The following is a 57,671-nucleotide window of genomic DNA, read 5'->3' as shown; positions in this document are numbered from 1 at the left end:
GAAGAAGCAGGCGTCCGGGTGAAGAATATAAGATATTACAAGTCTCAGCCATGGGGCTCTGCAAATGATATCCTCCTTGGATTTTACTGTGATGTTGACGGAGATGACAGGATTTACATGGATTCCGAAGAGCTTAAATATGCGGAATGGGTGCACAGAAAGGACATTGTCCTTCAACCGGGAGAGTTCAGCCTGACAAATGAGATGATGAAGCGTTTCAAAGAGGGAAAAGAAATTTGATTTGGCAGGAGAAAATGCCTGCTCCGACGGGTATATCTCTTGCTATGACCTAAAAGTTAAAATTCGAGGAAAGAGTCAAGGAAAAACGCAAGAGGAAATGACCTGAAAGTTAAAATCCTTAAAATAGGTCATAAATAATAGTGGGAAATAATGACTTGAATTTAGAATACTGGAAAATGGGTCAAGAAAAAAAGCGAAAAGAAATGACCTGAAAGTTAAAATCCTTAAAATAGGTCATAAATAATAGTGGGAAATAATGACTTGAATTTAGAATACTGGAAAATGGGTCAAGAAAAAAAGCGAAAAGAAATGACCTGAAAGTTAAAATCCTTAAAATAGGTCATAAATAATAGTGGGAAATAATGACTTGAATTTAGAATACTGGAAAATGGGTCAAGAAAAAAAGCGAAAAGAAATGACCTGAAAGTTAAAATCCTTAAAATAGGTCATAAATAATAGTGGAAAATAATGACTTGAATTTAGAATACTGGAAAATGAGTCAAGAAAGGTAAAGAAATTCCGTGACCTGAATTTCAATATTTTGAGAACAAGTCAATAACGTTCATAAGGCAAAGGAATTTTTTACGTCAGGTAATGCACAAATACAAATGCACAAATACAAATATAAACATAATAGAAATTCATGTGTCCGGAAAATATAACAAAGAGAATCACATATAGCAGGAAATGGTAAATAAAGGAAATGGTAATTAAAAGAGATTTTATACTGGCGGCGACGATGCTTGTTATAGGAATAATTGCATATCTGTGTATGAAGTTTCTGCCTGAAAACGGTAGTGAGGTTAAGGTGTATGTGGACGGAAAGGAAACTGCCACATATAGTCTTAAGGATGACGGAATTTATTCCATCAATGGTAAGAATGGAAATAATACTCTTGTGATCAAAGGTGGAGAAGCCATGATGAAGGACGCGGATTGCCCTGATCGTTTATGTGTGAAACAGGGAAGTATAAGCAAGAACGGCGAGTCTATTGTATGCCTGCCACACAAGGTCATCGTGACAGTGACCGGAGGAGATGGGGCTGACTATGATATCAGGTAAGCCGATTAGAAGCTGACTATGCTATTGAGTAAAAACGTCTTAAACAGGATAGTATAAATTAAACAAGAATTATTAGAATTGGAAAAACAAATAAGATAAACAAGAATTATCAGAATTGGAAAAACAAATAAGATAAACAAGAATTATCAGAATTGGAAGAACAAATAAGATAAACAAGAATTATCAGAATGGAAAAAACAAATAAGATAAAAAAGAAATAAGACGAAGAAGAAAATTGACAGGACAATAAAAACATACTATGAGCAAATCCAATAAATCAACAAAAAGGCAAGTGAAAAAACAAGCAAAAAAAGAGCCATCAAAAAACAATATCAAAAATAGGAAAAATATCAAAAACAGCAAAGACTCAAAGACTTCAGCTACATCCCATTCATCAGCTAAAAACGTAGCTGTAACAGGAGTGTTTATTGCCCTTGCTATGGTATTTTCATATATTGAGACCTTTATACCGATAAACGTAGGTGTGCCTGGAGTGAAGCTGGGACTGGCAAACATAGTTACCATAGTGGTACTTCACAAGCTTGGTGTGGGAAGAGCAGTGCTGGTATCCCTTATAAGGATAGTGCTGTCAGCCATGTTGTTCGGGAATATAACAGTAATGCTGTACAGTCTTGCGGGTGCTATGGTAAGTCTGTTGGTTATGACATTGTTATGTAAACTAAAATTCTTCTCTATTGCAGGCGTAAGTATAGCAGGAGGTGTGGCTCACAATATGGGACAGCTGGTTCTTGCAATGATTATGCTGGCTGATCAGCATGTGCTTTATTATGCCCCGGTCCTTATCATATCAGGAACCATAGCTGGTATCGTTACAGGTATCCTGGCAGTTGCCATTACCTACAGAGTAAATATTGACAAATAAAATTTCTCTCACAGACCAGATTCTGACAGACATATACCAATTAATCAACATATAGCATTTGATCAACACTTCTATCAAAATTTTCCACTATATTTTGGTTGTTTTTAAGCCCCTAAAGTATTATTATAAAGGGTGTGTTTGTGATTATTTTTATCAATATTTTTGCGGATATCTTTACGGATATTTTTACGGATATTTTTACCGCTGTTTCATGTTGGTAGAAGGGGTAGTCACAGACATACAAATAACCAGGAAAGAGGTAGATCAATGGGCAAATTAACATTCCCAGGTGGTATCCATCCCAATGAAGGAAAAAAGTTGACCATGGACAAGCCCGTAGTGGAATATCTCCCAAAGGGAGATTGCGTATATCCATTAAGTCAGCATATAGGTGCTCCTGCTGTGCCAATCGTAAAAAAAGGTGACAGAGTACTGGCAGGACAGAAGATAGCAGAAGCCGCAGGCTTCGTTTCAGCCAATATCCATGCGTCAATTTCAGGAACCGTTAAGGTGATTGAGCCACGTATGACATCAAGTGGCAGTAAGGTTAATTCCATAGTTATTGAAAATGATGGCCTGTTCGAGTCTGTAGATTATTCACAGAACAAGATGGAGCTTGAAACATTGTACAGGGATGATGTGAGAAATATCATCAAGGAGGCAGGTATTGTCGGTATGGGTGGTGCTGGCTTCCCTGCAAATGTCAAGCTTACTCCTAAGAACGAGGACGAGATTGATTACATAATCGTCAACGGAGCTGAGTGTGAGCCGTATCTTACTTCCGATTACAGAAGAATGATTGAGGAGCCGGAGAAGCTGATCCATGGACTTGAAATCTGTATAAATCTCTTTGATAATGCCAAGGGTATCATAGCCATAGAGGATAACAAGCATGAGGCTATCAAGCTTTTAAGAGAGCTTACCAAGGACAACGATAAGATAACAATCAATGAATTAAAGACAAAGTATCCTCAGGGAGCTGAGCGACAGCTCATATATGCAAATACCGGAAGGTATGTCAATTCAAAAATGCTTCCTGCCGATGCCGGCTGTATAGTACATAATGTAGATACAGTAGTGGCAATATATGAGGCAGTTGTTGAAGGCAAGCCTCTTATATCAAGGATAGTTACAGTTACCGGTGATGCCATAAAGGAGCCTTGCAACCTACTTGTAAGAACAGGAACCAACTGTCAGGAGCTTATAGAGGCAGCAGGCGGTTTCAAGGATGATAAGATGCCGGAGAAAATCATAGCCGGCGGCCCTATGATGGGTAAGGCATTGTACACATTGGATATCCCATCAGTCAAGGGACTTTCAGCTTTGTTATGCATGACCCATGATGAAGTTACAAAGTACGAGCCGTCCAACTGTATCAGATGCGGACGCTGCGTATCCGTATGTCCGGGACGAGTGGTTCCATCACTTCTGGCAAAGTACGCAGAGCATGGAAATATAGATGCATTCCTTGCAAATCACGGCATGGAATGTTGCGAATGTGGATGCTGTTCTTATATCTGTCCGGCGAAGAGACATCTGACCCAGACCATAGCAGGTACAAGAAAACAGATCCTGGCGTCAAAGAAAAAGTAGGAGGTGAAGACAGTGGAACAGACATTTAAGATATCATCATCTCCTCACGTAAGAGATGACGGAACGACTACAGGTCTGATGGCAGATGTTATCATCGCATTAATGCCTGCAACCATATTTGGAATATACAATTTTGGATATCATGCACTGTTTTTGGTGCTCACCTGTATAGTTTCCTGCGTTTTATTTGAGTGGGGCTGTCAGGTTTTATTTAAGAGAAAGGTGACAGTCAAGGACTGCAGTGCCATTGTAACAGGACTTCTTCTTGCCCTTAACCTTTCACCGGATGTGCCTGTATGGATGGCAATCCTTGGAAGTGCATTTGCAATAGTAATAGTAAAGCAGTTGTTCGGCGGCCTTGGACAGAACTTCATGAACCCTGCCCTGGGTGCCAGATGTTTCCTGCTTATTTCATTTGCAGGACAGATGACAAGCTTCACATACGATGGTGTGACAACAGCAACACCACTTGCAGAGCTTAAGGCAAATGGCGTAAGTGCCATAAATCTTCTTGATATGTTCAAGGGCACAATACCGGGAACCATCGGTGAGACCTCGGTTATATGTATCCTTGTGGGCGGTATCTACCTTATCGTCAAGAGAGTTATCAGCCCTATCATACCGCTTATGTACATAGGAACATTTGCAGTGCTCATATCAGTATACAGTGCGGCAAATGGCGGCTTCGACCCAACATATCTTGCAGCTCACCTGTGTGGCGGCGGACTTATGTTAGGTGCATTCTTCATGGCAACAGACTATGTTACATCCCCTATAACAAAGGGGGGCAAATATATATTCGGTGCACTCCTTGGACTTCTGACCTTCCTTTTCAGAATATTCGGAGGTTCAGCAGAGGGAGTATCATATTCAATTATATTTGCAAATCTTCTTGTGCCTCTTATTGAGAAGGTTACAATGCCTAAGTCCTTCGGACAGGGAGCAGAGCTTCTCAAGGCAGAGGGCTCACAGGCGGGCAGCAGCAAGCGTGTTGATAAGAAGTCTATTGCCATTGCAGTTGCTGCGATACTTATAATCACCTGTGTGGCAGGATTTGCCCTTGGATATGTATATGACATTACAAAGGAGCCTATAGCACAGGCAGAGCAGAATGCCAAGGAAGAGGCATACAAGGCAGTATTTAACGGTGCCGATTCATTTGAAGAGTATGACTGCTCCGATGCGGCAGATGTGTTAAAAGCAGCAGGCTTTGACAGTGATGTAATAGATGAGGCGGTAGCAGCTAAGGATTCATCCGGTGAGACAGTGGGTTATGTATTCCTTGTAACATCAAATGAAGCTTACGGCGGAAGCCTCCAGCTTGCCATGGGTATCACAACGGACGGAACCGTAAACGGTATCTCGTTCCTTTCACTTTCCGAGACAGCAGGTCTTGGTATGGAGGCTGACAAGGATACATTTAAGGAGCAGTTCGCAGGCAAGAAGGTGGACGAGTTCAAGTATACCAAGTCAGGTGCCGCAGCAGACAATGAGATAGACGCCTTGAGTGGTGCCACTATAACTACCAATGCCGTAACCAATGCCGTTAATTCCGGTATAAGTTACTTTAAGAGCATAGAAGGAGGTAACAACTAATGGGTAAATGTACGGAACGCTTATACAATGGTATTGTTAAAGAAAACCCTACATTTGTACAGATGCTTGGTATGTGTCCTACACTTGCGGTTACTTCTTCAGCAATAAACGGTGCAGGAATGGGTCTTACAACGACCTGTATCCTGGTGCTTTCAAATGTGGCGATATCATTACTCAGAAAGGTTATCCCGGACAAGGTCAGGATACCTGCCTATATCGTAATAATCGCATCATTCGTTACAGTTATACAGTTTCTTCTTCAGGCATTCATACCATCACTGAACGACAGTCTTGGTATCTACATTCCGCTTATAGTTGTAAACTGTATTATTCTCGGACGTGCAGAGAGCTATGCGTCAAAGAATAAGGTTATGCCATCACTCTTTGATGGTCTTGGAATGGGACTTGGATTTACAATAGGCCTTACTGTTATAGGTGCTTTCAGAGAACTTATCGGTAAGGGCTGTGTATTTAACTATCAGATACTTGGTGACGGAAATCTTCTATCATCAAACAGCAACGGTGCATTAAAATCCATCGGTGATGTACTTGCATATTACAAGCCGATAACAATATTTGTCCTGGCACCGGGGGCATTCTTTGTACTTGCATTTCTTATAGCATTCTTAAATAAGAGAAATGCAAAAAAGGCAGCAAAGGCAGCAGCGGAGGGCAAGGATACATCAGAGTTCTGCAGACCTGAGGGTTGTGCAGGCTGTGCAAATGTATTGTGTGCCGGCAAGAAGGCAGCAGAGGCTCAGGCAGAGACAAAGCCTGTTGAACAGAAAACAGTGGCAAAACCTGTTGAGAAAAAGCCTGAGATTAATACAGAAGTAAAACCTGAGGTTAAGCCGGCCGAGAATAAGCCGGAAGCCAGGGAAACAGGAAAGGACGGTGAGGCATAATGGAGCTTTTACTTTTTGCTATTGGGGCAGCCCTTGTAAATAACGTAATACTCAGCCAGTTCCTGGGCTTATGTCCGTTCCTTGGAGTATCCAAGTCAGTTAAGACAGCCACAGGTATGGGTGGAGCGGTAATCTTTGTAATGACCATTGCCTCCTGTGTGACAAGCGGTATATATTACGGAATACTTGTGAAGCTTCATCTTGAATATCTCAATACCATAGTGTTCATTCTTGTTATTGCAGCACTTGTACAGTTGGTTGAGATGTTCCTTAAGAAGAAGGTTAAGCCTCTCTATGAGGCACTTGGTGTGTATCTTCCGCTGATCACAACAAACTGTGCAGTGCTTGGTATCGCACTTAACAATGTTCAGGCAGAATACAGTATCTTAAAGAGTACTATCAACGGATTTGGTTCTGCACTGGGATTCGCGATAGCAATCACAATACTTGCGGGAATAAGAGAGAAGATAGAGTACAGCGATATACCTGAGGCATTTAAGGGAACACCTATCGTGCTTCTTACATCAGGACTTATGGCTATCGCATTCTTCGGCTTCGCAGGAATGATGTAGGAGGTGTGGCTATGAATATTGAAGCAGTACTTATTGCAGTAGCGGTAGTTGGTGGTATAGGTATTCTCGTGGGCATACTCCTTGGTGTTGCCGGAGAGAAATTAAAGGTTGAGGTTGATCCTAAGGAGGTCGCCATAAGAGAGGCACTTCCGGGAAATAACTGCGGTGGATGTGGATATCCCGGCTGTGATGGTCTGGCAGCAGCTATTGCCAAGGGCGAAATGCCACCTTCAGCATGTCCTGTAGGCGGAGCGGCAGTGGCGGAAAAGATCAGTGCAGTGCTTGGGGTTGAGAACGTGGAGAATACCAGATATGTGGCATTTGTCAAGTGCGCAGGAGACTGTGAGAAGGCAAAGGATGTGTATGAGTATGTAGGACCTAAGGACTGCAGGCTGGCACAGAACAATCCTAACAACGGACCTAAGGGATGTACTTATGGATGTACAGGATTTGGTTCATGTAAAGCAGTGTGTGAATTTGATGCCATAGATATAGTGGACGGAATTGCAGTGATAAACAAGGACAAGTGTAAGGCATGTGGCAAATGTGTATCTGTCTGCCCTAGAAAGCTCATTGAGCTGGTTCCTTATGATGCCCCTTATCTTGTAAGATGTAATTCAAAGGAAAAGGGCAAGGAGGTTAAGGCGGTGTGCCAGACAGGCTGTATCGGTTGTACCCTGTGTGTGAGAAACTGTGAGATGAAGGCCATATCCTTTGACCAGAATCTTGCACATATTAATCCTGAGCTGTGTAACCATTGTGGTACATGTGCCTCAAAGTGTCCGGTTAAGATCATTACGAAGGATCACTAAAGGTCAGTATAAAAAGATCGGTATGAAAGATCATTATAAGAACTATGAATATCATTTGTGTCACCGTAATACAGTTGACGGTGGCATAAATGATAATATTATATGAGTAATTCATCAATTTCATGTGGAAGCATAGAATATATTATAATATAATTCATCTGGTGTCCTATGAGATTTTGTGAATTGAGAGAGAAGGAAGTTATTAACTGCAAGGATTGCAGGCGACTGGGTTATGTAACAGATATAGAATTTGATCCGTGTTCAGGTAAGATACTGGCTATCATTGTCCCAAATCAGAGCAAGAGCTTCTGGTGCTTTGGAGTGGCAGAGGAATATTACATAGATTTCTGTAATGTAGTCAGGATTGGACCGGACATAGTTCTGGTAGATGTGTGCCCCGAAATAGGAAGAGCAGAGGTATAAGGAGAAAAGAACATATGAAATGTCCATTTTGCAGCGTAGATAATACAAGAGTAATTGATTCAAGACCGGCAGATGACGGCGATTCTATCAGAAGAAGAAGACAGTGCGATGCTTGTGGAAGAAGATTTACAACCTATGAGAAGGTTGAGACGATTCCTCTTATTGTTATCAAGAAAGATAAGAACAGAGAAACCTACGACAGAAGAAAGATAGAGGCAGGGGTTATCAAATCCTGTCATAAGAGACCTGTTTCGGCAGAAGCGGTTACAAAGTGCATTGATGATATTGAAAATGAAATCTTCAACCTTGAAGTTAAGGAGGTTGACAGCACACAGATCGGTGAGATTGTTATGGATAAGATAAAGGATCTTGATCAGGTGGCATATGTAAGATTTGCTTCGGTGTACAGAGAGTTCAAGGACGTTAATACATTTATGGATGAGCTTACAAAATTGCTCAGCCAGTAAGACCGGTAAAAACAGCCATGATGTTTTGGGCACACTCAAGGCATTGTGGCTTTTAATTTTTAAAATATTGTAGATCAAATTTGCTTTGAAAGGAGGAATTATGGCAGACACTTTTTTTACCATAACTAATTCGGGGACAGATGAGATAGTAGAGAAAAAATCCAGATTTATCGGCTATGCGGAGCCTGTTGCTTCCGAGGAGGAAGCTCTTGCCTTTATTGAGAAGATAAGAAAGAAGCGTTATGACGCAAGGCATAACTGTTATGCATTTGCCATTGGAAATGAAAATACACTGCTCAGGTTTTCTGATGATGGGGAACCTTCGGGAACTGCGGGAAAGCCTATACTTGAAGTGATAACAGGCAATCAAGTGGTTGATATATGCATAGTTGTCACAAGGTATTTCGGTGGAACACTTCTGGGAACAGGTGGTCTCGTGAGAGCATATACGGAAGCCGCCAAGGTGGCGTTAAATGCTGCCGGTATCAAGAAGAAGTACAAAATAAAAGAAGTTGACATAACTACAAATTACAACGATTCAGGAAAGATATCATACCTGCTTAATAATGAGGATGTGATAATAGCCGGAACGGAGTACACTGAAAATGTGAGATTTACAGCGCTGATCCCTGTGGAAGCGGTGGACATGCTCACAAAAAAAATAACTGAAACCACTGCCGCAAGAGCAGAGATCTCAGTTAAGGATGAACGCTTTATAGTATAAGTATCATAACCTACATATAAGTTGGTGGGAACAGGTATGACAGAAGCCTGAACATTACATTCTTATCAGTCAGATCTATAAATATAGGTGAAAGCACCAGGGTACATGCCAGAATGATAGGAAGTACGGCGGTGAATACCCTGTAGCTTTTCACGAAAATCTCAAGCACCGAACAGAATATCATACATATGAGGATGTACAATAACATCTTGAGAAGAAGTGCAGGTGTGTTATCAAAGCCCTTAAATATTCCTATTGCAATAAAGCCTGACAAGGCAGCAGGCAGCAGATAAACCAGTACATTTACAACATAGAATTTAAGTTGACCGGACTTGTTAAGCTTTTTGTATATATTGTCATTTTCATCTTTTTTATAGGTCAGAAGTCCCATAAGTGAAGCGGTGAATATTACAAAGCCTGCGAATTTTTCAAAAGGAAATGTGAAATCCAACAGCCTGATGCTGGCAAATTCACCGGTATCATTTGCAGAGATTGAGAATATCTCGTCGCTGTTAAGTATCTCGGAATATGCAGTATCAAGGAGCTTCTCTGCGTCATCTGTATAATATGGGGAGGCAGAAGAGGACACCGACAGATAATGATCGATTATGGCACCATCATAAGCCTTTAACAGCTCTGACATGATAATCTCCATGGTTACGGTGTCGTAGGAGGTGTTGCTTGTTGTAAGGACATTTATCCTTGCAGACTTGTAATCCTCTATGAAGTTAGCCGAGAAATCCTTACCTATTACATATCCGCAATCATATCTTCCTGATTCCACAGCATTTCTCAATTCATCTGACGATCCTGCAAATTCAAATACAAAGGCGTCACTATGAGTGCCCATAAGCTTCTTAAAGCTGTCAAGCCACTGGTCTTCCTGTTCAATATATATGCCGGTGGTAATGCTGCTCTTCACGGACTTCTCCGGAAGCATACGGAAGGTGATGGCTATGACCGGCAGGATCAATAATATTATAAGATTTAATGGCTTCATGCACATTCTTTTAAAAAGTATCAAAAATTTCTTCATTTCTTGTCCTTAATATTAACCAGTTAAAATTGTTTTCGTTAGTGCCCCTTGTTTGCTTTAGCCGTACAGACATCTGCACAACATCTTGTGGAGAAGGTGGTATGGTGAGTATCCGCTGATATCCCCTGCGAATTCCGGCAGCAGATTTCGTGGAACCAGCAGCCCGCCTATATAAGCAAGGGCAATAAGGATACACAGATATAACAGCCCTGCGGCAGCCTGGCTTACAGGAAGCTTTCCTATTGCAAGGGTAAATAAGGAAACTGTAAGACACAGCAAAAGTCCATAGAGGAATATCCATGGTGTGAAGCTTATGTCCAGACCATCTGACAGCCGGGAGACTATAAAAAGTATTCCATACAGCAGAATGAATATTACATACAAGCCTGATGTCATGGCAATCATCTGGCTTACAGAGCATTTCACCCCACCGATACCATGGGATTTTAATTTTATGATATATGCCCGGTTGTTGTTTTTGATAAATGAAATATATATTATCCCAAGGAGGGACAGCAGTATAAGTATGCCGGACGCCAGATAATGCTCCGTTGGAGTATAGACTCCTGTGGCGTCTGCGTGTATCTCTGCAAATATATCTGTTCTGTTTAATACATAGTTTATTGTAAGCTCATTTATTTCCTGGAGCATGGCAGAATAAATCTCATCGGGCCATTCCATGCTCCGTGCCATCCTCTGGTAGGCGTATATGACTGCCTGGGAGGTTCCAAGCATTGATGAGGTAGATACAAATATATCCTTTAGCAGGTAGGTGGTAAGGGTCCCGTCCTGATTGTAGTAGACCTCTATGGGTTCATTTTCCCCGTTCATAATGCTTGACAGCACGTTGTCGGGAACCAGTATCAGAGCCTTTAATTCTCCGGATTCAACAGCTTTTATGCCGGAGGCTTTGTCCTGATATTTTATTATATTGGTGTAGCTGCTGTAGCTTTTCATGTCGGAGACCATGTTGTATGCCATGTTAGACATACTTGAATCTGCGGACATTACTATTCCTATGTCAACAGGCTCCTGTTTATCCTTGCTGTATAATAATTTTCCTGAGAGTACAGACAGACCGGATATTATGGCAGCAAGAAAAAAGGAGGCAATAAGCATTGGCACAAATAATGTCTTTATTCTTTTTAGGTCAGTTAAGATCAATCGTTTAAACATTTATTCCTTATATATCCTTTCCAAGGAGAAGACGCATGTAATCCTCCTCAAGAAGCCTGCTTCCTGAGCCTTGCACCACGGTCATAGTTCCGTTTCTCAGTATATTGACTGTAGTACAGATGTTGAGAGCCGCCGCTTCATGGGTGGCGATTATTATACTTCCGCCGGAATTTCTGTATTCTGTGAGATAGGACAGTATCCCATTCTTGCACAGCATGTCAAGAGCTGCCAGGGGTTCATCAAGGAGTAGGAGATCAGGGGCTTCCATCATAGTGATGGCAAGGCTGAGCCTCTTTCTCATACCGCCGGACATGTCCTTTACCTTTTTATGGAGGAATGCATTTACCCCAAGCTTCTCAAGGATGGAGACTGCATACTCAGAGGTAAGGACTTTATTGCCACCGGAGTGCCATAATTTAATATTGTCTATAGCGGATAATTCCGGAATAAGGGGATTGTCCTGTGGCAGAAAGCTTATCCTCTTACCGGATCCGGTGAAGCCGAAGCTTCCGGAGTCAGCCTTTATACATCCTGCCAGAATATTGAGAAGCGTGGACTTCCCTGATCCGTTTATGCCCAGAAGACCTACACAGCTTCCGGGTTCAACATTAAATGAAACCGATGAAAGAACCTTCTTTCTTCCAAAGGATTTAGAGATTTTTTTAATTTCAAACATTATTGTTTCCTTATGTTCATATATTTTGTTAATGCAAATGTGTGTGCTCTGGTTATGCACAGACATGCACTCTGTTTATGAGTATTGTATTGTATTGTATATACACACGTTCTGCTTATGAGTATTTTGCATGGATATACATGATTTTTTATAAGTGTATCTGACCTTTGTAGCCGGTGACTTTTATTCCTCGATCACATGAAAATCCAGATAATCGAAATCAATGGAATCGATAAAGTTATCAGAGGTAAATCTGGTCCTTGCGTAGCAGATGAAATCCTCCTGATTTTTCTTAAGCCATATAGGTACGGCAAGATCAAATTCGTAACACATATCTTCAAGTGCCTTATATACACGCTTGGTACGGGACATTTCGTAGTCATCTATCTCGATAACTGTGTCCTTTACCAGGCGGTTTTCCTTCATTATCTTTCCCCAGACTCTGAACATTATAGTATCCTCCCAAAGGGCTTAGTTTAAATTATGTATAGAAAATTATATATTAATTCATATTTATTAACAAGGTGGATATATGGGCAAATGACACATTTTTTAAACATTAAAAACACATTTGCGTCACATTTTCCGATTATATTATTACCTGTAAAGAGGAAATGACATAGATGATCAACTCGAGTAAATGATACAGACATTGATAATTAACTACAGAAAGGATGACATATATGGATAACAGTAATTCAAATGAACAGAACAACATGAACAGGAGCTTTGATGCGTTCGGTAGTGATACACCGGAGACAGAGAGCAGAAGAATGGAGGCAGATAAGCTTGAGTCAGGATCTGGAAGCACCGACAGAGCAGAGACCTCCCAGGAGACTAGATGCACACATACAGAAGAACAGGGCATGGACAATGTAAACAGCAAGTCTGCAGAAAACAGTGTGAATAATGGATACACACAGGCAGGCGATCTGGATACAGGAAGCAGATACAGCCGCAAAGAAAATCAGGGCATGGATAACAGCTATACACAGCAGATGAGTGGTGGCTATGGAACCACAGGTGCTCAGCACATGAACAGCGGCTATGGAAGCACAGGAACCCAGCGTATGAACAGCGGTTATGGAAATGCAGGTGCCCAGCACCTGTATAACGGCTACGGAACCATAGGCACACAACATATGAACAGCAGTTTCACATCAGCAGGAACTCAGCATATTAACAATTTCACATCTACAGAAAGTACAGGGTATAACGGCGGCAGCCAGACACCTCCTGTTAAGAATAAGAAGCATACAGAAAAGAAATCAGCAAAGAAAAATAATAATGGATTTGGAAGAAAGCTGGCATGGATGGCATGTGCAGGCGCAGTATTCGGGATCCTTGCAGGAGCTACATTCCAGGGAGTCAAGTATGGCTCAGATAAGTTATTTGCCAGGAACGGCGTGATAACAGAGAGCACTACTGCCGACACATCGGATACAGAAGCTTCTACGGATAATTCAGCAGATAATTCTACTATAACAAAGACATCAACCACAACAGATACAGTGTATGATGTTACAACAGTTTCAAAGAATGTAATGCCATCCATTGTTTCCATATCAGGAACATATATGAACACATACCAGAACTGGTTCAACACATATCAGCAGGAGACAGAGGGCGCAGGCTCAGGAATAATAATCAGCCAGGATGACAGTAATCTTTTGGTCCTTACTAACTATCATGTAGTTAAGAATTCCACGGCATTAAGCGTAGGCTTTGTTGATGGCGAGTCAGTGGAAGCAACAGTTAAGGGATATGATGAGGACAATGATGTGGCGGTTGTATCAGTACCCCTTGATCAGATCAAAGACAGCACAAAGAGCAGTATAAAGGCTATCACAATGGGTTCATCAGATAATCTTGAGGTTGGTTCACCTTGTGTTGCCATAGGTAATGCCCTTGGATATGGACAGTCAGTAACAGTAGGATATGTAAGTGCAATAGACAGAGAGATATCACTTTCAGACGGTTCAACAGTTAAGGTTATCCAGACAGACGCAGCCATCAATCCTGGTAATTCAGGTGGCGCCCTTGTAAATATGAAGGGTGAGCTTATCGGTATGAACACAGCTAAGTCAGTAGACAGCCAGGTAGAGGGCATGGGTTATGCACTTCCTATCTCAGATATCTCAGATATTATCCAGGATATCATCAAGAACGGTACAAATGCTTCAACAAGCACATCATCAAGTGCATACCTTGGAATTACAGCCCAGACAGTAACTGATGAGTACACAAAGGGCTTTGGAATGCCATCAGGTGTCAATATCACAGCAGTGTCTTCAGGCTCACCAGCAGAGAAGTGTGGTCTTCAGACAGGCGATATCATCTGTGAATTTAATGGTAAGACAGTAACAGATATCACAGAGCTTCAGAAGATGATCGCAAAGCTCCAGCCGGGAGATACAGTTAAGATCGGATACTACAGATACAACTCAGGAAATTATGAACAGATGAGTGTAGACGCAGTACTTGAAGCTAAGAACTAAACGTAAAAGATCATTGTATAGTGCAGTTAGATATATTGGTTTAAGCAGGAGCAGCGGATCCGAGGAGGTTTGCTGCTCCTAATGATGTCTGTTTTTATATATTAGGTGTTGCATTTAAGCGGTATTTGGTGCATTATATCATGTGGACAGTTTTTGTAACAGATGATTAAAGTAATAAGGAGTATTTGATGTATAAATATGAAATAGTTGCAAAATGCGGCAGAGCCAAAAGTGCCACATTTGAAACCGTTCATGGAACGGTGGAGACACCGGTGTTCATGAATGTAGGAACAGCGGCGGCTATAAAGGGTGCGGTTGCAACGACAGATCTTAAGGAAATAGGTTGTCAGATTGAGTTGTCGAACACTTACCATCTTCACGTAAGACCCGGCGATCAGGTTGTAAAGAAGATGGGCGGACTTCATAAGTTTATGTATTGGGACAGACCGATACTTACAGACTCGGGCGGATTTCAGGTATTCTCACTGGCGGGACTCAGAAAGATAAAGGAAGAGGGGGTAACCTTCAATTCCCATGTGGACGGAAGAAAGATCTTTATGGGACCGGAGGAGAGCATGCAGATCCAGTCAAACCTTGCGTCTACCATTGCAATGGCATTTGACGAGTGTGCACCGGCACTGGCAGACAGAAAGTATGTGGAGAATTCAGTGGCAAGAACAGCCAGATGGCTTGTGAGATGTAAGAATGAGATGAACAGACTCAATGGTCTTCCGGATACAATCAACAAGGAGCAGCTTTTATTTGGAATAAATCAGGGCGCCATATATGAGGATATAAGGATCGATCACGCAAAGCGTATAAGTGAGCTTGATCTTCCGGGATATGCAGTTGGAGGACTTGCGGTAGGTGAGACAGCGGAGCAGATGTATAATATCCTTGATGTAACAGTTCCGTATCTTCCTGAGAACAGACCTACATACCTTATGGGTGTAGGCACTCCTGTGAACATCCTCGAGGCTGTGGACAGAGGCGTGGATTTCTTTGATTGCGTATATCCATCAAGAAACGGACGTCATGCCCATGTATATACAAAGCATGGTAAGCTTAATCTTAAGAATGCAAAGTATGAAACAGATGACAGACCGATAGAAGAGGGATGTGGATGTCCTGCCTGTGCCCACTATAGCAGAGCATATATAAGACACCTCTTAAAGGCAAATGAAATGCTTGGTATGAGATTTTGTGTATTGCATAATTTGTATTTTTATAATAATATGATGAAAGAGATCAGACAGGCTATCAGGGAGAACAGGTATCCTGAATACAAGAAGTCCATGATAGAAAGTCTGACAAGTAATGAGAATGTTTAACATTACAAATTAAAAAGTGAGGCGCTCCATTGATTTGTGGACTGTGCCGAGTAACGAAAAAGGAGAATAATAATGAATTTATTAGCAGCAGTTTTATCCGGTAAACCACAGGGATCTACAACAAGCTCAGTTGTTATGCTTGTAATGTATATCGTGATCTTTGTTGGTATATTCTACTTTCTGATGATCAGACCTCAGAAGAAGCAGAAGAACAAGACAGAAGAAATGCACAAGGCTATGGAGCCTGGTGACAATATCATGACTACATGTGGTTTCTACGGAACAATCCTTGATATTCCTGATGACACAACTATCATTGTAGAGTTCGGTAACAATAAGAACTGTAGAATACCAATGCACAAGAATGCAGTTGCAGAGCTTGAGAAGCAGGGAACAGCAGTAGAGTCAGAAGATAAGTAATATTTCGTATAGACAGATAAACACAGCCATTGGATCATCCAAGGCTGTGTTTTATTTATTGTAATGATGTCTGTGACATCGTTACGTTGCAGCAACTCTTGCCGTAGGCAATTACAAATGGTTGCTGCTCCAGTTTTGATATACAGCTTCCGTAACACGAAGGCTTCCACGTCCACTGCCTATATCTATGTCGGGCTTGATATAACCGTGAAAATCAGAGCCGCCGGATACCAGAAGATCATAGTGGAGAGCAATCTCACGAAGACGTCCGCTGTCGTAGCCGTTATTTGATGAATGATACGCCTCTATGCCCTTAAGTCCCAGAGGGATAAGATATTCTATCAATTCTTCAATCTCCCTGTAACCGTATTTGTACAGCATAGGGTGGGCAAGAAAAGCACCCTTACTGTATTTCCTAAGAATTTTCATGGCATATTCGCAGGGAATTTCCTCTTTCTTTATATAACATTTGCAGCCTTCCCCAAGGTATTTCTTAAATGCCTGTTCCTTGTTCTTTACAATGCCTTCTTCAAGAAGAACCCTGGCAAAATGTGCCCTGGTAATGACTGAACCGGGATTGCCGTGGGCAAGCTTCTCCATGGTCATGTCAATACCCTGTGCCTGAAAGAGTTCACACATGGCAGTATTACGCTTGATACGATCATTTTTTATATCGTCAAGTATAGCGAGAAATTCAGGATTGGTATAGTCCACATAATATCCAAGGATGTGGATCTCCCTGTCCTTGTACATGGCGGAAAGCTCTATGCCCGGAATGAAATCCGGGAGAGTGTCAGCATGTTCGGTTCCGGTGGCTTCCTTCATATATGAAAGTGCCGGCAATATTCCGTCTACCGTGTCATGGTCTGTAATTGCAAATGCAGCAAGATCCTTTTCGATTACTTTCTGACATACCTCCTCCGGGGTACATGAACCATCAGAAGCGGTTGTGTGTATGTGCATGTCTATGTATTTCATATTGATTCCCCTTTTTTGAATATCAGTCTATTAAAAACCTGACTGTCAGGTGTCACCTTACCATTATTCTTGCCAGTGAGGCGATTGTTAATTATTTACTTAATTTTATCTTAACAGGTTGATAAGGTCAAATACCTTACCGATAAATATAGTTGATATAATTAAATCTATAACAAGAAGGCTTTAAATGAAATTGAAAATGCCTGTAATGACGTTTATTGATATGTGGATATCAACTATAAGGCGAATATGCAATTTTTTATTCCTTATTAATAACTTTTTTTCGGTTTGGTATAGACTAAATTGTCAATTTATGAGAAAATGTATCCAATGGTGTGGTTTTTAAGAATATCCATAACCTAATTAAGTAATTTATATTTCGAAAGGAGTTTCACAATGATTTACACTAAGGAAGTTGAAAACATGTGCCCTGTTGCTAAGGGTGCAAAGCATGAGCCAGCTCCTATTCCAGAAGAAGGAAAGTGGGTTTACTCAAAGAAGATTGAAGACATCTCCGGTTTTACACACGGCGTAGGCTGGTGTGCACCACAGCAGGGTGCCTGCAAGCTTTCACTTAACGTAAAAGATGGTATTATTGAGGAAGCATTGGTTGAGACTATTGGTTGTTCAGGTATGACACATTCAGCTGCTATGGCTGCTGAGGTTCTTCAGGGCAAGACAATTCTTGAAGCACTTAACACAGACCTTGTTTGTGATGCTATCAACACAGCTATGAGAGAGTTATTCCTCCAGATCGTATACGGACGTACACAGTCAGCATTCTCAGATGACGGACTTGCAGTTGGTGCAGGACTTGAGGATCTTGGTAAGGGTCTCCGTTCACAGGTTGGTACAATGTACGCAACAAAGGCTAAGGGTGTTCGTTACCTTGAGATGGCAGAGGGCTATGTAACAGGTATTGCACTTGACGCAGACAATGAGGTTATTGGATATCAGTTCGTTTCTCTTGGAAAGATGACTGATTTCATCAAGAAGGGTGATGACCCTAACACAGCTTGGGAGAAGGCAAAGGGTCAGTATGGCCGTGTTGCTGATGCCGTTAAGATCATTGACCCAAGACAGGAGTAATAGAAAGGAGAAACGAGAACAATGGCATTATTTGAATCATATGAAAGAAGAATAGACCAGATTAACGCTGTACTTAACAGCTATGGTATTGCTTCTATTGAAGAAGCTGAGAAGATTACAAAGGACGCTGGACTTGACGTTTACGAGCAGGTTAAGAAGATTCAGCCAATTTGTTTTGAGAACGCATGCTGGGCTTACACAGTAGGTGCAGCTATCGCTATTAAGAAGGGTTGCAGAAAGGCAGCAGACGCTGCAGCAGCTATCGGTGAGGGACTTCAGTCATTCTGTATTCCTGGATCAGTTGCTGATCATCGTAAGGTTGGTCTTGGACATGGTAACCTTGGTAAGATGTTACTTGAGGAAGAGACAGAGTGCTTCTGTTTCTTAGCAGGTCATGAGTCATTTGCGGCAGCTGAGGGTGCTATCGGTATCGCTGAGAAGGCTAACAAGGTTCGTCAGAAGCCTCTTAGAGTTATCCTTAACGGTCTTGGTAAGGACGCAGCTCAGATCATCTCAAGAATTAACGGATTCACATATGTTGAGACAAAGTATGACTACAAGGAAGCTAAGCTCAACGTAGTATATGAGAAGCCATATTCAAATGGTCTTCGTGCAACAGTTAAGTGCTACGGTGCTGACGATGTTCAGGAAGGTGTTGCTATAATGCACTACGAGAATGTTGGCGTATCTATCACAGGTAACTCAACAAACCCTACACGTTTCCAGCATCCGGTTGCAGGTACATACAAGAAGGAATGTATCGAGCAGGGTAAGAAGTACTTCTCAGTAGCATCAGGCGGTGGTACAGGACGTACACTTCATCCAGATAACATGGCTGCAGGTCCAGCTTCATATGGTATGACAGATACACTTGGACGTATGCACTCAGATGCACAGTTCGCTGGTTCATCATCAGTTCCTGCACACGTAGAAATGATGGGTCTTATCGGAATGGGTAACAACCCTATGGTTGGTGCTACAGTTGCAGTTGCAGTTTCTGTTGAGGAAGCAGCAAAGGCTGGTAAGTTCTAAATAAAAGGCTTGATTTTAAGCGGATCAGAGGGCTTTTAGAGAAATCTAAAGGCTCTCTTTTTTGTTATGTTTAGCTTTTAAATATCATAACTATGGCATAATATTACCATAGTAAAGGAGGCGTATGTACATGATACATTACGAACACAAGATACCGGTTGAGGACTATCAGAGACTGAGGCGTCAGGTAGCATGGAAGGAACTGCCTGTGAAGCAGGCGGAGAATGCTGTAAATAACTGCTTCTATTCCCTGTGCTGTTATGATGACGAGAAGGTCATCGGTATGATACGTTTGTTATGGAATGGGGATTATTGTGCCTACATAACAGACGTGGTGGTAGACGAAGATTACAGAGGGCAGGGGATCGCCGGGCATATGCTCAGACAGACCATGAAACATCTGGAGGATACCATGGAGGAGGGATTTGCAGTAAAATTGTTCCTTATGGCGGCTGTTGGCAGGGAGAGCTTTTATGAGCAGTTTGGTTTCGAACGGAGACCTAATGAAACAGGCGGAGCGGCTATGGATATGTGGGTGTTGAAGTAAAGAAATAACATTGCATTGACACCAAAATACCGGGTTGATATAATATATCGTCGGTTATTGTGAGTTAAGATAACCCTATCTTAAATTACGAAGAGGTTAGTGGAAGATGTTAAATCAGTTTTCGAGAACGCAGCTTTTAATAGGTGAAGCTGCCATAAATAAATTACAGAAGTCCAGAGTTGCAGTATTTGGAATAGGCGGTGTCGGCGGCTATGTATGTGAAGCACTGGTAAGAAGCGGTGTTGGGGCATTTGACCTGGTGGATGACGACAAGGTGTGCCTTACAAATCTTAACAGACAGATCATTGCAACCAGAAAGACTGTAGGCAAGTACAAGGCAGATGTCATGAAGGAAAGGATGTTAGATATAAATCCGGATGTTGATGTCAGGATACACAGATGTTTCTTTCTTCCTGAAAATGCGGATGATTTCCCATTTGACGAATATGATTATGTGGTTGACGCAGTGGATACGGTTACTGCCAAGATTGAACTGATACTCAGAGCCAAGGCTCATAACGTGCCGATCATCAGTGCCATGGGAGCGGGAAATAAGCTGGATCCCGGCAGATTTAAGATCGCTGATATTTACCAGACCAGCGTGTGCCCACTGGCAAGAGTCATGCGTAGAGAGCTCAAGAAGAGACATGTGAAGAACCTTAAGGTTGTATATTCTGATGAACAGCCTATAAGACCTCTTGAGGATATGAGCATAAGCTGCAGAACAGGTTGTATCTGCCCACCGGGAGCACAGCACAAATGTACAGAGCGTAGGGACATTCCGGGCAGTACAGCATTTGTACCGGCAGTGGCAGGACTTATGATCGCAGGTGAGATCGTGAAGGATCTGTCAAAAACTGTGCAGGACAACGGAGATATGTAGAATCCATGAAATTACGAAATGTATTGATTGTGGTGGAAGATATAGAGAGATCCAGAAAGATAGTATAATTTAATAAGAATGAGTAGATCCTCACCATTTTGGTGAGGATTTTTTTATTATTGTAATGATGTCTGGGACATCGTTACGTTGCAGCAGGCAATTTCAAATGGTTGCTGCTCTATTTGCTTAAAGTTGTAATTCGCGAAATTTACAAGACCTTTTATGAAACAAGAAAATGTTTGACTGCACGTTACGTGCAGCCTTAAGGTCAAATAGAGAGGTATAACATGGGCGAATTGATAACTTTGAAAGAAATGTGCAGAAGGGAGAGGGTAACGAGGAGGATGGTTCAGGGGTATGAGCAAAAGAAACTCGTATCTGCTGCAGCCACCAATAAATACGGACATTTGTTATATAATGAAGAGGCTCAGAAGCGGGTGAAAAGGATACGTTTGTATCAGCAATTTGGATTTTCTCTGGATGATATAAAAAAGTTATTTGATCTGCCTAATAAGGAATTAAAGATACGTCTGGAATTGCAGATACAGGTTATGCAGGAAAAAAGAGAGGCTTATGGGCAGCTTATAAATGAGGCAAAGGATATAATATCAAAATTAGAAGAGGAAAACACAGGAGGGTAAATAGTATGGAGAAAACAAATAACAAAATAATTGGTATGTTTATAGGGATAGCCGGAGCGACATTGGCGATAATATCATTGTTTTTGACATTTGCAGAGTCGCATATGGTAAATGAATCATTATTTGGAATTGCAAAGCTATACATAAATTCAGACTCTGGGGTATGGGGTAGCAAGGAGTATGAAACCTTTTACAAAATATTTGTGCCAACAATGTTGGGGCTTATAATATTGTTTGCTATAATTTATCTCATCACATGTGTAAAGATGAAGCCTGTTGGAATGATTGTTTCATGTGTTCTTACTATTGTAGCATTTGAAGTGCTTAAATGGGATTTTTCTGACAGAGGAATTGTACCGGGATCATTTGATAAAGGAGTGGCTTTTACTGTGATATACATTGTATATGCTGTGATGATTGCTGGTATTATTGTTAGATTTATTGAAAAGGCTAAAAATAAAGCATGAGTTGTTTGGTAAATTTAGCGGGCTTCAGATCCTGATGATAAGTCAGGATTTGAAGTCTGTTTTTCTTTCGGCATTTTTAGCTGTGATGGAAACAAAATACTGTTAATTAAAGAAAATAAATGGTAATATAATAAGGATAAGACAATCATCGGAATACCATTTGGAAAGCAGTTTTTCAAGATCGCAAAGTTAGTTTTAATGCCATTTGGTGCAGAAATAAGATAATTGTTTAAGAAAAAGCATGGAGAGTGATGAAAATGTTATTTATATGTTATCCGAAATGTTCAACCTGCCAAAAGGCAAAAAAATGGTTAGATGAGAATGGGATAGATTACACAGAGCGTCATATAGTTGAGAGTAATCCCACATATGAAGAATTGAAAAAATGGCATGCAATCAGTGGGTTGCCATTAAAGAAGTTCTTCAACACCAGTGGTATGCTTTATAAGGAAATGAAGCTTAAGGACAAGCTTCCATCCATGAGCGAGGATGATCAGTTAAAGCTCCTTGCTACAAATGGTATGCTGGTTAAACGCCCTATGGTGGTGGATGAGAAAACTGTTCTTGTGGGATTTAAGGAAACAGAGTGGAAAGAAAAATTAAAATAAGCAAATGAGCAAAGAATCACAGGTCATAAATTTGACCTGTGATTTTTTATGGCTACTCCCGTTTCCCCTGAAAATGGATTATCATGCCAAGAGCAGGTGATGTTAAGACTGTATAACTATTGCCTGCAGATAACAATAGACAAAGGGGAAAATATAGTATGGAAGATTATGAGCAGATTATTGCGACTGATAATAAAGGGGAGGTAAGGGCATACGGATATGTCAGAGTGTCTACTACGGATCAGAATGAGGACAGACAGCTTATTGCCTTAAGCTACAAGGACATAGATGTGGAAAATATTTATATTGATAAGATTTCCGGCAAGGATTTTGAGCGGCCTGCATATAAGAAAATGAAGTCTCAAATGAAGAAGGGGGACATACTTTATATTCTTAGCATAGACAGATTAGGGAGAAATTATGAGGAGATACAGGAGCAGTGGCGGCAGCTCACCAAGGAAATCGGAATAGATATATGTGTCATAGACATGCCGCTTCTTGATACAAGAAACGGTAAGGATTTAATGGGAACATTCATAGCAGATCTTGTACTTCAGATATTGTCATTTGTTGCACAGAATGAAAGGGAAAATATCAGGAAGAGGCAGGCGGAAGGCATAGCTGCCGCAAAGGAGCGAGGCATACATATGGGACGACCAGCCTCGGAGGTGCCATGCGATTTTGAATATTTTGTATATCTCTGGAAGCATAAAAGGATGAAACTTGAAGTGATATTGGATGAGTGTGGAATATCAGAGTCTACATTTTTCAGACGGATAAGGGAGGAGTTATAAAAAATGAACCGTACGGCTAAAACATGCAAAAGTATAAAAAATATTGCCGTACGGCGTAATTTGTGACATAATATATAAAATAAGTCGTACGGCTAAAACTTTAATTTGAAAGAATTGTTTGCCAGGCGAGTTTTATAATGACTAATAATAAAGGAAAACGATATGAAGATAATAGACTCAAAAGTTCTTGGGGAAGCAATCCGAAAAAGAAGAAAGGAACTGGGATACACTCAGGCATATTTGTCTGATTTTACAGGGTTCAGTGTAAGCTTTATATCGGATCTTGAACGAGGAAAGGCTACGGCAGAAATAGGGAAAACAATAGATTTGATCAATTTGTTAGGTCTCGATCTGGAAGTTGAGAAAAGAGGAAAATAAAATGTACTCTCAAAAAACAGACGTAACAATAATACGTTCAAACAGAAAAACAGTATCAATAGAAGTTAAGCCTGATCTGACAGTGACTCTCAGAGTGCCGCGTCGTATCACGGAAAAGGAGATAGACCAGATATTGAATGAAAAACAGTCGTGGATCAATAAGCACCTGGAGCAAATGCAGGTGAGAAATTCAGAGCTTGAAGCGAGGAAACAGCCAATGTTATCCATGGATGATATTAAGAAGCTGGCTGAAGAGGCACTGGCATACATTCCTGATAGGGTGAAGCATTATGCACCTATGGTTGGGGCAAATGGCATAAGCTACGGCAGGATCACCATACGGAACCAGAAATCCAGATGGGGAAGCTGCAGTGAAAAGGGAAATCTGAACTTTAACTGCCTGCTTATGCTTACACCACCGGATGTGATCGATTATGTGGTTGTTCATGAACTGTGCCATAGAATACATATGGATCATTCGGCTGCTTTCTGGGCAGAGGTTCAGAAGGTACTGCCGGATTATAAAAAGGCGAAAAAGTGGCTTAAGGACAATGGCAGCAGTATTATAGGAAGAATGTAATGAATTTGTTTAAGAAGAAAAAGAATGTAATGCTCTATGACAGGGCAAATGAAAAGCCTGCAATAAGATCAAGTATATGCACCGGTGAGCAGGTGGCAGGCTTTAAGGATATCCATACAGGAAAATTCCATGATGTAATGCTTATAAGAGATGAAGCAGATCTTAGAAAATTTAAGAAGCAATATGGGATTGCTGATGAAGAAAATATAGATATATGTTATTAAACATATAAGAGGAATGATTATGCAATATAGAGAGGTTATAGAAGGAAAATTTGTAGATCGTCCAAACCGTTTCATAGCACATGTTATGGTAAATGGTGTGACAGAGACGGTTCATGTTAAGAATACCGGAAGGTGTCGTGAACTGCTGCTTCCGGGAGTCGATGTGAGACTCGAGGTGTCGGACAACCCCGCGAGAAAGACAAAGTATGATCTTGTTGCAGTGTATAAGAAGACTCTTGGTTGGGTGAACATAGACAGTCAGGCTCCAAATAAGGTAGTGAAGGAGTGGTTGGATACCCAGGACTATGACCTGGTGAGACCTGAATATAGATACGGAGCTTCAAGAGTAGATTTCTATATGGAAAAAGGCGATATGAAGTACCTTATGGAGGTTAAGGGCTGCACCCTGGAGATCGATGGTATAGGATATTTTCCCGACGCACCCACAGAACGTGGAGTAAAACATTTAAGAGAACTTGCCGGTGCAAGCAAGGCCGGCTATGACTGTACGGTGGCATTTGTGGTGCAGATGGAAGGAGTCCGTGAGGTCAGACCATGTGTGAGCATACACAAGGAATTTGGCGAGGCACTTAACGAGGCAAAAAGAAGTGGCGTGAAGGTTCTGTATCTTCTGTGTGAGGTAGGTTATGACACATTAAAGATCGTGGAGGCTATTTATGAGAATTAGCGGAGGAAACAGAAAAAAGGAGGAGGACTGAAGAAGATGACGTGCGGTTTGCCCGGTCATTTGAGAAACTCGTACTTATGGCAAAAGAAAACGAAATTGGACAGGATATATAATACATTTGCATATGTTGGATGTGTCAGGGGATTATAGATAATACGGAGTAGTGATTTTAAGATTAAGCTTGAAAAGTAATTGAGAATTGTTGTATAAATATATTTAATTAGTATTATATATATTTTCATGTTGGATTATAAAGACAGAAGCTGAGACAAGGGGAGAAATTTTATATGAAAGTAGCGATAGTATATACATCAATTCCTAATGATGATACATACACTTTGCTGGAAAAGCTATCAAATGGCAATGATGTTGACTTGATAGATGGACAGCTTTCCATGAAGATTGATCTGACGGAATATGACATGATCGGTGTTGTAGTGGGTGATTGTCCCGGCAAATTCTTCAAAGCATTTTTAAATTACATTTCCAAGTATTTCCCGGAGGGCAGAGAAACATTTTTGATCAGCACCTACGAGGGAAATTCGTCATTTAAGGCAGTAGAGAAGATATTAAATAAGAAAAATTATACAATAAAGGGCAGATATTACTGCAAAACACAAGAGGTAGCTACAACCGGCTTTTCCGGATTGTTTCGCAGGAGAGGCGAGAAGCTTCCAAGTGATGAGGGCTTAGCCGGAGCAGTGGAGTTTTATCAGCAAATGGTAAAATGATGACAGTTTGTACAGGGGAGAAATAGGATGCCTAAGTCATCAAATCAGAAATTAAAGCTTATATATCTAATGAAGATCCTTCTTGAGAGGACAGATGAAACACATAGCATTACCATGCCTGAGATAATTGAGGCATTGGCAGCGTACGATATAAGTGCAGAGCGTAAGAGTTTGTATAACGATATTGAAAATCTCAGAATTTATGGGTTGGATGTTATCGGAAAGCAGGAGGACAGAACTTATTCATATTATGTTGGCAACAGGCAGTTTGAGCTTGCGGAGTTGAAACTGTTGGTTGATTCTGTTCAGTCTGCGAAATTCATAACAGTTAAGAAGTCAAATGAACTCATTAAGAAGATCGAGGGGCTTGCCAGCAAATATGAAGCATCACAGCTGCACAGACAGGTATTTGTTGCCGGCCGCGTTAAGACCATGAATGAAAGCATTTACTATAATGTGGACAGGATACATACAGCTATAGCGGAAAATTCAAGGATAACCTTTCAATATTTCCAGTGGAATGTGGCTAAAAAAATGGAACTTCGCCATAATGGAGCTTTGTATGAGGTAAGTCCGTGGTCATTATCCTGGGATGATGAAAATTACTACCTCATAGCATATGACAGTTCAGAGAAGATAATAAAGCACTTCCGGGTGGACAAGATGTTGCATATCCAGTCAAACGGCAGACACAGAGAAGGTGAACAGGAGTTTAAATCCTTTGACATGGCAGCGTATGCCAGAAAAGTATTTGGCATGTATGCAGGAAAAGAAGAAACGGTACGGATAGAGTGTGACAATTCACTTGCAGGGGTTGTTATAGATCGTTTTGGAAAAGATGTGACTATGATTCCCATAGATGATAAGCATTTTTATGTGAGCGTAGATGTGGCAGTCAGCCGACAGTTTTTGGCTTGGGTCATAGGACTGGGAGAGGGCGTGAAGCTTGTGTCTCCGGACAATGTGGTGGCATTGATGAATGAGGAGATAGACCGGCTGATCAGACAATATAGAAAATAAGGTTTAGCAAACTTAGACTTATAAATGAACATAGATTCGGTATGCAAGGTGTGTTTATGGGACACCTTGTTCTGTATAATAAGAACCAGATAGGGACAAAAACCTATTGGTTCTTTTTTATTATTGTAATGATGTCCGTGACATCGTTACGCTGCAGCAACCCTTGCCATAGGCAATTATAAATGGTTGCTGCTCAAGTTATTGTAATGATGTCTGTGACATCGTTACGCTGCAGCAACCCTTGCCGTAGGCAATTATAAATGGTTGCTGCTCAATTTATTGTTGTATTTATTTAGTGTTTTGGAGGTGCCCATGGGAACAGATTTATTATATTACATTATGGATTACAGTGGCAATTATTATAAGCTTGGACAGGGTGATCAACTGGTTGTGGCAACGGATCAACATGACGCCGAGACATTTACATTTGCACAGGCAAATGGACGGGTAAATGTTGGCAAGAAGGCAGCATTTTATTGCATGGTTCCCATAGAGGATAAATCTGTATCAACGGTTAAGGAGATTATTTATGATGAAGTGACAGATGAGATAGAGAAAAACGCATCGTCTTATGACCTGTCTGAGATGGATTGGGGAGAATATCTTACACACTTCATATATCTTGTATCGGGGATTAAAAATTATCGGGACTATCTAGCTAAGAAACATTCAGATATAGATCAGAAAATCTGCGATATACTCCACTATATTGAATTGTGCGAGACAAATGATGACGAAGCCATAGATCTGATAGAACTGCTCAGGGTGTGCCGTGAGAACAGGAGAGAGATTAAGGACGAACTCCAGAGGATAGAGTACTTTCAGGTCAACCTGGGTACAAATGCTAATGCTACAAAGGCCAAGCAGGCGCTTAAGGCTATTAAAGGGCTCGAAACCAGAAAATATAAGCCGAGAAAATATGATGAGCTATTTGAGAATTGCGTACTTAAGGATAAGCGTCTTCAGAGAGACGATATATATGAGGCAGAAGTAAACAAGCCCAATTTTGAGAGAAGAGTTAATGCTAGACATACAGAAGATGAAGATAGAGAGGAAATAATTAACGTGGAAGAGAGAAATTATACTCCTTATGATGGAAAAGAAAACGATTGGCTTTCATTTGCAAGGCAGCAGGCTGAGTTCTACAGAAATGCAGGACAGTATATAACAAATCTTAAGTTAGACATTGCAGAGATAGATAAGGAAATCGAAGATATACTTTTGGAAACCGAAGCTGCAAATTGCAACGTGGCACAGGGCTACAAGGTGTTTAAGCGATTAAAGGAACTCAGACTTGAGAGAAAGTCAAAGACCGGGGAACTTGATTGTCTGTATGCCCTTACGGATTATATAGATTGTGATTCACTTGCCGACACCTGCGAGGCAAATCTGGAAGAAGTGAAAAGCATTGTGGGGATTTCAGAGGCTGATGATAAGCAGGATGTAAAGCAGCAGGTGGAGAGCAGCATGCAGGAGGAAATACATGTGGTGGAAAATATAGAAGATATGGTGGGGTAGAGAAAACTGTTTTGGACGCAGTTTACATTTGTCGACTGAAATATGTAGAATTTAGACAGAAAATAGTCCATAATTAATTAGGAGATTGAAGAGAAAAGTCGAAAATAAGAGTAGACGGAAAGTTAATGAAAAAGGAATATTCAATACATCATGGGCTGAATTGGTAGGAATTAACTTATATTTTATTGAAGGAGGGAGATTACATGCGTCTTATTCATTTATCCGACCTTCATATAGGAAAGCGTGTCAACGAGTTTTCCATGCTGGAGGATCAGGAGTACATATTAAAGAGAATATTAAACATCATAGACGATGAGAAGCCGGATGGGGTCATAATAGCCGGTGACGTCTATGACAGGACAATGCCAAGCGAGGACGCGGTGAAGCTTCTTGACCGATTCCTTACATCTCTGGCGAAGAGAAAGCTGCAGGTGTATATCATTAGCGGAAACCATGATTCAGCGGTGAAGTTATCATTTGCGTCCGGCCTTATTGATCTTAGCGGTATTCATATTGCACCGGTTTATGATGGGAATGTGGAGCCAATGAGACTTGAAGGTTCTGATGGTATATCAGCGAATATATATATGCTGCCTTTTGTGAAGCCTGTAACAGTGAAGAATATATTCAAGGATGAGGCAGAGGATATCAAGGATTACACCGGTGCCTGTCGTGTAGCAATAGAGCACATGGATATTGATGAGACTACTACAAATATTCTTGTGGCTCATCAGTTTGTTACCGGTGCAGAACGTTCGGATTCAGAGGAGAATATTGGTGGACTTGATAATGTGGATGTGGGGGTATTTGCCCCATTTGACTATGTGGCATTGGGGCATATACACGGACCGCAGAAGGTAGGCAGGGATACTGTAAGATATTCAGGAACACCACTTAAGTATTCCCTTTCTGAGGCAAAACATCATAAGTCCGTTACAGTGATCGATATTCCTGAAAATAAAAAGATAGAACTTAGGACTGTTGAGCTTGTACCTATGAGAGACTTAAGGGAGATCAAGGGGACATTTGCAGAGCTTACAGACAAAGCATACTACGAGGGCACACCTGTGGAGGATTATATCTATGTGGTTCTTACCGATGAGGAGGATATACCGGACGCCCTTGGTAAGCTTCGGGTGATCTATCCTAATATTATGAAGCTTCGTTATGACAATACAAGAACCAGGACAGACAATATAATTGAGGAGGGGGCGGTGCTAGAAGGAAAGCAGCCTATAGACCTCTTTGAGGAGTTGTATGAGAAACAGAACAATAAGTCTATGAGCCCTGAGCAGAGAGAGTTCATGGAAGAGCTTATAAATAAAGTGTTTAAGGAGGAAGAGTAATGAGACCATTAAATTTAACCATGTCAGCATTTGGTCCATATGCCGGAGAGCAGAAGCTTCCTCTTGAGAAGCTGGGGGATAATGGACTGTACCTTATAACCGGAGACACCGGAGCAGGAAAGACAACCATATTTGACGCCATATGCTATGCACTATATGACGCACCAAGCGGAGTAAATCGAGATTCGAAAATGCTCCGTTCAACCTATGCTGCAACGGATACAGAGACATTTGTAGAGCTGGTATTTGAGCATAGGGGAGAAGAGTATAAGATAAAGCGCTGGCCTGAGCAGGAAAGAGCCAAGAAGAGGGGCGAGGGAACAAAGATAGATTCCGCAAAAGTTGAATATCTGAGGCCTGACGGAGTGGTTATTTCAGACAGAAAGGTTGTTGCAGAACAGATCAAAAATCTTCTTGGTGTGGACAGGAGTCAGTTCACCCAGATATCAATGCTTGCACAGGGAGATTTCCTTAAATTACTGTTAGCATCGACAGATGACAGAAGAAAGATATTCAGTGAATTATTTCACACAGCTAAGTATGGCGAACTTCAGGCTGCACTCCAGAAGGAGACTGCGGAGATCAGACGCACTCGGGATGATATGAAGAAGAGCATAGACCAGTACGTCTCAGGAATTGTCTGCCATGAGGATGATGTTTTATCTATTAAGGTGGATAAGGCTAAGGCAGGTGGACTCTTGACCGCCGATATAGTTGAACTCATTGATACATTGATTGAAAATGACACCGAAGCGGCAGATGTTCATGAAAAAAAGTATAATGAAATAGATAACCAAAAAGAAGAACTTGATAAATTGATCGGTAAGGCTCAGGAATTAGATAGATCAAAGAAAGAACTGGATAAGACAAAGATATCCCTTGAGCAGGCAAAGGATAAAAAACAGCATGCGGAGGAGGAATTTAAAGCAGCAAAATCAGCCCTTGGTGACGTGGAAGGATTGCAGAAGCAGGCGGCAGTTATTGAGGCTGAGCTTCCAAAGTATGACAGATTAAATGAATTGAAGCTTCAGGTAAGTGATACTGAAATGAAACTCAGGCAGAATGAAATTAAGCTTGAGAAGAATAAAACTGATATCACAGTCAGGCAGACAGAGCTTGAAAGGCTTAAGGCTGAAAATGAGAAGCTTATGTCTGCCGGTGAGAAACGTGCAGAGCTTGAGACGGATAAAGGCAGGTTGTCCCTTAATGTTGAGGATATGAAAGATCTTCAGAATAAGATTTCTGATCTTCATAAACGTGAGCAGCTTGTGGAAACTTCCAGAAAAAAATATCTTAAGCTGAGTGCGGAATATGATGAAAGACGCAAGGCATATGAGGCTATGGACAAGGCCTACAGAGATGAGCAGGCTGGTATCCTCGCAAGTAATCTGAAGGATGGAGATGAGTGTCCTGTATGTGGTTCAACAAAACATCCAAAGCTTGCGGTTATCAGTGATATGAACAAGGAGCTTACCAAGGAAAAGCTTGACCTGGCAAAGAAAATCAGTGATGACGCTCATAATGCTGCAAGTGAAAGCTCTACAGATGTTAATGTTAAGATGTCAAGAGTTGATGAAGCTAAGAATAATATAATCTGTCAGGCGGCTAAGATTTATCCTGAAATAGAAATAGTATTTGACGATAATGTTGATGACACAGGTAATAATGCCGGTCGGGGAAATGTGCTGAACATTGTGGAGATTACAGAGAAGCTTACAGCGGATATTAAGGAAAAATCCCAGAGAATATCTGAAATCAATGAGGAAATTGTTTCTGAAAAAAGGAAGATTGCCAGAAGAGATGAGCTTGCAGATCTTATCCCTGAGGCAGAGAAAAAACTTGTGGATAGCCAAAGCAAAGTGACAGAGCTTGATAAGGAGTGTGCGTCTCTAAAAACGAAGCTTAACAGTGATAAGGAGCAGTGTGATGAACTGGCGGATGGTTTAAAGTATGCCAACCGCAAGGAAGCTGCAGCCCAGATGGAGATATTTGCAAGGCGGGCAAATAAATTGCAGGATGATTATGGCAGGACGGAAAAGACATATAATGATATTGATAAAGTCATATCAGCATATATGGCACAGATAGAAACCCTTGAAAAGTCATTACAGGGTGCTCCTGAAATCGAACTTGAAAAGCTTACGGCTGAAAGGGGAGAAGTACAGCAGAGACTTAATAGTATGAGAAAAGAAATAGAAAACATTAAACATCGCATTGCAACAAATAAGACCCAGAAGGTTAACATAACTAAGAGGTCTGATGAGCTTTCAAAACTTGATGAGCGGTTCAGGTGGATGTCAGCACTTTCTGATACGGCGTCGGGAAAAGTTTCATCAAAAGATAAGATACAGTTTGAAACCTATGTTCAGATGACGTATTTTGACAGAATGATAAAGCGGGCAAATAAAAGATTTCTTAAGATGTCGGATGGACAGTATGAGCTTGAGAGAGTCAGGGTGAGTGATAACAAACAGAGTCAGGTAGGTCTTGATCTCTGTGTTATCGATCATTACAACGGAAGCAGGAGAAATGTAAAGACCCTTTCCGGAGGCGAGTCATTTATGGCGTCCCTTTCCCTTGCACTGGGACTTTCCGATGAAGTTCAGGCGTCAGCAGGTGGAATCCAGATAGATACAATGTTCGTGGATGAGGGCTTTGGTTCCCTTGATACGGAGAAGACCCTGCCACAGGCATATAATGCACTGACCAGTGTAACGGAAGGCAACAAGCTTGTTGGTATTATATCCCACGTGTCTGAACTCAAGGAGAAGATAGAGAAGCAGATAGTGGTTAAGAAGGATCATACCGGCAGGTCTGAGGCAGAATTGCATGTGTAAAAGAAGCAATAAAGTCATTCAGTAATTTTATAAGGTAAAAAAACCGAAAGTACCTATAATACAGTCAAAAGCATATTAAATATGTAATGAAAGCTGTATTATAGGTATTTTTTTGCATTTTCTCATAATTACCTATTGACATAGTAGGTAAATGGGCGGTATTATCTCCATAGTAAAATTTGGCAAAGGATGTGATGGATATATGCTCATTTCATCTAAGGGCAGGTATGCCATAAGAGTTATGGTGTATCTGGCGATAAATCAGGGGGACGGCTGCATACCTCTTAAAGAGATAACAGACGCAGAAGACCTGTCCCAGAAATATCTGGAGAGTATCACCAGAGTGTTGTCCAAGGGCAAGCTTATAGAAGCAGTCAGCGGTCACGGTGGAGGCTTAAGGCTCACAAGGGAGCCGTCAGAGTATACCCTTGACGAGATCCTTAATCTTATGGAAGGATCCCTGGCGCCGGCGGCCTGTGTGAAGGATGATGACACGTGCTGCAACAGCGAGGCATGTTATACAAGACCTATCTGGAAGGGGCTGGCAGAGGTTATAGATAATTATTTTAAAGATATCACCTTGCAGGATGTTGTGGATTCTGCACTGCAAATGACGAAAAAAACGGTATCGTCTAAATAAGGAATAAAATGATAAAAATATTAAGGAGGACATATCATGTCAGACAATCAGTTATTAACAGTTAAAAATCTCCATGTAAATGTTGAGGATAAGGAAATCTTACATGGCGTTGATCTTAGCATAGGAACAGGAGAGACTCACGTACTTATGGGACCTAACGGAACAGGTAAGTCAACACTTGGCTATGCATTGATGGGGAATCCAAGATATACAGTAACAGAAGGAGAGATATGGTTTAAGGGACAGAACATCACAGAAGAAGCTGTAGATTTCAGAGCAAAATCAGGTATGTTCCTTTCCTTCCAGAACCCTCTTGAGGTTCCGGGAGTTACCCTTAGTTCATTTATAAGAAGTGCTCTTGAGCAGAAGACAGGAAAGAGAATACGTCTCTGGGATTTCAAGAAGGAATTGGAGAAGACAATGGAGCTTCTCCAGATGGATCCTTCATATGCAGAGAGAGATCTGAATGTAGGCTTCTCCGGTGGTGAGAAGAAGAAGGCAGAGATATTACAGTTGCTTATGCTTAAGCCATCTCTTGCAATACTTGATGAGACAGACTCAGGTCTTGATGTAGACGCTGTTCGTACTGTATCAGCAGGAATTGAGGCATATCAGAAGACCTGTGACGGCAGTCTTTTGATAATCACCCACAGTACCAAGATCCTTGAGTCACTTTCAGTTGATTACACCCATGTAATGGTTGAGGGTAAAATGATCAAGACCGGTGACGCCTCCCTGGTTGATGAGATCAATCGTGAAGGCTTCGGCAGATATGAGAACGAGAAGACAGAATAACCGGGAAGGAGTCTGTAGACGAAGATGAAAGAAAAGACATATGTAGAAGACATAGACAGAAATATATATGATTTCAAATATGACGATAAGGACGCATACAAGTTAAAGGCAGGACTTACTCCGGAGATAGTTGAACAGTTGTCTGCCGAGAAGCATGATCCGGAATGGATGAGACAGTTCAGACTTGACTCTTTGAAATTATATAATGAAATACCGGTTCCTGACTGGGGACCATCTATAGAAGGTCTTAACATTGACAACATTGTTACTTATGTAAGACCAAATACCAATATGAAGGCAGACTGGAAGGATGTTCCTGAGGATATTAAGAACACCTTTGAGCGTCTGGGTATACCTCAGGCAGAGCGTAAATCCCTGGCAGGTGTGGGAGCTCAGTATGATTCAGAGCTTGTATATCATAATGTCCGTGAAGAGGTTGCTGCCAAGGGTGTTGTATATACAGATATGGAGAGTGCCTTAAACGGAGAATTTGCAGATATGGTGAAGGAGCATTTCATGAAGCTTGTAACTCCACACGATCACAAATTTGCAGCACTTCATGGAGCAGTGTGGTCCGGCGGATCATTTGTATATGTTCCTAAGGGAGTTAAGGTCGATATTCCCCTCCAGTCATATTTCAGACTTAATGCAGCAGGTGCAGGACAGTTTGAGCACACACTGATCATTGTTGATGAGGGAGCAGACCTTCATTTCATAGAGGGATGTTCAGCACCTAAGTACAACGTGGCAAATCTTCATGCAGGCTGCGTTGAGTTATTTGTAGGAAAGAATGCGAAGCTCAGATATTCTACCATTGAGAACTGGTCAAAGAATATGTACAACCTGAACACCAAGAGAGCCATTGTTGAAGAGGGCGGAACCATTGAGTGGGTTTCAGGTTCATTTGGCTCCCATGTATCCTACCTGTATCCTATGAGCATACTTAAGGGAAAGGGCTCAAGAATGGAATTTACAGGTGTGACATTTGCAGGAAAGGGACAGAACCTGGACACAGGAGCAAAGGTAGTACATGCGGCACCGGATACAAGTTCATACATGAACACCAGATCAATATCAAAGGATGGAGGAATAAGCACATTCCGTTCATCTGTTGTGGTCACCAAGGAAGCGGAGAACTCCAAGTCGGCTGTTTCATGTCAGTCACTTATGCTTGACTCCATATCCCGTTCAGATACTATTCCTGCCATGGATGTTCGTACAAGAAAGGCAAATATCGGTCATGAGGCACAGATCGGAAGTATCAGTGATGAGGCAGTGTTCTACCTTATGTCAAGAGGCATGAGCGAGGAGGACGCAAGGGCATGTATTGTAAGTGGATTCGCAGATAATGTATCTAAGGAGCTGCCGCTTGAGTATGCTCTTGAGATGAACAATCTGATACGTCTTGAGATGAAGGGCAGTATAGGTTAAGAGGAGGCACCCCTTTACCCCGATATAAGATTAGGAGGAACTGACAATGGGACAAATAGAAGAATTTAAGATAAATCCGCTGCCATCTATAACCTGGAACTGGCTGCGGCTCAATGATGTAAATGTAAAATGGAACATGGATATAGGGCCATGTAATATAGAGATAAAAGAAGATAATAATGAAAAAGCTAAGGACGCTGACATCTGGGGAGATATAAAGACAGGTGCCGGAGAGGCTGCGGATGTAATATTTGCAGGGGAAAACGGTAAAGCTAATGTGGCAGCACTTAGCTTTGGAAATTCAGACAATGCAGAAGCTGCAGACAGTAATTCAGGTGTATGTGAGAAAGTGGTTCACGTTGACATAACATCGAACAAAACTTCATCTGCCGGAGTTCTGAAGATCCATGGAAAGGAAAATTCCAGCGTGTCTGTTATAGAGACATTTGGCAAGGGTGGAAATGGCAGCATTGCCTTCCGTACACTGGTTCAGGCAGAGAAGAACAGCAGGGTGAGACTTGTGCAGATATTCCTTGAAGATCAGACTTTACTTAATGATGTGGGCTGTGTGTGCGAGGAAAATGCAGACTTAGAGGTGTTGCAGATATTTGCAGGTAAGGGAAATCTCTACAATGGTATAAGAACAGACCTTAAGGGTGACAAGGCACATACAGAAAAGTCAATAGGCTACCTGGGGCAGAACAAACAGGTGGTTGACATAAATCTTGTGGTAAATCACCTTGGCAAGAAGACAGGCAGTGAGATCCAGGTGGATGGAACCCTGAAGGACGAGGCAGAGAAGACCTTCCGTGGCACCATTGATTTCAAGAATGGTTCATCACAGTCAGTTGGAGCTGAGACAGAGAATGTTCTCCTTCTTGGTGACAATGTGGTGAATAAAACAATTCCTGTTATCCTCTGTGCTGAGGAGGATGTGGAAGGCTCCCACGGTGCAACCATCGGCGAGCTTGATGAGGAGACCATGTTCTACTTCGCTTCCAGAGGCATTGATCAGGAGCTGGCAGAGGATATCATGACCAAGGGTAAGATGGAAGTCTTATACAGAAAGATAAATGACGAGGTTACTGAGAAGCTTGTAGAGGAGCAGTTAGCGGAGGTGATGGGATATGACAGAGAAGAAGTATAGGAAGGATTTCCCCCTTCTTCAGAATAACGACACCATTTATATAGATAATGCAGCTACATCCCAGAGACCTGCAGTGGTCATAGAAGCTGAGAAGAAGTTCTACGAGGAGGCAAATGCCAATCCTCTCCGGGGTTTCTACCCATTGAGTCTTGAGGCTACCAAACGCTATGAAGATTCAAGGACTGTTGTGAAGGCGTTCATCAATGCCAGGTCAGAGCAGGAGATCATCTTCACGAGAAATACCACAGAGAGCATTAATCTTATTGCTTACAGCTATGGACTTAACAACATTAAGGCAGGAGACGAGATCGCCATAACCATCATGGAACATCACAGCAATATGCTGCCATGGCAGATGGTAGCGAAGCAGACCGGAGCAACCCTTAGATATCTTGAGTGTGAGAAGGACGGAACATTTGCAGAGGAAACTTTAAAAGAAGGGATCAATTCCAGGACTAAGCTGGTTGCCATGACCCAGGTGTCAAATGTCCTTGGCTGTGTCAATCCTATAGAAAAGGTTGTAAGACTTGCCCATGAGGTTGGAGCAGTTGTAGTGGTTGACGGTGCCCAGAGCGTGCCACACATGGCTACAGATGTCCAGGCGCTGGACGTTGATTTTCTTGCATTTTCAGGTCACAAATTAATGGGACCTATGGGTATAGGTGTTCTTTACGGCAGAAAGGAACTGCTTGATAAAATGCCGCCGTTCCTTACAGGTGGCGAGATGATCCAGTCAGTTACAAGAGAAGGCGCAGTGTATGCTGAGCTTCCTCATAAGTTCGAGGCAGGAACTGTCAATGCTGCCGGAGCTGTTGGACTTGCGGCTGCCATAAAGTATGTGGAGAGCGTTGGATTTGGCTATATAGAAGAGCGTGAGCAGGCACTTACAAAGAGAGCAATGAAGGGGCTTGCCAGGGTTCCTCACGTTACTGTTCTCGGTTCGGATGACCCTGCAAATCACACAGGAATAGTAGCGTTCTTAATAGATGGAGTTCATCCTCACGATGTAAGTGAGATACTTGCCTCAGATGGCATAGATGTAAGGGCAGGCCATCACTGTGCCCAGCCGCTTCTTACCTATCTTGGCGTGCACAATGCTACCAGGGCAAGCTTTATGTTCTACAATACGGAGGAAGAAGTTGACGCATTTGTAAAGAGTGTGGCAGGAGTCAGAAGGAGTATGGGCTATGGCGAATAGAATATTTTACAATGAGATACTTACAGAGCATAATATGAGACCGGATTTTAAGCATGATCTCCCGGATGCGAATATCGTCCTTGAGGGAGTCAATCCCAACTGTGGAGACGATATATGGCTTAAGTTAAAGGTTGAAAATGGAATTATAGAGGATGGTGCATTTGTAGGAGACGGATGTGCCATCTCCCAGGCGTCAGCGGACATTATGCTTGGAATGATAATCGGCAGATCAGAGGAAGAGGCCAGACATCTTGGTGATCTGTTCTTTCGGATGATCAAGGGTGAGGCAAGCGACGAGGAAATAGACGAGCTTGAAGAAGCATCAGCTCTTAAGGATATATCCCACATGCCTGCAAGGGTAAAATGTGCGGTGCTTGGCTGGCATACCCTAGATGAGGCTCTGAGTAAAAAGGCAAATTAAATAAGTTTATAAAAATAACCTTCATGATGTAGGACAAGCTATAAGATCTGACCCGTGGAGGTTTTTTATTGTGAAATTTAATCTTCCCGAACCAAATTGTAAGCATTTTGCTGTTTTAGGTAGCGGCTGTTTTGTATTTTGAGATGAAAAAATCGCAAAAAAATGGTATAGTGTGTTGGGGTATTATCCATGCATAGGAGGAAGCACTAAGTGTCGAAGACGCATTTAGAATGGTGTTTACGAACTGTCGCCGAGAGATTATGCTCGTGTGTTGAAAACACATATTGAAAACACATACGAAAGAGGGATGAAAATGATAAATAATATTAGCGAAGCAATTCCTGCTGCACAGGCAGGAGATCAGGAGGGATTAAATTACATTTACTACAACACTTACAAAGACCAGTATACGCGGGTGTATGGTAATATTTCAAACATTGAGATGGCTGAGCAGGATAAGGAGAAGTTCATACAGGACATTCTTAAGGAAGCCTATGAATTTGTATTTGCAAATATAAAATATGTGACAAATATTAATCAGTTTGACGGCTGGCTGGTAAATGTAGTTGATGATATAGCGACCAGAAAGGTTGCTGAGCTTGAGTCGGATGATGATAAGTCAGCGGTTGGTGGAGTCATAGTCGGTGCCTCTGCCGGAGCCGGAGCAGCAGTTGGAGGTTCAGCCGCCGGAAATGTCTTAAATGCAAATGCAGCTGCCGCAGTGAATACCGGTGCAGTTGGAAGTCAGGCCGGAGAAATGGCAGGAAATGCTGTTGGAACAGCCACAGGTAAAGCAATGGCAGGTAATGGTGTGGCTGGCAGCATGACCGAGGCAGGCGTAGGAAAGGCAGCCGCCGGAGCAGGAAAAGCAGCAGAGGCAGGAAGAGCAGCTGCCGGAGCAGGAAAAGCGGCCGGAGCCGGAAAGGCAGCGGCAGCAGCAGGCGCTACAGGAGCCGCCAAGGGTGGAATTGTAGGAACAATAGGCTTTAAGGTTGTATGTGGCGTAATAGCTGTCGGTGTAGTAGGTGGTGCAGTTACCGGAGCCATTGTAAATCACAATGATAAAAAGAATAAGGTTGAGACCACAACAGAAGCAACATCAGAAAATACCACAGAGGTTGCCTCATCAGAAACAACCGAGGTCACAACAGAAGAGACCACAGAGGTCACTACAGAGGCAGCATATGCACCTGTAGCAGATGACGAATGGTCTAAGATCTTAAAGGGTGGACTTACTAAGCCAGAGTTTGAATTCATGCTGGCATATGTGTCAGAAAAAGGTGGCATGAATGATGATATTAAGGAGATCAAAAATGGTGATATCACGCTTCTTTATCTGACTAATGGACGTAGTAAATGTGAGCTGCAGCCAGTGAGGACAGAAGCAGAAAAAACAGTATACAAGCTGCAGGACGTAAATGATTATTTGTCTGTTGTGACAGATGATCTGTGTACAGAAAAGAATTGCAATGATCCTTATTATGCAGAGGTTAATGGGGATGAAATCAGCATATATACAGCAGTGACAGGCTCAAGAGACAATGATGCGGAGATTCTTGACAGCAGATACATGCCGGGAGAGGATATGTATGTGGAGTATAACTTTATGCTTCGAAAGATAGCAGATCCAGAAGATAACTATGATGTTGTGAGAACTGCAGTTCTATCACCTAAGGAGGATGGAAAGTATCAGGTTAGGGAGATCCTTGCAGGTTCTATAAAGGATAATTTCGGAGATCAGCTTGATGATAATGGACAGGATAAGAAGGCAGATAGGACTAAATCCGGACAGGCAGATATGTTCATAAAGACATTGAAGTCTGTTGATACTACACAGTATGAGGGTCAGCCGGTATACAATAATGATTCGTATAAGGTCACATATCAGTTATATGATTTTAATGGGGATGGTGCTGAGGATCTTGTAATATATTATCCTTTAGATAATGGACAGCCTATATTACAGAATTGTTTTGAAGTGTATATAAATAAGGGAGACCGGCTTGTAAAGGCTAAGAATGAGATTGAAAAGATTGAGGGAGGGTTTGTATATACTGATAAAGGTATATTTTATTATTGCTATGGCAGAATGAATGGAAACATGTATGTAACCACAGTTGATTACAATATGGGAGTAGTATCTGCCTTGTCGGAGGAGACTGTGACCTATGATGAGAGCGGCAGGGCTCTTCCTAGTAAATACACTGGCTGGGGAGTGGTACAGGATGTGCCACAGTATGATATAGATGACTACAGCCCATTACAGCAGGATTAGGATAATGACATTAAATCTAAGCAGTTGGAAAATATACAGACCGTGACTTTCACAAGTTCTAGTCTGTTTTAAGTTGGGCTTTTAATGCATCCCATTTTGTGTTATAATATTCAAAAATGTTGACAAAACTACATTTATGCTTTCTAAAATGTTGATAAAACTACATTTTTACATTGCAAAATGTTGATATGATGATATTTTTACTTTCAAAAATGTTGACAAAACTACATTTTGACTTTCTGGATTGCTGATACAACTGTTTTTGGTGATTTTCAATAGGAATATTTAGACTGTGTCAGATTTATGATTGTGTCAAGTTTTCTATGATAACTTGACATGTAGCGTCAGCCCTCGCCGCAGGCGATTTATTATGGGCTGATGTTCAATACGAGAGGTGAAGTTATGTTAAAAAGAAAAGCAAGTGAATTTATAAAAAAATGGGTTGAGTCTAAAGAAAAAAAATGTCTTGTGGTACAAGGGGCAAGACAAACAGGAAAAACATATGTCGTAGAACGATTTGCAGAGGAACATTATGAGGAATTAGTCGAAATAAATTTTAAACAGATGATCTCTGCAAAGGATATTTTTGAGGGCGATCTTACAGTAGATAATATGGTTATGGCTATGAGGTTCCGCTTTCCTGAAAAGAAGATTATTCCTGGAAAAACTATGATTTTTCTGGACGAGATTCAGGAGTGTCAGGAAGCGATAACGTCGCTTAAATTCTGGGCAACGGACAATCGATTTGATGTTATTGCATCGGGTTCTCTTCTTGGAATCGACTATAAACGTGCATCTTCTTATCCGGTTGGTTATGTTGATTATCTTAAGATGCATGGTATGGATTTTGAGGAATTTCTTTGGGGATTTGGAATTACTGACGACATGATAAAGAATGTGTGCAGCTACATGATTTCGAAAACTGCTATTCCTGAAGCAATTAATGTGCAGATGATGAATTATTATAGACAGTATATTGCAGTGGGTGGTATGCCAGAGGCTGTACAGAAGTATGTAGACACAAAGGATTTTCGAGAGGTAGACAGGATACAAAGGAGTCTTTTGCAGGGGTACCAGTATGATATAGCACATTATGCCAGCTCTGAAGAAAAAGTGAAAGCAGAGAATTGTTATCTCTCACTTGCAAAACAGCTACTGGACAAGGAAAATCATAAATTTCAATATAAGATAATTGAACATGGAGCCAGAGCGCAAAAATATTATTCCAGCATTGAGTGGCTGCTGCGTGCAGACATGGTACATCTGTGCAAATTAGTAACAGATGTCCGGTTTGATCTGGATGATTATACCAGAGATGATTTTTTCAGGGCATATACAACCGATCTGTCTCTGTTGATGGCAATGAAGGATTTTTCATTGAAGCAGCGCATTGTAGAAAATACTCTTGAGGGTAATTCAAAAGGTGGAATATATGAATGTGCAGTAGCAGATGCACTTTATAAGAAGGGATATCGATTATATTTCTACAAGAATGAAACATCAAAAAGAGAAATAGACGTAATTATTCAAAAGGATGGAAGCGTAGTTCCTATTGAAGTTAAAAGTGGAAATACACGCGCAAATTCTTTAAATGCTCTGATGAAAAATAATAAAGATATTTGTTACGGATATAAGCTTGTTGATGGAAACATAGGTGAAAGCGAGGAAGGAATAATCACATTGCCACTATACATGGTGGCATTTATTTAAGTGTTAAGGCTGTGTCAATTATTATAATAGCATAAAAATATTTAGTATATTTATCCAATGAGCAAACAGGGTATATATGGTAAAATCTTGTATATTTAAGCCTTAAAGGCTAAAGGATGTGTCATGTTTTCTATGAAAACTTGATATGTAACTCCAGCCATTTGCCAAAGGCAAATTTTGCATGGCTGGAGTTCTAAAGTTTGGAGGTTAAAGATATGGATTTTTCAGGTTATCCAAATATAAGTGCAGCTGTTGCAGGTTTTGGAAAGGTTAAGGAGACGGCATTTAACAAGAAGGCATATGCTCTTGCAGAGCAGTCATGGGCGAGTCTTTCTCCTCAGGAGATGACAGTCCTTGAACAGCAGATACCATATGGAGTTAAGATACAAAAGACATGTATTGTCACGCCGGTTGCTATAGTGGTTTACATAACAAAAACTGTCAGGGTTATCCCTGTCCGCAATGTAATGTGGATATATGGAAATGTTGTGAAGCAGACCACGAACTTTATTCCGACAGCCAAGTATCATACACTTTATCTGCTTGATCGTACAGGTGAGATCACAGCACTCTGTCAGGTAACTACAAATGGATTTTCCAAGAAAAATCCTACAGGTGAGGCTATGGAGCAGATCCACGGAGTTATAGGACAGTACAGAACAGGTGTGATCTATGGATATTCCGAGGATGTAGAGAATTATTTCAGAAATAATTTTGACGCTGCAATTCAGGCTATAGATATAAAATGTGCAAATGGTCAGCAGTAATTAAGATATACTGATAACGTAGATTTACAACGAGAAAAGTAGAATGACATAGAAACTAGATAATTACATAATATAAAACACCGGGAGGGAGACGCTTTGTCCCCCTCTTTTTGTTATGGCAACGAGTCAAGTGCAATAAGTTTTCATGCTTGCATTTGGCGACTGCTGAAAACAATTTGTAAACGGTACTTTTGCAAGTATTTTACAGGTATGAAACAACTAAAATACAAGTTTAAGCTATACTTTTAGATGTAGTAAGAAGATCTGGGATAAAAAAGATTTGGACTGGAATAGGGAGATAAATATGACTACATTGGATATCAGTATACAAGCACTTGAACACAACATAGATATAATAAGAGAACTGGCGGGACGGTCACAGATCATAGCAGTGCTAAAGGGAAATGCATATGGTCTTGGGCTGTGCAGATTTGCAGCGTTTCTTGAGAAGAGAGGAATAAGGCATTTCGCCGTTACAGAATTAAGCGATGCCATAGCTCTTCGGGATAATAACATAGAGGGCGAGATCCTTCTCCTTACCCCGATCCATGACGCAGAAAGTATAACACTGGCAATAAAGAATGGAATAACAATGAGCGTCACAAGCTATGAAAATGGTAAAGTCATTGAACAGACCGCCGGATATCTTAATCATTTCTTCGCCCATGTACATATGTGCATAGATACAGGCTTTGGCAGGTACGGATTTTTATATAATGATGAGCCGGAGGTCAAGGGCAGATGCATTGAAGAGATAACGGACATTTCCCAGAATATGCACCATATTCATGTGACAGGGATATACTCGCATTTCCATGCTGCATGCAGCAAGAATGAATGTAGTGTGAGAAATCAGTTTGATCTGTTTGAAGAGTTGTGTGGCAGTCTTGAAGATGATGGAGTGCTGGTGGGCATGAAGCATATTTCCTCCTCAACATCCCTTGTCCGTTTCCCTGACATGAACCTTGACGCTGTAAGAATAGGCTCTGCATTTCTTGGGAGACTTGCCGTAGAAAATCCCTATGACTTTGCAAATGTCTGCAAGCTGAGTGCAGCCGTTGATGATATCTATGAGCTGCCGGCAGGACATAATGTAGGTTACGGAACAGGATTTCGGCTGGCTAAGGCTACACGGACTGCAGTTGTGTCTGCAGGATATTTTCATGGTCTCGGTATGACCAGAGAGACCAATTACAGACGCCCCTCCTTCCTTGGTATGCTGCGTTTGTGCAAGCATGCCTGTATAAATAAGAAAACCACAGCAACCTTCGATGGAAGAAGTATGCCTGTCCTTGGACAGATAAATATGAATTCCTGTATCCTGGATGCCTCCAGGGTGAAGATTGCTGTAGGTGATCAGGTTTCATTTCCAATCAATCCGTTATTTGTGAATTCGTCTGTACCAAGGGTATATTGTTAGAGGCGTGGGACTTGTTTCCTCATAGACCTATATGTTAGAATACAAAAAGATGATGTTATTACATCATCTTTTTTGTTTATTGTAATGATGTCATAGACATCGTTACGCTGCAACAACCCTTGCCGCAGGCAATTTCAAATGGTTGCTGCTCTATTTATAACAACGAGTCAAGTGCAATATGCTTGCATGATTGCATTTGACGACTGTTAATCAGCGGATAAAACTCGCAAAACATGTTTTATCGCTGTTATAACAACGAGTCAAGTGTGACATGCTCGCATGTTCAATGGACAGGGAGGATAAGGGTATGATAAAAGGAATACATCATGTGGCTCTTAAATGCTGTGGAAATGAGGAATTTGAAAAGGTTGTGGGTTTTTACCGGGATGTGCTGGGACTTGAAGTTCTAAGAAGCTGGAATGAAGGAATTATGTTAACCACCGGTGCAGCCATTATAGAGATATTTAACAATGGTGATGATCATCCGGTACAGGGAGCTATACGCCATTTTGCATTTAGTACGGATAATGTTGACGAGGTGGCTGAGGCTGTGAGAACCGCAGGCTATGAAGTGTTTATTGAACCTAAGGATATCCAGATACAGTCAGATCCGGTCTTTCCCGCAAGGATCGCTTTCTGCAGGGGACCTCTTGGCGAGGAGATAGAGCTGTTCCAGGAAAAGGCGTAAGGAGAATTTAAAATGACAGAACTACAGCAGCGACTGTTTGAATTGCAGGATCTGAAATACAGGGACTTTCATTCAAGACTCATGCCGGGTGTAGATAAGGATAAGATCATCGGTATCAGGACTCCTGTTCTCAAGAAAGTTGCAAAGGAATACATGAAGGAACCGGGCTGGGCGCAGTTCCTCAAGGAATTGCCACACAAATACTATGAAGAGGATAACCTTCACATGATACTGATCGGTAGCATTAGGGACTACGATACATGCATGGCAGAACTGAAAAATATGCTTCCGTACATAGATAACTGGGCAACCTGTGATTTCCCAACACCGAGGATCTTTGAAGATCACAAGGAAGATGTGTTAAAGGAAATAGACAGTTTCCTTGCGTCGAATCATACCTATACAGTGAGATATGGTATCGGATTGCTTATGAGGCTGTTTCTGGATGACGATTTTAGGCCGGAGTACCCAGAGAAGGTGGCGGCAGTTCATTCCGATGAATATTATATAAATATGATGATAGCCTGGTATTTTGCTACGGCACTTGCCAAACAGTGGGAGGCAGTGGTTCCCTATATTGAGGAGCATAGGCTTGATGACTGGGTTCACAGAAAGACCATACAGAAGGCAGTGGAGAGCTACCGTATAACAGATGAGCAAAAAGCTTATCTTAAGACCTTCAGGTAAATGACAGGATAAAAATTTGCCGGATAAGGTTATATTATATATTAAAAGTTATAAGTTTTTACAAAATAAACAGAGGTGTGATTAAGTATGACCACAAGAGAAGAAGCACTTGAGTATGCCCTGTCATTTCCTGACTCTTATCAGGACGCTCCGTTTCATGATGATAACTGGCAGCTTGTAAGAGTAAAGGATAGCAAAAAGGCATTTCTCTGGACTTATGAAAGAAACGGCTATATTAATCTGAATGTAAAGGTTACACCGGATACCAGAGATTTAATGAGGATGGCTTATGCTTCCGTAGTTCCTGGATGGCACCAGAACAGGGAGCATTGGAATACCATTATCCTTGACGGAACAGTTCCCGATGAAGTCATAAAGCAGATGATCGCCGAAAGCTACGATTGTGTAACGGACAGCCCTACAAAGAGAATATACGAGGCAGTAAAGCGGATACCTAAAGGTTGTGTTGCGACTTATGGACAGGTGGCGGCTATGGCGGGGGATAAAAAGATGGCACGTGCTGTGGGTAATGCATTGCATAAAAATCCCGATCCGGAGCACATTCCATGCTATAGGGTTGTCAATTCCAAGGGTGAGCTTGCAGGTGCATTTGCCTTTGGCGGGGAGACCGTGCAGGAAGATAGGCTCATGGCAGACGGAATAGAGGTTGTAAATGGAAAGGTTGATCTTAATAAATATCAGATGAAAGACGAGGTAGATGACATATGGCAGTAAAATATAATTGGGCAACATATGGCGTAGGCGTTATAGGACATCAGCTTGCTGAGGCAATGAACAGTCTGGGAGGTTCCCTTTACAGTGTTGGAAACCGTACCTATGACAAGGCTGTGAAATTCGCCCGTGAGTATGGAATAAATAAGGTCTATAAGGATCCGGAGGAGATGTTCACTGATCCAGATGTGGATATAATCTATATATCAACTCCACACAACACCCATATAGATATATTAAAGAAAGCCATTGCAAATGGTAAGCATGTGCTGTGCGAGAAATCAATAACCTTAAACAGTGATGAGCTTGCTGAGGCGGTGGAGCTTGCTGGGAAAAATCATGTGGTGCTTGCGGAGGCAATGACCATATATCACATGCCTATATACAGGAAGCTTAACGAGATAATCGCAGAGGGAAAGCTTGGACCGTTAAAGCTTATACAGATGAACTTCGGAAGCTATAAGGACTGGGATATGAACAACAGGTTCTTTAACAGAAACCTTGCCGGTGGAGCAATGCTTGATATAGGCGTGTATGCCCTTTCATTTGTAAGGTGGTTCATGACAGAGACACCGGACAAGATGGCAACACAGGTGAGATTGGCCCCTACGGGAGTAGATGAGCAGGCAAGCATGCTGCTTATGAATGAGAAGCAGGAGATGGCTACAATAATCCTGTCATTACATGCCAAGCAGCCAAAGCGTGGAACCATATCATTTGAACATGGATACATAGAGATATACGAATATCCAAGAGGTGATGAGGCGGTCATAACCTACACCGATGACGGACATACAGAGAAGATAACTGCTGGAGCTACAGAGGAAGCTCTTCAGAAGCCAGAAATGAATGGGGACTCAAGTACCCGGAGGAAGAAATATGAGAAGAAAAGACAGAGAAGTTACAGATTTTAATGAGATCATAAAGATAGTTGATGAATGCGACATAGTGAGACTTGGGCTTGCTGACGGAGATTATCCATATATAGTTCCTGTGAATTTCGCCTACAAGGTGGAAGCTGGGAAGCTTTGCCTGTATATACACGGAGCCATGGCAGGAAGAAAATATGAAATGTTACAGGCAAATCCTGTGTGCAGCTTCGAGATGGATATTCCCCTTAAGATGGACTGCCTGGTGGAGCAGAAGGATGTGACCATGAGATACAAATGTGTCATGGGACAGGCAGCGGTTGAGTTCCTTGAAGGTGATGAAAAGCAGCAGGCAATAGATTACATCATAATGGATCGATATGATGAGACCAGGGATTTTCAGTACAACAAAAGTGCCGTTTCCCGTACCGCGGTGGCGAAACTCACAGTCACCCATATTACCGCCAAGGTCAACCCATTAACCGGCGGAGCAGACCTGTGATCATAACTGATCAACCGACGGAGCAGACTTGTAAGAGCAACTGATCAACAGGTGTGAGCAGACCTGTAAATACATATAATTAACCGCATGGAAGCACCTGAAAAATGTAACCGGCCGTCGGACAGTGAAAAGTTGTAAGCCGGAGACATTTGCACGTGCATATTTATGCAAAAAAATATTAAAAAAATTAAGTTTCTTGTTTATAAAATTAATAAAATTGTGTATAATAAGAAATTGAATAAAAATACAGTGGAGGTAATTATGCCAAAGAGAACAGATATAAACAAAGTACTTATTATTGGATCAGGTCCTATAGTTATAGGGCAGGCATGTGAGTTTGATTATTCAGGAACACAGGCGTGTAAAGCCCTTAGAAAGCTTGGATATGAGATCGTACTTGTTAATTCCAATCCTGCAACTATCATGACAGATCCGGAGACAGCAGATGTTACATATATTGAGCCCCTTAATGTAGAACGTCTTGAGATGATTATTAAGAAGGAACGCCCTGATGCGTTACTCCCTAATCTTGGTGGCCAGTCAGGACTCAATCTTTGTTCAGAGCTTTATAAGGCTGGAATTCTTGATAAGTATAATGTAAAGGTTATCGGTGTTCAGGTTGACGCCATTGAAAGAGGCGAGGACAGAATTGAGTTCAAGAAGACAATGAACGAGCTGGGTATCGAGATGGCAAGAAGTGAGGTTGCCTATACAGTAGATGAGGCACTTGCTATCGCAGACAAGTTAGGTTATCCTGTAGTACTTCGTCCTGCTTACACAATGGGTGGAGCCGGCGGCGGTCTCGTATACAACAAGGAAGAACTTAAGGTCGTATGTGCAAGAGGTCTTCAGGCAAGTCTTGTAGGTCAGGTTCTTGTTGAGGAGTCTATCCTTGGATGGGAAGAGCTTGAGCTTGAGGTAGTACGTGACTGTGAAGGCAACATGATCACAGTATGCTTTATTGAGAATATCGATCCACTTGGAGTACATACAGGTGATTCATTCTGTTCAGCACCTATGCTTACAATTTCTGAGGAATGTCAGAAGAAGCTTCAGGAGCAGGCATATAAGATAGTAGATAAGGTACAGGTTGTAGGTGGTACGAATGTACAGTTTGCCCATGATCCTGTATCAGACAGAATAATAGTTATAGAGATCAACCCTCGTACATCCCGTTCATCAGCCCTTGCGTCAAAGGCAACAGGTTTCCCTATCGCTCTTGTATCGGCAATGCTTGCAACAGGTCTTACACTTAAGGATATCCCATGTGGTAAGTACGGAACCCTTGACAGATATGTACCTGACGGAGATTATGTGGTTATCAAGTTCGCTCGTTGGGCATTTGAGAAGTTCAAGGGTGTAGAGGATAAGCTGGGTACACAGATGCGAGCCGTAGGTGAGGTCATGAGTATCGGTAAGAACTATAAGGAAGCCTTCCAAAAGGCTATCAGAAGCCTTGAAATCGGAAGATACGGACTTGGTCATGCCAAGAACTTCGATACACTTTCAAAGGAAGAGCTTCTTAACATGCTTATCACACCATCATCTGAGAGACATTTCATTATGTATGAGGCTATCAGAAAGGGTGCTACAAATGATGAGATATTTGAACTTACAAAGGTTAAGCATTACTTCATACAGCAGATGAGAGAGCTTGTTGAAGAAGAGGAGGAGATTCTTAAGTATAAGGGTGGACTTCCTGCAGATGAGCTTCTTATCCAGGCTAAGAAGGACGGCTTCTCAGACAAGTACTTAAGTCAGCTTCTTGAGATAGCAGAGGATGATATCAGAAACAAGAGGATCGGGCTTGGTGTAGAAGAGGCATGGGAAGGTGTACATGTATCAGGCACAGAGGACAGTGCTTATTATTTCTCAACATATAATGCAGAGGACAAGAGCGAAGTTACAGATAACAGAAAGATCATGATCCTTGGCGGTGGTCCTAACAGAATAGGACAGGGTATTGAGTTCGATTACTGTTGTGTACATGCAGCTCTTGCGTTAAAGAAGCTGGGATTTGAGACAATAATCGTCAACTGTAATCCTGAGACAGTTTCAACAGACTACGATACATCAGACAAGTTATACTTCGAGCCGTTAACACTTGAGGATGTATTAAGTATATATAAGAAGGAGAAACCACTTGGTGTTATCGCACAGTTTGGTGGTCAGACTCCACTTAACCTTGCAGCAGACCTTGAGAGAAATGGCGTTAAGATTCTTGGAACATCTCCTGCAGTTATCGATCTTGCAGAGGACAGAGATCTGTTTAGAGAGATGATGGACAAGCTTGAGATCCCGATGCCTGAGTCAGGAATGGCTACAACTGTTGATGAGGCAGTTTCAATCGCCAACAGCATAGGTTACCCTGTAATGGTTCGTCCTTCATACGTTCTCGGCGGACGTGGAATGGAAGTTGTATATGATGACGCCAGCATGGCAGACTACATGAAGGCGGCAGTCGGTGTGACTCCTGACAGACCAATACTTATCGACCGTTTCCTTAACAATGCCCTTGAGTGTGAGGCAGACGCTATAAGTGATGGAACACATGCATTTGTCCCTGCTGTTATGGAGCATGTAGAGTTAGCCGGTGTACATTCCGGAGATTCAGCATGTATCATTCCATCAGTACACATCTCAGAGGAGAATGTTAAGACAATTAAGGAATATACAAGAAAGATAGCAGAGGAAATGCATGTAAAGGGTCTTATGAACATGCAGTATGCTATTGAGAAGGGCAAGGTATATGTTCTTGAGGCAAATCCAAGAGCCTCCCGTACAGTACCTCTTGTTTCAAAGGTATGTAATGTAAGAATGGTACCTATCGCAACAGATATAATCACAAGTGAGCTTACAGGAAGACCATCACCGGTTCCTGAACTTAAGGAGAAGCATATTCCTTACTACGGTGTTAAGGAGGCTGCATTCCCATTCAATATGTTCCAGGAGGTTGATCCTATCCTCGGACCTGAAATGCGTTCAACAGGTGAGGTTCTCGGACTTTCACCATCATACGGTGAGGCATTCTTTAAGGCTCAGGAGGGCGTAGGTTCTAAGCTCCCTATGTCAGGTAAGGTTCTTATGTCAGTAAACAGAAAGGACAAGGAGGATATCGTAGCTCTTGCCAAGAGATATAATGCTGCAGGCTTCGAGATCGTAGCTACAGGCAATACCTGTGACCTTATTACAGCAGCAGGAATACCTGCCAAGAAGATAAAGAAGCTCTATGAGGGCCGTCCGAACGTACTTGACGCCATTACAAATGGTGAGATTGATCTTATAATCAACTCCCCTATCGGCAAGGAAAGTGTAAGTGATGACAGTTACTTAAGAAAGGCTGCCATTAAGACTAAGACTCCTTACATGACCACAATAGCTGCTGCCAAGGCAACTATCGAGGGAATAGAGTATCTTAAGACTCATGACAACTGTGAGAGTAAGTCATTACAGCAGCTCCACAGTGAGATAACAGACAAATAAGATATACAATGTCCTAGACATCATTACAATAATCTTAAAGGGCTGGCACGAAAAATAATGTGACGGCCCTTTGTTCAGTTATAAGGGTGGATTTTTAATAGACTGATGTTCAATACTTGTGTCAAGTTTTATATGAAAGCTTGACATTCAATATGGGAGGAAAGAAATATGGGACTTGAAATAAAAGACCTGGTGAAGAGCTACGGAGACAGAGTTGTTGTGGATCATCTGTCATTTGCCATGGACAGACCGGGAGTATATGCTCTGTTAGGTACGAACGGAGCAGGTAAAACAACATCTTTAAGAATGATATTAGGTATGCTTAAGCGTGATGAGGGCGAGGTGTTATTTAACGGAAAGCCCCTTTCCACGGAAGAGGTAAATGTAGGTTATCTGGCAGAGGAGAGAGGTCTATATCCTAAGGTCACACTTATGGATCAAATGCTCTACTTCGCTGCACTTAAGAATGTACCTAAGAAACAGGCTGCAGAAAGGATAAAGTATTGGGCTGAGAAATTAAAACTTATGGAATATTTCTATCCGGAGCCGGTCATGAAGAAGGGGAGAAAGGTTCCTGCCAAGCCCTATAAGGCAGACCAGTTAAGTAAGGGAAATCAGCAGAAGGTACAGCTTATGGCAACCTTGATTGCGGATCCTGACATAATTGTACTGGATGAGCCGCTGTCAGGTCTTGATCCGGTTAATACCAATATCTTCAAGGATATAATCCATGAGGTAGCTGCAAATGACAAATATATAATCATGAGCTCCCATCAGATGGCAACCATAGAGGAGTTCTGCAGTGATATCACCATATTAAATCACGGCAATGTGGTGCTTAGCGGCAACTTAAACGAGATAAAGAAGAGCTATGGAAGAGTAAATCTCATAGTCAAGGCAGAGGAGGATATAAGCTCATATATAAATGAGCTGGGACTTAAGATCAAAGAGGAGACTCCCGATGCAATAATGGTCAAGCTTGACAGGGAGGAGCAGGCCAATGAGCTTCTTCACAAGCTTGTTGATGCAGGTGTGAACATCATCAGGTTTGAACTGGCGGAGCCGTCGTTACATGAGATTTTTGTTGAGAAGGTAGGGGATGTAAATGAAGAAAAGTGATTTTGCAGGCTTTAGCTATGTCTTTAAATTTACCCTCAGGCAGACACTTAAGCAGAAATCCTTCATAGTAGCATTTGTCATAATGCTTATTGTGGCTATCGGGGCATTTCCTGTTATAGCCATAGGACAGAAAAAGGATGGAGATTCCTCAGATTCTTCATCTGTAGAGAAGCTGTATGTGATAAATGAAACTAATATTTCCGAGCTGCCCATAGAGCTTGAAAATAAGAATATCCACATAGAAAGTGTGTTTTCCGGGGAAGACTATAGCGAAGAAGATGTTAACAATTTTTATAACACTGTAGACGAAAATAATGAAAATGCGGTCATACTAAGGGCCAAGATGGATCTGGAATCGGGAGGATATATATTCGACATGTATTATCCTGAGAACAGCAAGGTGTCTGAGGATGATGTGTATTCCCTTGGAACAGAGCTAGAGGACTGGTTCTCCGAGTATAAGGTGCAGATCCTTAATATAGATAAGGACACCCTTATGAAGGTGACAGCGGGAGTAACAACAGATGTTATGGATATTGATGAGTTCAGAAAGACTGATGAGGTTAGTACCATATCCCTCACCCAGTTTTCTGTTGTATATGTGATGCTGGTATTGTTTTATATGATAATCGTTATGTCTGCTTCCCTTGTGGCAAATAAGGTTGTGGAGGAGAAGGCCAACAGGATCGTGGAATACCTTATGACCACCGTAAGACCTATGGCATTGATGTTTGGTAAGATCATGGCTATGCTGGTGGCAACTGTGGGACAGGTGCTCATAATAAGCGGGGCAGCAGTTCTGTCAAAGAATATCACAGACACTGTCATTGGAAACGGAGCTTCACCAGATGGTAAGAGTGTGATACCTTTTGACGTTCTTACAGGACTTGATGTGAAGGGATATGCCATATGCATACTGATACTTATAATCGGAATGATAATGTACGGTATGCTGTCGGCTTTATTTGCAGCGTCGGTAAGCAGGATGGAGGATCTGCAGCAGGGAATGAAGGTATATAGTATGATAATACTTATAGCTTTCCTGGTGTCATTTGCAGCAGTCAATACCATGGTAAACGTGGGGGTGAATGGATTTGTAGATTTTTGTGTTTATTTTCCTCTTACTTCTGTGATGGTTCTGCCGGGTATGATCATAATAGGAAAGGTAAATCTGGTTATGGTAGCTGTATCGGCTGTTATAATGGTGGTATTTGCCGTTGTATTGCTTAGATTTGTTGCGTCTGTATACGAGAATGTCATAGTTATGAACGGTAATCCTATCGGGGTGAAGGAAATGATAACCATGGTAAAGTATGCTTTTTCTGGAAAGGGGGCTGCCGGAAATGAAAAATAAAATGCATGGATTTAAAACTGTATTTTCCCATAATCTTGGGATCCATATGAAATCTAAGAAATATCTGGCAGTGACCATAATACTGGCAGTGTTCCTGCTTGCGGGAATAAGTATATTTATCATGATCATGAGTGACAAAAACAGCAGGAAAGATCAGTATACATACAATGTGGACAAGGTTTATGTTGTTGATGAGACAGGACTTGGAGTTCCGGATTACAGCACGTATGGAGCAGCACTTGGATATGAGGACGCCGCTGATACGGAATTTGTCACATCTGATAAAAGCCCGGAGGAGCTGGTGGATACGGATGGAGCACAGTATGTGGTAGTACAGAAGAAATCCGGTGATTCCTTTGTGCTGTGTGTTATCTTTGGCAATACTGATAATGTGACAGATGAGCAGGTTGATTTCAACACCGCTGCAATGGAGGAATATCTTGTGCCTTGTTTTAAGACCCATCTGTTCCAGGTATCAGGTCTTACCGGGGAGCAGATAGTACAGGTTATGCTTCCTACCGCCATCAATGTATCAAAAATCGGTGGAGAAAGTGAGAACCAGAGCAAGCATATAGTTGCGGTTATCATGATGATGGCGTTTGTAATGATCATATATTTTGCAGTTCTTATTTATGGTCAGCAGATATGCGCAGATGTACCTATGGAGAAGACCAGTAAGCTGGTGGAGCAGATAATGATGTCCGTGACACCTTATGCCCTGGTAAGCGGTAAGATACTTGCCATGGTATTTGCCAGCGTTATTCAGTTCATTATATGGATAGGCTGCATTGTCGGTGGTGTACTGCTTGGAGATGTTCTGTCTAAGACTGTCTTGGGCGTTGATACCAGTGCGGTGACAACAGCTTTAGATCTTTTGAGGGATTGGTTCGACGGCATGGGATTTTCAGGGATTTCAATAGTTCTTGCGGTGCTGCTTTTTATTGCAGGACTGGTATTCTACCTTATGCTGGCGGGACTTGCAGGCTCGGCTCTTGCAAGGCCTGAGGACGCAGCAAATGTCCAGAGCATATTTATAATTCCTTTAGTGGCAGCATTCATGCTGGTGTTGTTTGCTTCAGGCTTGACAGCATCGGGAAATTACAATATCCCATTGGCATATAATCTTGTACCGTTTTCTGCGGCAATGACGGCTCCTGCCAGTGTGCTCATAGGAACACTTTCTGTTCCTATGGCTATAGTGTCCCTGATCATTTCTGTTGTATCGGGAATGATCATCCTCTACGTTGCGGCAAGACTGTACAAGGGCATGATGTTCTTTAACGGCAAGAAGGCAAAGCTTAAGGATTTTATCAGTGCAATAAAGGGATAAAATTTCAGATTTTTTCATAAAATTTTTAAAAATATAAAATATCTCGTCATTATCACTTTGAAAATCGTCAAAATATGTTAATATAATAGGGTAAAAATGTAATATTAATGTCTCTACTTTGACGAATAGGAGGGGAAGAGTTTAAAGGAAATAAATCTGAGATGAGAATATTACCAAAAAACTAAATCAGGAGAGAGCAAAAATGGACAAATTTTTTAAGATTTCCGAAAGAGGAAGTTCAGTAAAAACAGAGATATTTGCCGGAATCACAACATTCTTTGCTATGGCATATATCATTTTTGTAAATCCAAACCAGGTTGCTGCGGAAGGTGCAAACGGCTGGTTGGTAGGACTTGGTGCAGACCCTGTAGCTATGGGTAAGATATGGAATTCTGTATATATCGCATCAATCATTGTAGCTATTATCGGTACATTACTTATGGCATTTGTTGCTAAAATGCCATTTGCCCAGGCTTGTGGAATGGGTCTTAACTCATTCTTCTGTACAATATTTGTATCAGGTGCATTCTTCGCCGGTGCAGATGTTATCACAGGTTATCAGTCAGGTCTTGTGGTAGTATTCCTTTCAGGTGTGGTTTTCCTTATTCTTTCAGTTACAGGACTTAGAAAGTATATTGCAATTTCACTTCCTGAATGTCTCAAGAAGTCAATATCAGCAGGTATCGGTCTTTTTATCGCCCTTATCGGATTAAAGAACGCAGGAATAATAGAGGACAATCCTTATACATTTGTTCAGTTCTTTGATTTCCACGGAAGAATTTCTTCTATAGGCACAGAGGTTGATGGTGTTGTTACAACATCATTTGATGTCTGGAGACAGTGCGTACCTGTTCTTGTAGCAATCCTTGGTGTATTCATCATTGCAGCCCTTGCAAGACGTGGTTTAAAGGCAAGCGTTATCATTGGTATCCTCATATCAACAGTTCTTTACTGGGCAATGATGTGGGAGGTCCCAAGCTTTGACGTAAGCGGTATCTCACAGTCGTTCAAGGATTTCGGCGAGATCGGATTCTTAGGTGTATTCAATGGTGACGCATGGTCAGCACTTGTTGACAGCTCTTATATTGGTGGTATATTCTCAGCTATAATGCTTGTTGTAGCATTCTGTCTTGTAGATATGTTCGATACTCTTGGAACTATCTATGGTACAGCAACTTCAGCAGGTATGCTTGATGAAAACGGTGATCCTATAAGTCTTGACCAGGCAATGCTCTGTGACTCTATCGGTACAGTATCAGGCGCTGTACTTGGTACATCAACATGTACAACATTCGTAGAGTCAGCATCGGGTGTTGGTGCCGGCGGTAGAACAGGCTTTGCCAGTGTTATCACTGCTGCATGCTTTGCTGTGTGCTTATTCTTAAGCCCACTTGCAAGCATTGTTCCTAGCTGTGCAACAGCTCCTGCTCTTATATATGTAGGTGTTCTTATGTCTAAGAACTTCGCTAAGGTAGACATGGATGATATGGGTTCGGCAGTTCCTGCTTTCCTTACACTCATCATGATGCCACTCACATACTCAATTTCAAATGGTATCGGTATCGGTGCGATTTCTTACACAGTTATCGCCCTCTTTACAGGAAAGTTCAAGAAGAAGGATATCATAGTAGCGATCATTGCACTTCTCTTTATATGCAAGTTCGTAACGGTAACTATGTAACACGGTCCCCCCATTTCGTCAACGCTGTTTCAGGTCACAGGATTTGAGGCGGTGCTTCCTCAAGGGACTTGAGATACACACAAATAGAGCAGCAACCATTAGAAATATGGGTTGCTGAAGCGTAACGATGTCACGGATATCATTACAAACAATAAAAATAAAAGGACCCGTGGAAAGATGAGTGATCATTTTTTCACGGGTCCTTTTATATATACGCACCAGAGTGGAATCGAACCACCGCACATGGCTCCGGAGGCCATTGCTCTATCCACTGAGCTACTGGTGCAACAAGAGTATTTTAATACAAAAAGTAGTTATTAGCAAATATTATTTTATGGTTGTGGGATATTTTATGGTCTTGGGATATTTTGCATTTAATATAAACTTGCAATTTGACAATGATAATGTTAATATTCACCTTGTATGATTACAGATAGAGTGTGAAACGAAAGGTTCGGTGCTTGTAATGGCTAAGAATAAAAAGAAGAATAACGAAGAAATTTATGACGATCTGCCGGATAAAGATATAAATGACGATACATCATATGATGATACTGATTATGCTGGTGAAGTGTATGATGACGAGACGGCTTATGATGATGAAGCTGATTATGACGATGATGTAGAGTACCCGGATGATGGTGAG

General features: G+C 41.6%; 56 protein-coding genes, 1 tRNA gene and 2 pseudogenes (1 of these 59 only partly in view). 53 read left to right on the top strand and 6 right to left on the bottom strand.

The window, feature by feature from the left end:
- The 11 genes from nudC to DXB54_RS07100 all read left to right on the top strand — a co-directional run.
- Window positions 1–240 carry the final stretch of an NAD(+) diphosphatase gene (gene nudC, locus DXB54_RS07150; protein WP_118694708.1) on the top strand. The gene continues 690 nt to the left of window position 1, outside the view, so 240 of the gene's 930 nt are visible here — the last part of the coding sequence; its start codon lies off the left edge, out of view; the stop codon is at window positions 238–240.
- Between the two features lie 703 nt (window positions 241–943).
- Window positions 944–1,303 carry a NusG domain II-containing protein gene (locus tag DXB54_RS07145; RefSeq protein ID WP_118694707.1) on the top strand — a complete coding sequence of 120 codons (360 nt, stop codon included), beginning with the start codon at window positions 944–946 and terminating at the stop codon, window positions 1,301–1,303.
- Window positions 1,304–1,595: 292 nt separating this feature from the next.
- A complete protein-coding gene (locus DXB54_RS07140; RefSeq protein WP_243104771.1) occupies window positions 1,596–2,186 on the top strand; it encodes a Gx transporter family protein in 591 nt (196 codons plus the stop codon).
- Window positions 2,187–2,453: 267 nt separating this feature from the next.
- Window positions 2,454–3,779, top strand: a complete 1,326-nt coding sequence (rsxC, locus tag DXB54_RS07135) for an electron transport complex subunit RsxC (protein ID WP_118694705.1) — start codon at window positions 2,454–2,456, stop codon at window positions 3,777–3,779.
- Window positions 3,780–3,791: 12 nt separating this feature from the next.
- A complete protein-coding gene (locus DXB54_RS12390; protein WP_118694704.1) occupies window positions 3,792–5,375 on the top strand; it encodes an RnfABCDGE type electron transport complex subunit D in 1,584 nt (527 codons plus the stop codon).
- On the top strand, window positions 5,375–6,280 hold the full coding sequence (rsxE, locus tag DXB54_RS07125; RefSeq protein ID WP_118694703.1) for an electron transport complex subunit RsxE: 906 nt from the start codon (window positions 5,375–5,377) through the stop codon (window positions 6,278–6,280). The genes DXB54_RS12390 and rsxE overlap by 1 nt, the downstream gene beginning before the upstream one ends.
- Entirely contained in the window at window positions 6,277–6,852 is a 576-nt protein-coding gene (locus DXB54_RS07120; RefSeq protein WP_118694702.1) for an electron transport complex protein RnfA, read from the top strand. The genes rsxE and DXB54_RS07120 overlap by 4 nt, the downstream gene beginning before the upstream one ends.
- Before the next feature lie 11 nt (window positions 6,853–6,863).
- Entirely contained in the window at window positions 6,864–7,664 is an 801-nt protein-coding gene (locus tag DXB54_RS07115) for an RnfABCDGE type electron transport complex subunit B (RefSeq protein ID WP_021937928.1), read from the top strand.
- A gap of 183 nt (window positions 7,665–7,847) precedes the next feature.
- On the top strand, window positions 7,848–8,087 hold the full coding sequence (locus DXB54_RS07110; protein ID WP_330426366.1) for a YlmC/YmxH family sporulation protein: 240 nt from the start codon (window positions 7,848–7,850) through the stop codon (window positions 8,085–8,087).
- Window positions 8,088–8,101: 14 nt separating this feature from the next.
- Window positions 8,102–8,554 carry a transcriptional regulator NrdR gene (nrdR, locus tag DXB54_RS07105; RefSeq protein ID WP_118694701.1) on the top strand — a complete coding sequence of 151 codons (453 nt, stop codon included), beginning with the start codon at window positions 8,102–8,104 and terminating at the stop codon, window positions 8,552–8,554.
- Window positions 8,555–8,654: 100 nt separating this feature from the next.
- A complete protein-coding gene (locus DXB54_RS07100; RefSeq protein ID WP_118694700.1) occupies window positions 8,655–9,278 on the top strand; it encodes a YigZ family protein in 624 nt (207 codons plus the stop codon).
- 10 nt (window positions 9,279–9,288) lie between these two features.
- On the opposite strand, the gene DXB54_RS07095 is transcribed toward DXB54_RS07100, so the two are convergent.
- The 4 genes from DXB54_RS07095 to DXB54_RS07080 form a co-directional block, all read right to left on the bottom strand.
- A complete protein-coding gene (locus DXB54_RS07095) occupies window positions 9,289–10,278 on the bottom strand; it encodes an ABC transporter permease (RefSeq protein WP_158578203.1) in 990 nt (329 codons plus the stop codon).
- Window positions 10,279–10,371: 93 nt separating this feature from the next.
- Complete coding sequence (locus DXB54_RS07090) at window positions 10,372–11,490, bottom strand: ABC transporter permease (protein WP_118694698.1); 1,119 nt, start codon at window positions 11,488–11,490, stop codon at window positions 10,372–10,374.
- A gap of 7 nt (window positions 11,491–11,497) precedes the next feature.
- Entirely contained in the window at window positions 11,498–12,166 is a 669-nt protein-coding gene (locus DXB54_RS07085; protein WP_118694697.1) for an ATP-binding cassette domain-containing protein, read from the bottom strand.
- A 183-nt stretch (window positions 12,167–12,349) separates the two neighbouring features.
- A complete protein-coding gene (locus DXB54_RS07080) occupies window positions 12,350–12,616 on the bottom strand; it encodes a hypothetical protein (RefSeq protein ID WP_021937935.1) in 267 nt (88 codons plus the stop codon).
- Between the two features lie 233 nt (window positions 12,617–12,849).
- Here DXB54_RS07080 and DXB54_RS07075 point away from each other — a divergent pair, with 233 nt between their 5' ends.
- The 3 genes from DXB54_RS07075 to yajC all read left to right on the top strand — a co-directional run bounded on the left by DXB54_RS07075 (window position 12,850) and on the right by yajC (window position 16,415).
- On the top strand, window positions 12,850–14,664 hold the full coding sequence (locus DXB54_RS07075; protein WP_158578202.1) for a S1C family serine protease: 1,815 nt from the start codon (window positions 12,850–12,852) through the stop codon (window positions 14,662–14,664).
- Window positions 14,665–14,852: 188 nt separating this feature from the next.
- On the top strand, window positions 14,853–15,995 hold the full coding sequence (gene tgt / locus DXB54_RS07070) for a tRNA guanosine(34) transglycosylase Tgt (RefSeq protein ID WP_021937937.1): 1,143 nt from the start codon (window positions 14,853–14,855) through the stop codon (window positions 15,993–15,995).
- Window positions 15,996–16,067: 72 nt separating this feature from the next.
- Entirely contained in the window at window positions 16,068–16,415 is a 348-nt protein-coding gene (gene yajC / locus DXB54_RS07065) for a preprotein translocase subunit YajC (protein WP_021937938.1), read from the top strand.
- 111 nt (window positions 16,416–16,526) lie between these two features.
- On the opposite strand, the gene DXB54_RS07060 is transcribed toward yajC, so the two are convergent.
- Window positions 16,527–17,393: a PHP domain-containing protein gene (locus DXB54_RS07060; protein WP_118694695.1), complete on the bottom strand. Its 867-nt coding sequence runs from the start codon at window positions 17,391–17,393 to the stop codon at window positions 16,527–16,529.
- A 396-nt stretch (window positions 17,394–17,789) separates the two neighbouring features.
- On the opposite strand from DXB54_RS07060, the gene DXB54_RS07055 reads away from it, so the two are divergent.
- The 38 genes and pseudogenes from DXB54_RS07055 to DXB54_RS06870 all read left to right on the top strand — a co-directional run bounded on the left by DXB54_RS07055 (window position 17,790) and on the right by DXB54_RS06870 (window position 57,025).
- Complete coding sequence (locus tag DXB54_RS07055; RefSeq protein WP_021937940.1) at window positions 17,790–18,482, top strand: iron-sulfur cluster assembly scaffold protein; 693 nt, start codon at window positions 17,790–17,792, stop codon at window positions 18,480–18,482.
- 21 nt (window positions 18,483–18,503) lie between these two features.
- Window positions 18,504–19,514: a GGGtGRT protein gene (locus DXB54_RS07050; protein WP_118694694.1), complete on the top strand. Its 1,011-nt coding sequence runs from the start codon at window positions 18,504–18,506 to the stop codon at window positions 19,512–19,514.
- A 130-nt stretch (window positions 19,515–19,644) separates the two neighbouring features.
- Window positions 19,645–20,061 carry a GNAT family N-acetyltransferase gene (locus tag DXB54_RS07045; RefSeq protein ID WP_158578201.1) on the top strand — a complete coding sequence of 139 codons (417 nt, stop codon included), beginning with the start codon at window positions 19,645–19,647 and terminating at the stop codon, window positions 20,059–20,061.
- A 106-nt stretch (window positions 20,062–20,167) separates the two neighbouring features.
- The gene (locus DXB54_RS07040; protein WP_021937432.1) at window positions 20,168–20,944 is read left to right on the top strand and encodes a tRNA threonylcarbamoyladenosine dehydratase; all 777 of its coding nucleotides are present in this window, start codon (window positions 20,168–20,170) and stop codon (window positions 20,942–20,944) included.
- A 287-nt stretch (window positions 20,945–21,231) separates the two neighbouring features.
- On the top strand, window positions 21,232–21,585 hold the full coding sequence (locus DXB54_RS07035; protein WP_118694692.1) for a MerR family transcriptional regulator: 354 nt from the start codon (window positions 21,232–21,234) through the stop codon (window positions 21,583–21,585).
- 5 nt (window positions 21,586–21,590) lie between these two features.
- Entirely contained in the window at window positions 21,591–22,052 is a 462-nt protein-coding gene (locus DXB54_RS07030) for a hypothetical protein (protein WP_118694691.1), read from the top strand.
- Between the two features lie 141 nt (window positions 22,053–22,193).
- Window positions 22,194–22,277, top strand: a pseudogene (locus DXB54_RS12320) (YccF domain-containing protein); the annotation flags it as partial.
- A gap of 32 nt (window positions 22,278–22,309) precedes the next feature.
- Window positions 22,310–22,660, top strand: a complete 351-nt coding sequence (locus DXB54_RS07020; protein ID WP_118694690.1) for an arsenate reductase family protein — start codon at window positions 22,310–22,312, stop codon at window positions 22,658–22,660.
- A gap of 158 nt (window positions 22,661–22,818) precedes the next feature.
- Window positions 22,819–23,454 carry a recombinase family protein gene (locus tag DXB54_RS07015; RefSeq protein WP_118694689.1) on the top strand — a complete coding sequence of 212 codons (636 nt, stop codon included), beginning with the start codon at window positions 22,819–22,821 and terminating at the stop codon, window positions 23,452–23,454.
- A gap of 162 nt (window positions 23,455–23,616) precedes the next feature.
- Window positions 23,617–23,832, top strand: coding sequence for a helix-turn-helix domain-containing protein (locus DXB54_RS07010; RefSeq protein WP_118694688.1), 216 nt, complete (start codon window positions 23,617–23,619; stop codon window positions 23,830–23,832).
- A gap of 1 nt (window position 23,833) precedes the next feature.
- A complete protein-coding gene (locus DXB54_RS07005) occupies window positions 23,834–24,412 on the top strand; it encodes a M48 family metallopeptidase (RefSeq protein WP_118694687.1) in 579 nt (192 codons plus the stop codon).
- Window positions 24,412–24,636 carry a hypothetical protein gene (locus tag DXB54_RS07000; RefSeq protein ID WP_021937426.1) on the top strand — a complete coding sequence of 75 codons (225 nt, stop codon included), beginning with the start codon at window positions 24,412–24,414 and terminating at the stop codon, window positions 24,634–24,636. Before DXB54_RS07005 ends, DXB54_RS07000 begins: the two co-directional genes overlap by 1 nt.
- Before the next feature lie 19 nt (window positions 24,637–24,655).
- Window positions 24,656–25,324: a DNA/RNA nuclease SfsA gene (gene sfsA / locus DXB54_RS06995; protein ID WP_021937425.1), complete on the top strand. Its 669-nt coding sequence runs from the start codon at window positions 24,656–24,658 to the stop codon at window positions 25,322–25,324.
- A 287-nt stretch (window positions 25,325–25,611) separates the two neighbouring features.
- Window positions 25,612–26,055, top strand: coding sequence for a flavodoxin (locus tag DXB54_RS06990; protein WP_021937423.1), 444 nt, complete (start codon window positions 25,612–25,614; stop codon window positions 26,053–26,055).
- 27 nt (window positions 26,056–26,082) lie between these two features.
- Window positions 26,083–27,075 carry a helix-turn-helix transcriptional regulator gene (locus DXB54_RS06985; protein WP_118694686.1) on the top strand — a complete coding sequence of 331 codons (993 nt, stop codon included), beginning with the start codon at window positions 26,083–26,085 and terminating at the stop codon, window positions 27,073–27,075.
- Window positions 27,076–27,387: 312 nt separating this feature from the next.
- Window positions 27,388–28,593: a hypothetical protein gene (locus tag DXB54_RS06980; RefSeq protein WP_118694685.1), complete on the top strand. Its 1,206-nt coding sequence runs from the start codon at window positions 27,388–27,390 to the stop codon at window positions 28,591–28,593.
- A 203-nt stretch (window positions 28,594–28,796) separates the two neighbouring features.
- Window positions 28,797–29,939 carry an exonuclease SbcCD subunit D gene (locus DXB54_RS06975; RefSeq protein ID WP_118694684.1) on the top strand — a complete coding sequence of 381 codons (1,143 nt, stop codon included), beginning with the start codon at window positions 28,797–28,799 and terminating at the stop codon, window positions 29,937–29,939.
- The gene (locus DXB54_RS06970) at window positions 29,939–32,776 is read left to right on the top strand and encodes an AAA family ATPase (protein WP_118694683.1); all 2,838 of its coding nucleotides are present in this window, start codon (window positions 29,939–29,941) and stop codon (window positions 32,774–32,776) included. Before DXB54_RS06975 ends, DXB54_RS06970 begins: the two co-directional genes overlap by 1 nt.
- Window positions 32,777–32,978: 202 nt before the next feature.
- Window positions 32,979–33,416, top strand: coding sequence for an RrF2 family transcriptional regulator (locus DXB54_RS06965; protein WP_118694682.1), 438 nt, complete (start codon window positions 32,979–32,981; stop codon window positions 33,414–33,416).
- Between the two features lie 36 nt (window positions 33,417–33,452).
- On the top strand, window positions 33,453–34,211 hold the full coding sequence (gene sufC, locus DXB54_RS06960) for a Fe-S cluster assembly ATPase SufC (RefSeq protein WP_118694681.1): 759 nt from the start codon (window positions 33,453–33,455) through the stop codon (window positions 34,209–34,211).
- 24 nt (window positions 34,212–34,235) lie between these two features.
- Window positions 34,236–35,642 (top strand): Fe-S cluster assembly protein SufB, encoded by a 1,407-nt coding sequence (gene sufB, locus DXB54_RS06955; RefSeq protein WP_118694680.1) that lies wholly within the window; start codon window positions 34,236–34,238, stop codon window positions 35,640–35,642.
- 46 nt (window positions 35,643–35,688) lie between these two features.
- Complete coding sequence (locus tag DXB54_RS06950; protein WP_118694679.1) at window positions 35,689–36,789, top strand: SufB/SufD family protein; 1,101 nt, start codon at window positions 35,689–35,691, stop codon at window positions 36,787–36,789.
- On the top strand, window positions 36,770–37,987 hold the full coding sequence (locus DXB54_RS06945) for an aminotransferase class V-fold PLP-dependent enzyme (protein WP_118694678.1): 1,218 nt from the start codon (window positions 36,770–36,772) through the stop codon (window positions 37,985–37,987). Before DXB54_RS06950 ends, DXB54_RS06945 begins: the two co-directional genes overlap by 20 nt.
- On the top strand, window positions 37,977–38,408 hold the full coding sequence (gene sufU, locus DXB54_RS06940; protein ID WP_021937599.1) for a Fe-S cluster assembly sulfur transfer protein SufU: 432 nt from the start codon (window positions 37,977–37,979) through the stop codon (window positions 38,406–38,408). The genes DXB54_RS06945 and sufU overlap by 11 nt, the downstream gene beginning before the upstream one ends.
- Before the next feature lie 313 nt (window positions 38,409–38,721).
- Complete coding sequence (locus tag DXB54_RS06935; RefSeq protein ID WP_118694677.1) at window positions 38,722–40,683, top strand: hypothetical protein; 1,962 nt, start codon at window positions 38,722–38,724, stop codon at window positions 40,681–40,683.
- A gap of 402 nt (window positions 40,684–41,085) precedes the next feature.
- Window positions 41,086–42,393, top strand: coding sequence for an ATP-binding protein (locus DXB54_RS06930; protein ID WP_118694676.1), 1,308 nt, complete (start codon window positions 41,086–41,088; stop codon window positions 42,391–42,393).
- 215 nt (window positions 42,394–42,608) lie between these two features.
- On the top strand, window positions 42,609–43,160 hold the full coding sequence (locus DXB54_RS06925) for a hypothetical protein (protein WP_021938971.1): 552 nt from the start codon (window positions 42,609–42,611) through the stop codon (window positions 43,158–43,160).
- Between the two features lie 304 nt (window positions 43,161–43,464).
- On the top strand, window positions 43,465–44,580 hold the full coding sequence (gene alr, locus DXB54_RS06920; protein ID WP_118694675.1) for an alanine racemase: 1,116 nt from the start codon (window positions 43,465–43,467) through the stop codon (window positions 44,578–44,580).
- 307 nt (window positions 44,581–44,887) lie between these two features.
- Window positions 44,888–45,268 carry a VOC family protein gene (locus DXB54_RS06915; RefSeq protein WP_118694674.1) on the top strand — a complete coding sequence of 127 codons (381 nt, stop codon included), beginning with the start codon at window positions 44,888–44,890 and terminating at the stop codon, window positions 45,266–45,268.
- A gap of 12 nt (window positions 45,269–45,280) precedes the next feature.
- On the top strand, window positions 45,281–45,955 hold the full coding sequence (locus tag DXB54_RS06910) for a DNA alkylation repair protein (RefSeq protein WP_118694673.1): 675 nt from the start codon (window positions 45,281–45,283) through the stop codon (window positions 45,953–45,955).
- An 87-nt stretch (window positions 45,956–46,042) separates the two neighbouring features.
- Window positions 46,043–46,690, top strand: coding sequence for a methylated-DNA--[protein]-cysteine S-methyltransferase (locus DXB54_RS06905; protein ID WP_118694672.1), 648 nt, complete (start codon window positions 46,043–46,045; stop codon window positions 46,688–46,690).
- On the top strand, window positions 46,681–47,601 hold the full coding sequence (locus DXB54_RS06900; RefSeq protein WP_118694671.1) for a Gfo/Idh/MocA family protein: 921 nt from the start codon (window positions 46,681–46,683) through the stop codon (window positions 47,599–47,601). Before DXB54_RS06905 ends, DXB54_RS06900 begins: the two co-directional genes overlap by 10 nt.
- Complete coding sequence (locus tag DXB54_RS06895) at window positions 47,567–48,058, top strand: pyridoxamine 5'-phosphate oxidase family protein (RefSeq protein WP_021938978.1); 492 nt, start codon at window positions 47,567–47,569, stop codon at window positions 48,056–48,058. The genes DXB54_RS06900 and DXB54_RS06895 overlap by 35 nt, the downstream gene beginning before the upstream one ends.
- A gap of 261 nt (window positions 48,059–48,319) precedes the next feature.
- Window positions 48,320–51,541 (top strand): carbamoyl-phosphate synthase large subunit, encoded by a 3,222-nt coding sequence (carB, locus tag DXB54_RS06890; protein ID WP_118694669.1) that lies wholly within the window; start codon window positions 48,320–48,322, stop codon window positions 51,539–51,541.
- A 168-nt stretch (window positions 51,542–51,709) separates the two neighbouring features.
- Window positions 51,710–52,660 (top strand): ABC transporter ATP-binding protein, encoded by a 951-nt coding sequence (locus DXB54_RS06885; protein WP_118694668.1) that lies wholly within the window; start codon window positions 51,710–51,712, stop codon window positions 52,658–52,660.
- Complete coding sequence (locus DXB54_RS06880) at window positions 52,647–54,014, top strand: ABC transporter permease (protein ID WP_118694667.1); 1,368 nt, start codon at window positions 52,647–52,649, stop codon at window positions 54,012–54,014. The genes DXB54_RS06885 and DXB54_RS06880 overlap by 14 nt, the downstream gene beginning before the upstream one ends.
- Entirely contained in the window at window positions 54,004–55,344 is a 1,341-nt protein-coding gene (locus DXB54_RS06875; RefSeq protein WP_158578200.1) for an ABC transporter permease, read from the top strand. Before DXB54_RS06880 ends, DXB54_RS06875 begins: the two co-directional genes overlap by 11 nt.
- Window positions 55,345–55,546: 202 nt before the next feature.
- Window positions 55,547–57,025 carry an NCS2 family permease gene (locus DXB54_RS06870; protein WP_118694665.1) on the top strand — a complete coding sequence of 493 codons (1,479 nt, stop codon included), beginning with the start codon at window positions 55,547–55,549 and terminating at the stop codon, window positions 57,023–57,025.
- 214 nt (window positions 57,026–57,239) lie between these two features.
- Here the strand turns inward: DXB54_RS06870 and DXB54_RS06865 are convergent.
- Window positions 57,240–57,311 (bottom strand) — tRNA-Arg (locus DXB54_RS06865).
- Between the two features lie 180 nt (window positions 57,312–57,491).
- Here DXB54_RS06865 and DXB54_RS11990 point away from each other — a divergent pair.
- Window positions 57,492–57,671: pseudogene (locus tag DXB54_RS11990) on the top strand (hypothetical protein); the annotation flags it as partial.

It is taken from the genome of Coprococcus sp. OM04-5BH (assembly GCF_003482105.1).
Lineage (GTDB): Bacteria > Bacillota > Clostridia > Lachnospirales > Lachnospiraceae > Coprococcus.
The sequence above is the reverse complement of the archived record's forward strand: the minus strand, read 5'-3'. Positions and strand labels throughout refer to the sequence as shown.

What these genes read in the sequence shown, in the direction of transcription:
- DXB54_RS06970 (WP_118694683.1), top strand. Translation starts at nt 29,939, where the DNA reads ATGAGACCATTAAATTTAACCATGTCAGCATTTGGTCCATATGCCGGA.
- DXB54_RS06905 (WP_118694672.1), top strand. Translation starts at nt 46,043, where the DNA reads ATGACCACAAGAGAAGAAGCACTTGAGTATGCCCTGTCATTTCCTGAC.
- DXB54_RS06900 (WP_118694671.1), top strand. Translation starts at nt 46,681, where the DNA reads ATGGCAGTAAAATATAATTGGGCAACATATGGCGTAGGCGTTATAGGA.
- DXB54_RS07000 (WP_021937426.1), top strand. Translation starts at nt 24,412, where the DNA reads ATGAATTTGTTTAAGAAGAAAAAGAATGTAATGCTCTATGACAGGGCA.
- DXB54_RS07085 (WP_118694697.1), bottom strand. Translation starts at nt 12,166, where the DNA reads ATGTTTGAAATTAAAAAAATCTCTAAATCCTTTGGAAGAAAGAAGGTT.
- DXB54_RS07030 (WP_118694691.1), top strand. Translation starts at nt 21,591, where the DNA reads ATGGAGAAAACAAATAACAAAATAATTGGTATGTTTATAGGGATAGCC.
- DXB54_RS07090 (WP_118694698.1), bottom strand. Translation starts at nt 11,490, where the DNA reads ATGTTTAAACGATTGATCTTAACTGACCTAAAAAGAATAAAGACATTA.
- DXB54_RS06930 (WP_118694676.1), top strand. Translation starts at nt 41,086, where the DNA reads ATGTTAAAAAGAAAAGCAAGTGAATTTATAAAAAAATGGGTTGAGTCT.
- sufB (WP_118694680.1), top strand. Translation starts at nt 34,236, where the DNA reads ATGAAAGAAAAGACATATGTAGAAGACATAGACAGAAATATATATGAT.
- DXB54_RS07075 (WP_158578202.1), top strand. Translation starts at nt 12,850, where the DNA reads ATGGATAACAGTAATTCAAATGAACAGAACAACATGAACAGGAGCTTT.
- sufU (WP_021937599.1), top strand. Translation starts at nt 37,977, where the DNA reads ATGGCGAATAGAATATTTTACAATGAGATACTTACAGAGCATAATATG.
- DXB54_RS07035 (WP_118694692.1), top strand. Translation starts at nt 21,232, where the DNA reads ATGGGCGAATTGATAACTTTGAAAGAAATGTGCAGAAGGGAGAGGGTA.
- DXB54_RS06950 (WP_118694679.1), top strand. Translation starts at nt 35,689, where the DNA reads ATGGGACAAATAGAAGAATTTAAGATAAATCCGCTGCCATCTATAACC.
- sufC (WP_118694681.1), top strand. Translation starts at nt 33,453, where the DNA reads ATGTCAGACAATCAGTTATTAACAGTTAAAAATCTCCATGTAAATGTT.
- sfsA (WP_021937425.1), top strand. Translation starts at nt 24,656, where the DNA reads ATGCAATATAGAGAGGTTATAGAAGGAAAATTTGTAGATCGTCCAAAC.
- DXB54_RS06880 (WP_118694667.1), top strand. Translation starts at nt 52,647, where the DNA reads ATGAAGAAAAGTGATTTTGCAGGCTTTAGCTATGTCTTTAAATTTACC.
- DXB54_RS06885 (WP_118694668.1), top strand. Translation starts at nt 51,710, where the DNA reads ATGGGACTTGAAATAAAAGACCTGGTGAAGAGCTACGGAGACAGAGTT.
- nrdR (WP_118694701.1), top strand. Translation starts at nt 8,102, where the DNA reads ATGAAATGTCCATTTTGCAGCGTAGATAATACAAGAGTAATTGATTCA.
- rsxE (WP_118694703.1), top strand. Translation starts at nt 5,375, where the DNA reads ATGGGTAAATGTACGGAACGCTTATACAATGGTATTGTTAAAGAAAAC.
- DXB54_RS06895 (WP_021938978.1), top strand. Translation starts at nt 47,567, where the DNA reads ATGAGAAGAAAAGACAGAGAAGTTACAGATTTTAATGAGATCATAAAG.
- DXB54_RS07080 (WP_021937935.1), bottom strand. Translation starts at nt 12,616, where the DNA reads ATGTTCAGAGTCTGGGGAAAGATAATGAAGGAAAACCGCCTGGTAAAG.
- DXB54_RS06915 (WP_118694674.1), top strand. Translation starts at nt 44,888, where the DNA reads ATGATAAAAGGAATACATCATGTGGCTCTTAAATGCTGTGGAAATGAG.
- DXB54_RS07050 (WP_118694694.1), top strand. Translation starts at nt 18,504, where the DNA reads ATGGCATTATTTGAATCATATGAAAGAAGAATAGACCAGATTAACGCT.
- DXB54_RS07100 (WP_118694700.1), top strand. Translation starts at nt 8,655, where the DNA reads ATGGCAGACACTTTTTTTACCATAACTAATTCGGGGACAGATGAGATA.
- DXB54_RS06990 (WP_021937423.1), top strand. Translation starts at nt 25,612, where the DNA reads ATGAAAGTAGCGATAGTATATACATCAATTCCTAATGATGATACATAC.
- carB (WP_118694669.1), top strand. Translation starts at nt 48,320, where the DNA reads ATGCCAAAGAGAACAGATATAAACAAAGTACTTATTATTGGATCAGGT.
- DXB54_RS07020 (WP_118694690.1), top strand. Translation starts at nt 22,310, where the DNA reads ATGTTATTTATATGTTATCCGAAATGTTCAACCTGCCAAAAGGCAAAA.
- DXB54_RS06875 (WP_158578200.1), top strand. Translation starts at nt 54,004, where the DNA reads ATGAAAAATAAAATGCATGGATTTAAAACTGTATTTTCCCATAATCTT.
- DXB54_RS07040 (WP_021937432.1), top strand. Translation starts at nt 20,168, where the DNA reads ATGTTAAATCAGTTTTCGAGAACGCAGCTTTTAATAGGTGAAGCTGCC.
- DXB54_RS06935 (WP_118694677.1), top strand. Translation starts at nt 38,722, where the DNA reads ATGATAAATAATATTAGCGAAGCAATTCCTGCTGCACAGGCAGGAGAT.
- DXB54_RS07045 (WP_158578201.1), top strand. Translation starts at nt 19,645, where the DNA reads ATGATACATTACGAACACAAGATACCGGTTGAGGACTATCAGAGACTG.
- rsxC (WP_118694705.1), top strand. Translation starts at nt 2,454, where the DNA reads ATGGGCAAATTAACATTCCCAGGTGGTATCCATCCCAATGAAGGAAAA.
- DXB54_RS06910 (WP_118694673.1), top strand. Translation starts at nt 45,281, where the DNA reads ATGACAGAACTACAGCAGCGACTGTTTGAATTGCAGGATCTGAAATAC.
- DXB54_RS06945 (WP_118694678.1), top strand. Translation starts at nt 36,770, where the DNA reads ATGACAGAGAAGAAGTATAGGAAGGATTTCCCCCTTCTTCAGAATAAC.
- DXB54_RS07005 (WP_118694687.1), top strand. Translation starts at nt 23,834, where the DNA reads ATGTACTCTCAAAAAACAGACGTAACAATAATACGTTCAAACAGAAAA.
- DXB54_RS06870 (WP_118694665.1), top strand. Translation starts at nt 55,547, where the DNA reads ATGGACAAATTTTTTAAGATTTCCGAAAGAGGAAGTTCAGTAAAAACA.
- DXB54_RS06980 (WP_118694685.1), top strand. Translation starts at nt 27,388, where the DNA reads ATGGGAACAGATTTATTATATTACATTATGGATTACAGTGGCAATTAT.
- DXB54_RS06975 (WP_118694684.1), top strand. Translation starts at nt 28,797, where the DNA reads ATGCGTCTTATTCATTTATCCGACCTTCATATAGGAAAGCGTGTCAAC.
- DXB54_RS07055 (WP_021937940.1), top strand. Translation starts at nt 17,790, where the DNA reads ATGATTTACACTAAGGAAGTTGAAAACATGTGCCCTGTTGCTAAGGGT.
- DXB54_RS07015 (WP_118694689.1), top strand. Translation starts at nt 22,819, where the DNA reads ATGGAAGATTATGAGCAGATTATTGCGACTGATAATAAAGGGGAGGTA.
- DXB54_RS07095 (WP_158578203.1), bottom strand. Translation starts at nt 10,278, where the DNA reads ATGAAGCCATTAAATCTTATAATATTATTGATCCTGCCGGTCATAGCC.
- DXB54_RS07010 (WP_118694688.1), top strand. Translation starts at nt 23,617, where the DNA reads ATGAAGATAATAGACTCAAAAGTTCTTGGGGAAGCAATCCGAAAAAGA.
- DXB54_RS07115 (WP_021937928.1), top strand. Translation starts at nt 6,864, where the DNA reads ATGAATATTGAAGCAGTACTTATTGCAGTAGCGGTAGTTGGTGGTATA.
- DXB54_RS06965 (WP_118694682.1), top strand. Translation starts at nt 32,979, where the DNA reads ATGCTCATTTCATCTAAGGGCAGGTATGCCATAAGAGTTATGGTGTAT.
- DXB54_RS06985 (WP_118694686.1), top strand. Translation starts at nt 26,083, where the DNA reads ATGCCTAAGTCATCAAATCAGAAATTAAAGCTTATATATCTAATGAAG.
- DXB54_RS07145 (WP_118694707.1), top strand. Translation starts at nt 944, where the DNA reads ATGGTAATTAAAAGAGATTTTATACTGGCGGCGACGATGCTTGTTATA.
- yajC (WP_021937938.1), top strand. Translation starts at nt 16,068, where the DNA reads ATGAATTTATTAGCAGCAGTTTTATCCGGTAAACCACAGGGATCTACA.
- DXB54_RS07060 (WP_118694695.1), bottom strand. Translation starts at nt 17,393, where the DNA reads ATGAAATACATAGACATGCACATACACACAACCGCTTCTGATGGTTCA.
- tgt (WP_021937937.1), top strand. Translation starts at nt 14,853, where the DNA reads ATGTATAAATATGAAATAGTTGCAAAATGCGGCAGAGCCAAAAGTGCC.
- DXB54_RS06925 (WP_021938971.1), top strand. Translation starts at nt 42,609, where the DNA reads ATGGATTTTTCAGGTTATCCAAATATAAGTGCAGCTGTTGCAGGTTTT.
- alr (WP_118694675.1), top strand. Translation starts at nt 43,465, where the DNA reads ATGACTACATTGGATATCAGTATACAAGCACTTGAACACAACATAGAT.